This is a genomic window from Sphingomonas sanguinis, from assembly GCF_001476905.1.
Lineage (GTDB): Bacteria > Pseudomonadota > Alphaproteobacteria > Sphingomonadales > Sphingomonadaceae > Sphingomonas > Sphingomonas sanguinis_B.
This window is the reverse complement of sequence record NZ_LDTE01000025.1, coordinates 1-57,671: the sequence shown is the minus strand read 5'-3', so window position 1 is coordinate 57,671 and position 57,671 is coordinate 1. Positions and strand designations below refer to the sequence as shown.

43 protein-coding genes and 3 tRNA genes (1 of these 46 running past the window's edge) are annotated in these 57,671 nt (G+C 66.1%); 16 read left to right on the top strand and 30 right to left on the bottom strand.

Annotated elements, in window-relative coordinates; genetic code table 11:
• From SB4_RS05320 to SB4_RS05290, 7 genes are all read right to left on the bottom strand, one after another.
• On the bottom strand, nt 1-1,069 hold the 5' portion of the coding sequence (locus tag SB4_RS05320; protein ID WP_241488492.1) for a glycoside hydrolase family 2 protein. 812 nt of this gene lie to the left of the window's left edge; 1,069 of the gene's 1,881 nt are visible here — the first part of the coding sequence; the start codon lies at nt 1,067-1,069; its stop codon lies beyond the left edge, outside the window.
• 65 nt (nt 1,070-1,134) lie between these two features.
• Nucleotides 1,135-2,451, bottom strand: coding sequence for an alpha/beta hydrolase family protein (locus SB4_RS05315; protein ID WP_241488491.1), 1,317 nt, complete (start codon nt 2,449-2,451; stop codon nt 1,135-1,137).
• Complete coding sequence (locus SB4_RS05310; RefSeq protein WP_241488490.1) at nt 2,451-4,757, bottom strand: TonB-dependent receptor; 2,307 nt, start codon at nt 4,755-4,757, stop codon at nt 2,451-2,453. Before SB4_RS05310 ends, SB4_RS05315 begins: the two co-directional genes overlap by 1 nt.
• 143 nt (nt 4,758-4,900) lie before the next feature.
• Complete coding sequence (locus SB4_RS05305; RefSeq protein ID WP_058751722.1) at nt 4,901-7,285, bottom strand: glycoside hydrolase family 31 protein; 2,385 nt, start codon at nt 7,283-7,285, stop codon at nt 4,901-4,903.
• Nucleotides 7,282-8,547 (bottom strand): MFS transporter, encoded by a 1,266-nt coding sequence (locus SB4_RS05300; RefSeq protein WP_058716067.1) that lies wholly within the window; start codon nt 8,545-8,547, stop codon nt 7,282-7,284. The genes SB4_RS05305 and SB4_RS05300 overlap by 4 nt, the downstream gene beginning before the upstream one ends.
• Nucleotides 8,548-8,677: 130 nt before the next feature.
• Nucleotides 8,678-10,252, bottom strand: a complete 1,575-nt coding sequence (locus SB4_RS05295; protein WP_058751721.1) for a glycoside hydrolase family 43 protein — start codon at nt 10,250-10,252, stop codon at nt 8,678-8,680.
• On the bottom strand, nt 10,249-11,490 hold the full coding sequence (locus tag SB4_RS05290; protein ID WP_153006079.1) for an MFS transporter: 1,242 nt from the start codon (nt 11,488-11,490) through the stop codon (nt 10,249-10,251). The genes SB4_RS05295 and SB4_RS05290 overlap by 4 nt, the downstream gene beginning before the upstream one ends.
• A 113-nt stretch (nt 11,491-11,603) precedes the next feature.
• Here SB4_RS05290 and SB4_RS05285 point away from each other — a divergent pair, with 113 nt between their 5' ends.
• Nucleotides 11,604-12,644, top strand: a complete 1,041-nt coding sequence (locus SB4_RS05285) for a LacI family DNA-binding transcriptional regulator (RefSeq protein WP_082669986.1) — start codon at nt 11,604-11,606, stop codon at nt 12,642-12,644.
• Nucleotides 12,645-12,851: 207 nt separating this feature from the next.
• Here SB4_RS05285 and SB4_RS05280 read toward each other — a convergent pair whose 3' ends face one another.
• From SB4_RS05280 to SB4_RS05270, 3 genes are all read right to left on the bottom strand, one after another.
• The gene (locus SB4_RS05280) at nt 12,852-13,847 is read right to left on the bottom strand and encodes a glycoside hydrolase family 43 protein (RefSeq protein WP_058716070.1); all 996 of its coding nucleotides are present in this window, start codon (nt 13,845-13,847) and stop codon (nt 12,852-12,854) included.
• Between the two features lie 14 nt (nt 13,848-13,861).
• Complete coding sequence (locus SB4_RS05275) at nt 13,862-16,840, bottom strand: TonB-dependent receptor plug domain-containing protein (RefSeq protein WP_153006078.1); 2,979 nt, start codon at nt 16,838-16,840, stop codon at nt 13,862-13,864.
• Nucleotides 16,841-17,123: 283 nt separating this feature from the next.
• Nucleotides 17,124-17,591, bottom strand: a complete 468-nt coding sequence (locus SB4_RS05270; protein WP_058716072.1) for a Fur family transcriptional regulator — start codon at nt 17,589-17,591, stop codon at nt 17,124-17,126.
• Nucleotides 17,592-17,690: 99 nt separating this feature from the next.
• Here SB4_RS05270 and SB4_RS05265 point away from each other — a divergent pair, with 99 nt between their 5' ends.
• The 5 genes from SB4_RS05265 (at nt 17,691) to SB4_RS05245 (ending at nt 21,770) form a co-directional block, all read left to right on the top strand.
• Nucleotides 17,691-18,728 (top strand): COX15/CtaA family protein, encoded by a 1,038-nt coding sequence (locus SB4_RS05265; protein ID WP_241488489.1) that lies wholly within the window; start codon nt 17,691-17,693, stop codon nt 18,726-18,728.
• Between the two features lie 140 nt (nt 18,729-18,868).
• Nucleotides 18,869-19,348, top strand: coding sequence for a 50S ribosomal protein L13 (gene rplM / locus SB4_RS05260; protein ID WP_042488064.1), 480 nt, complete (start codon nt 18,869-18,871; stop codon nt 19,346-19,348).
• On the top strand, nt 19,348-19,890 hold the full coding sequence (gene rpsI / locus SB4_RS05255; RefSeq protein ID WP_061778995.1) for a 30S ribosomal protein S9: 543 nt from the start codon (nt 19,348-19,350) through the stop codon (nt 19,888-19,890). The genes rplM and rpsI overlap by 1 nt, the downstream gene beginning before the upstream one ends.
• A 128-nt stretch (nt 19,891-20,018) precedes the next feature.
• The gene (locus tag SB4_RS05250) at nt 20,019-20,909 is read left to right on the top strand and encodes a DMT family transporter (RefSeq protein WP_058751719.1); all 891 of its coding nucleotides are present in this window, start codon (nt 20,019-20,021) and stop codon (nt 20,907-20,909) included.
• A gap of 93 nt (nt 20,910-21,002) precedes the next feature.
• Nucleotides 21,003-21,770: a hypothetical protein gene (locus SB4_RS05245; protein WP_153006077.1), complete on the top strand. Its 768-nt coding sequence runs from the start codon at nt 21,003-21,005 to the stop codon at nt 21,768-21,770.
• Here the strand turns inward: SB4_RS05245 and SB4_RS05240 are convergent, their stop codons facing one another.
• The 4 genes from SB4_RS05240 to lepA all read right to left on the bottom strand — a co-directional run bounded on the left by SB4_RS05240 (nt 21,771) and on the right by lepA (nt 25,854).
• On the bottom strand, nt 21,771-22,379 hold the full coding sequence (locus SB4_RS05240) for an ATP-binding cassette domain-containing protein (RefSeq protein ID WP_058751717.1): 609 nt from the start codon (nt 22,377-22,379) through the stop codon (nt 21,771-21,773).
• On the bottom strand, nt 22,369-23,058 hold the full coding sequence (modB, locus tag SB4_RS05235) for a molybdate ABC transporter permease subunit (RefSeq protein ID WP_058751732.1): 690 nt from the start codon (nt 23,056-23,058) through the stop codon (nt 22,369-22,371). Before modB ends, SB4_RS05240 begins: the two co-directional genes overlap by 11 nt.
• 7 nt (nt 23,059-23,065) lie before the next feature.
• Nucleotides 23,066-23,818, bottom strand: a complete 753-nt coding sequence (gene modA, locus SB4_RS05230; RefSeq protein WP_058751716.1) for a molybdate ABC transporter substrate-binding protein — start codon at nt 23,816-23,818, stop codon at nt 23,066-23,068.
• Nucleotides 23,819-24,042: 224 nt separating this feature from the next.
• Nucleotides 24,043-25,854: a translation elongation factor 4 gene (gene lepA / locus SB4_RS05225; RefSeq protein WP_058751715.1), complete on the bottom strand. Its 1,812-nt coding sequence runs from the start codon at nt 25,852-25,854 to the stop codon at nt 24,043-24,045.
• A 111-nt stretch (nt 25,855-25,965) separates the two neighbouring features.
• On the opposite strand from lepA, the gene SB4_RS05220 reads away from it, so the two are divergent.
• Entirely contained in the window at nt 25,966-26,958 is a 993-nt protein-coding gene (locus SB4_RS05220; RefSeq protein ID WP_338110861.1) for an SH3 domain-containing protein, read from the top strand.
• 48 nt (nt 26,959-27,006) lie between these two features.
• On the opposite strand, the gene SB4_RS05215 is transcribed toward SB4_RS05220, so the two are convergent.
• Both SB4_RS05215 and manD read right to left on the bottom strand, forming a co-directional pair.
• The gene (locus tag SB4_RS05215; protein ID WP_082669985.1) at nt 27,007-28,326 is read right to left on the bottom strand and encodes an MFS transporter; all 1,320 of its coding nucleotides are present in this window, start codon (nt 28,324-28,326) and stop codon (nt 27,007-27,009) included.
• A 1-nt stretch (nt 28,327) separates the two neighbouring features.
• Complete coding sequence (manD, locus tag SB4_RS05210; protein WP_058751714.1) at nt 28,328-29,539, bottom strand: D-mannonate dehydratase ManD; 1,212 nt, start codon at nt 29,537-29,539, stop codon at nt 28,328-28,330.
• A 201-nt stretch (nt 29,540-29,740) separates the two neighbouring features.
• Here manD and SB4_RS05205 point away from each other — a divergent pair, with 201 nt between their 5' ends.
• The 3 genes from SB4_RS05205 (at nt 29,741) to SB4_RS05195 (ending at nt 37,548) form a co-directional block, all read left to right on the top strand.
• On the top strand, nt 29,741-31,834 hold the full coding sequence (locus tag SB4_RS05205; RefSeq protein ID WP_058751713.1) for an alpha-glucuronidase family glycosyl hydrolase: 2,094 nt from the start codon (nt 29,741-29,743) through the stop codon (nt 31,832-31,834).
• A 506-nt stretch (nt 31,835-32,340) separates the two neighbouring features.
• Nucleotides 32,341-35,484 (top strand): TonB-dependent receptor, encoded by a 3,144-nt coding sequence (locus SB4_RS05200; protein ID WP_058751712.1) that lies wholly within the window; start codon nt 32,341-32,343, stop codon nt 35,482-35,484.
• Nucleotides 35,485-35,787: 303 nt separating this feature from the next.
• Nucleotides 35,788-37,548 (top strand): M14 family metallopeptidase, encoded by a 1,761-nt coding sequence (locus tag SB4_RS05195; RefSeq protein WP_058751711.1) that lies wholly within the window; start codon nt 35,788-35,790, stop codon nt 37,546-37,548.
• 243 nt (nt 37,549-37,791) lie between these two features.
• Here SB4_RS05195 and SB4_RS05190 read toward each other — a convergent pair.
• The 4 genes from SB4_RS05190 to SB4_RS05175 all read right to left on the bottom strand — a co-directional run bounded on the left by SB4_RS05190 (nt 37,792) and on the right by SB4_RS05175 (nt 42,267).
• Nucleotides 37,792-37,868: transfer RNA gene (locus tag SB4_RS05190), tRNA-Pro, on the bottom strand.
• A 117-nt stretch (nt 37,869-37,985) separates the two neighbouring features.
• Entirely contained in the window at nt 37,986-38,804 is an 819-nt protein-coding gene (locus SB4_RS05185) for an ATP-binding protein (RefSeq protein ID WP_058751710.1), read from the bottom strand.
• A gap of 47 nt (nt 38,805-38,851) precedes the next feature.
• Nucleotides 38,852-40,900 (bottom strand): tetratricopeptide repeat protein, encoded by a 2,049-nt coding sequence (locus SB4_RS05180; protein WP_058751709.1) that lies wholly within the window; start codon nt 40,898-40,900, stop codon nt 38,852-38,854.
• Entirely contained in the window at nt 40,879-42,267 is a 1,389-nt protein-coding gene (locus SB4_RS05175; protein WP_058751708.1) for a TIGR03013 family XrtA/PEP-CTERM system glycosyltransferase, read from the bottom strand. The genes SB4_RS05180 and SB4_RS05175 overlap by 22 nt, the downstream gene beginning before the upstream one ends.
• Before the next feature lie 169 nt (nt 42,268-42,436).
• On the opposite strand from SB4_RS05175, the gene SB4_RS05170 reads away from it, so the two are divergent.
• On the top strand, nt 42,437-43,483 hold the full coding sequence (locus SB4_RS05170) for a mannose-1-phosphate guanylyltransferase/mannose-6-phosphate isomerase (protein WP_082669983.1): 1,047 nt from the start codon (nt 42,437-42,439) through the stop codon (nt 43,481-43,483).
• Here SB4_RS05170 and SB4_RS05165 read toward each other — a convergent pair.
• Together SB4_RS05165 and SB4_RS05160 are read right to left on the bottom strand one after the other, a co-directional pair.
• Nucleotides 43,477-44,529: a polysaccharide deacetylase family protein gene (locus SB4_RS05165; protein WP_338112941.1), complete on the bottom strand. Its 1,053-nt coding sequence runs from the start codon at nt 44,527-44,529 to the stop codon at nt 43,477-43,479. The genes SB4_RS05170 and SB4_RS05165 overlap by 7 nt on opposite strands.
• Nucleotides 44,530-44,531: 2 nt before the next feature.
• Complete coding sequence (locus SB4_RS05160; RefSeq protein ID WP_058751706.1) at nt 44,532-46,334, bottom strand: sensor histidine kinase; 1,803 nt, start codon at nt 46,332-46,334, stop codon at nt 44,532-44,534.
• A 191-nt stretch (nt 46,335-46,525) separates the two neighbouring features.
• Between SB4_RS05160 and SB4_RS05155 the strand changes: the two genes are divergently transcribed.
• A complete protein-coding gene (locus SB4_RS05155) occupies nt 46,526-46,993 on the top strand; it encodes an Lrp/AsnC family transcriptional regulator (protein ID WP_042487895.1) in 468 nt (155 codons plus the stop codon).
• Nucleotides 46,994-47,146: 153 nt separating this feature from the next.
• Here SB4_RS05155 and SB4_RS05150 read toward each other — a convergent pair whose 3' ends face one another.
• Entirely contained in the window at nt 47,147-48,436 is a 1,290-nt protein-coding gene (locus tag SB4_RS05150) for a hypothetical protein (protein ID WP_058716096.1), read from the bottom strand.
• 168 nt (nt 48,437-48,604) lie between these two features.
• On the opposite strand from SB4_RS05150, the gene SB4_RS05145 reads away from it, so the two are divergent.
• Together SB4_RS05145 and SB4_RS05140 are read left to right on the top strand one after the other, a co-directional pair.
• A complete protein-coding gene (locus tag SB4_RS05145; RefSeq protein ID WP_058751705.1) occupies nt 48,605-49,360 on the top strand; it encodes a YaaA family protein in 756 nt (251 codons plus the stop codon).
• Nucleotides 49,357-50,055, top strand: a complete 699-nt coding sequence (locus SB4_RS05140; RefSeq protein ID WP_058751704.1) for an SDR family NAD(P)-dependent oxidoreductase — start codon at nt 49,357-49,359, stop codon at nt 50,053-50,055. Before SB4_RS05145 ends, SB4_RS05140 begins: the two co-directional genes overlap by 4 nt.
• 96 nt (nt 50,056-50,151) lie before the next feature.
• On the opposite strand, the gene SB4_RS05135 is transcribed toward SB4_RS05140, so the two are convergent.
• Both SB4_RS05135 and SB4_RS05130 read right to left on the bottom strand, forming a co-directional pair.
• Nucleotides 50,152-50,228 (bottom strand) — tRNA-Arg (locus SB4_RS05135).
• Nucleotides 50,229-50,263: 35 nt separating this feature from the next.
• A tRNA-Arg gene (locus SB4_RS05130) sits at nt 50,264-50,340 on the bottom strand.
• Nucleotides 50,341-50,480: 140 nt separating this feature from the next.
• On the opposite strand from SB4_RS05130, the gene SB4_RS05125 reads away from it, so the two are divergent.
• Entirely contained in the window at nt 50,481-51,020 is a 540-nt protein-coding gene (locus SB4_RS05125; RefSeq protein ID WP_058751729.1) for a hypothetical protein, read from the top strand.
• A 5-nt stretch (nt 51,021-51,025) separates the two neighbouring features.
• Here the strand turns inward: SB4_RS05125 and SB4_RS05120 are convergent, their stop codons facing one another.
• Both SB4_RS05120 and hemB read right to left on the bottom strand, forming a co-directional pair.
• Complete coding sequence (locus tag SB4_RS05120; RefSeq protein WP_193753740.1) at nt 51,026-53,296, bottom strand: fused MFS/spermidine synthase; 2,271 nt, start codon at nt 53,294-53,296, stop codon at nt 51,026-51,028.
• Nucleotides 53,239-54,231 carry a porphobilinogen synthase gene (gene hemB / locus SB4_RS05115; protein ID WP_058751702.1) on the bottom strand — a complete coding sequence of 331 codons (993 nt, stop codon included), beginning with the start codon at nt 54,229-54,231 and terminating at the stop codon, nt 53,239-53,241. The genes SB4_RS05120 and hemB overlap by 58 nt, the downstream gene beginning before the upstream one ends.
• Nucleotides 54,232-54,334: 103 nt before the next feature.
• Here hemB and SB4_RS05110 point away from each other — a divergent pair, with 103 nt between their 5' ends.
• A complete protein-coding gene (locus SB4_RS05110; RefSeq protein ID WP_058751701.1) occupies nt 54,335-55,189 on the top strand; it encodes a diacylglycerol/lipid kinase family protein in 855 nt (284 codons plus the stop codon).
• A 15-nt stretch (nt 55,190-55,204) separates the two neighbouring features.
• Here SB4_RS05110 and SB4_RS05105 read toward each other — a convergent pair whose 3' ends face one another.
• The 3 genes from SB4_RS05105 to SB4_RS20645 form a co-directional block, all read right to left on the bottom strand.
• On the bottom strand, nt 55,205-56,653 hold the full coding sequence (locus tag SB4_RS05105; RefSeq protein ID WP_058751700.1) for an MATE family efflux transporter: 1,449 nt from the start codon (nt 56,651-56,653) through the stop codon (nt 55,205-55,207).
• Nucleotides 56,650-57,501: a hypothetical protein gene (locus tag SB4_RS05100; RefSeq protein ID WP_153006076.1), complete on the bottom strand. Its 852-nt coding sequence runs from the start codon at nt 57,499-57,501 to the stop codon at nt 56,650-56,652. The genes SB4_RS05105 and SB4_RS05100 overlap by 4 nt, the downstream gene beginning before the upstream one ends.
• Nucleotides 57,502-57,572: 71 nt before the next feature.
• Nucleotides 57,573-57,671: DHHA1 domain-containing protein (locus SB4_RS20645; protein WP_153006075.1), on the bottom strand; the 99-nt coding region annotated here is incomplete at its 5' end.

Below are 57,671 nucleotides of genomic sequence, written 5' to 3'. Positions count from 1 at the left end.
GCGAGGCAGCCGGTGTCATTGCACGGGTCGGGTCGACACCCAGTTCCTCCTCGTGCATCGAAATGCCGCGTAGGAAGATGGGCTTGCCGTTCAACAGGATGTCCGCGCCGCGCCGCTCGATCGTGCGAAAGCCGATCCGGTCGCGCCACTGGTCCTCGCCGGACGCAATCGCGACGTCATAGAGCTTGGGTCGGTCCGGCGACCAGCGGATCAGCGCGCGCGGTGCCGCCATGGTCGCGCGCCAATTCCCGTTCGCGTCGGTGGTCCCTGCCTGGTCCAGCCCTAACTCCGCAATGCGCAGGCGCACGGCGCGGTTCGTCGCCTCCGGCCCGTCGAGATGGACGTCGACCGCCATCTTGCCGTCACGGGTCAACCGGACCCAGGCATCGTCGACATAGGTATCGGGCGTCGCAATCAGCCGCACCGGCCGGGTGATGCCGCCATAATTCTCCCAGTCGGTGACGGGGGGCGGCACGGTCGCCTCGGTCGCCTGGCTGTCGACGCCGACGGTGATCTGGTTCTGTCCGTCGCGCAGCAGCCGGGTCACGTCGAAGGCGAAGGGCGTGAAGCCCCCCTCGTGCCGCCCGACCTGCTTGCCGTTCAGATAGACGATGGTGGCGTAATTGGCCGCGCCGAAGCGCAGGAAATAGCGGCCCTTTCGTACCGGGGGTGCCGCGAAGGTCCGCTGATACCACATCAACCCGTCATAGTGACGTAGCTCGGGGGCCTGGGTCAGCCAGGAAGACGGCAGCGAGGTCAGTGGCGAATGGGCCAGGTCGAATTCGTAAAGGACACGACTGTCCTTCGCCATCGCTGCGCGGATATCGACATCGCGCCAGCGCTGCTGCCCCGCATCGGGCATGCCGCCATGAAAGCCCGATATGCCGGAGCGGAACGGATCGATCGAATAATGCCAGGGTCCCGACAGGTCGGTGCCGTCGCGCATATCCGCCGAGGCCAGCACCGGGCCGGGCGACGGCGGCGCGCCGGGGGTGACGGCCTGTGCGGCCAGCGGTCCGCCGTACAGCGCCAGCATTCCGGCCAAGATGCGGGTCCAATCCCTTGCCATGATCCCGTTCCTCTCCCTGTTGTCGCCGACCTTAGTCGATATGCCCGCCCGCGCCAGAGCGGTGCTCAGGGAGCGGGCCGATACTCAAATGTCATGCCGACCGCGCGGCCCGGCTGGAATCCCTTCCACACCGTCGAGGCGGGCGGACCGGGACTATACTGAGCGACCCGCCCGACCGGCGCGCCGGGCCAGCGCCCCGCATCCGACTGAACCGTCAGGCCGTTCAGATAGGCGTCCTTGTCCAGCTCGCCTTTCACGTAACGGTCGAGAAAGGCGGTGACGAAATGCGTCTGGATGGGGAGCAGCCGGTCCTTGCGCCACACCGCATCCTCGAACCAGTCCATGTTCCAGAAACGCTGCCGCATGGCCGGAGGCGCAGCGACCAGCGCGATGCTATGCCCCGCCTGTTGAAACGTCAGCAGATAGCGGGGCGAAGGAGCAGGCGTCGTGAACAGCGCGCGCACCGCATCATGTCCGACCACCCGATCATGATCGCCGACGACGATCAACGTCGGAGCCGTGATCGCGCCCACGCCCTTGCCGGTCCAGATCGGCACCTCGCCGAAGCGCGCGGCGGGCGACAGGGCGACGATCGTCTTCACCCCCGGCACCGCCAGTTCGCCCGCCTTCGCACCACCCGCCGCATAGGGGCCGAGAACGCCCCGGCTCAGCCCCGCCATCGCCGGGTTGATCGGCGCGCCGCCCACGGTCAGTACGCCATAGCCGCCCATCGAATAGCCGATCAGCGCAGTGCGAGCCGGATCGGCCGAAGCGAAGATGCCATCTCGCGCACTGGCGCGCTTCTGGGCTTCATGGGCGACGAACGCGATATCCAATGGACGCCGCGCGATCGGGCCGGCGCGGGCGGCATCGGTGCGGATGCTGATCGGCGGATCGCGAAAGGCTGGCGCGATGACGACATAGCCCTTGCTCGCCAGGTTCTCGCCCAGCCAGGATAAAACTTCGGGCGTGTTGCCATAGCCGTGGGCCAGTATGACGAGCGGGAAACGCCCGCCCGCGACCGGTCGGTCGGCCGACGCCAGACCCGGCAGGTCGAACGGAACGTCGCGGCCGTCCTCGCCCGACAGCGCAGTGTGATAGGTAATCCTCTGCCCGGCCGACGCTGCCGGATACCAGATGACGATCGGCAGTTCACGGTCGACGATGGCGGGTCGATCCGTGCCCTGGAGCGGATCGGCCTGCCCCGGCTGAACGAAGCGGGTCCGCTGCACCCCGACCGGATAGCGGCCCAGCCGTGCCAGCTCGGGCGCGTCGACCGGTGCCCGCGCCGGGACTTCGACCGGCGTCTGTTCCTGGGCGATCGCGGCGGCGGCCAGCGCCGCCATCGCCACCATGCCCGCCGCCGCGACCGTGCGCCGCATCAGAAGTTGAAGCCGAGACGCAGGCCGCCATAACGACGGAAGTCACGCGGCAGGACCGCCTGGGTCGCAACATTGTTGCCGAAATTGCCCGCCGTGTTCACCAGCGACCCATAATATTGCTTGTCGAACAGGTTGTTGACGAAGGCGACGAGTTCCCAGCGGCGGTCCTCGTCCCGCACGCCCAGGCCGACATTGACGATGCTGAAGGCGGGCTGGAACGTCTGCGGATCGCGCGCCTGGAAGTAGAGGCTGCTCTGATACTGCCAGTTCACCTGCGCCACGCCGCGCAGATTGGTGGTCAGGTGCGGCGAATAGTCCAGATTGGCGTTGAACTTCCACTTCGGCGCCTGGATCGCGGTCGTGCCGGTCAGGTTTTGGCTGGCGGGCGAGCCCGTGCAGCCTTGCGCGGCGGTCTGCAACGGATAGCACTGCGCCACGCCGAACTGGGTGTACTTCGCGTCCAGATAGGTGACCGCACCGCCCAGGTTGAACTCATCGCTGAAGCGCATCGAGCCCTCGAACTCGATACCCTTGGTGTTGAGCTTGCCGACATTCGTCAGCCGGTAATTGGAGGTGCCGTCGGCCAGCGTCTCGATCGTCTGGGCCTGAAGATCGCGGTAGTTGGTGTCGAAGAAGGTGACGTTCGCGGTCAGGCGACGGTCGAGGAACTGGCTGCGGATGCCCAGTTCCTTGTCGCGCGACCGCTCCGGCTTGATCGGCCCAGCCAGCGCGCGGTTGCGGTTGAAGCCGGTCGTCAGGTCATAGGTCTGCCCCTTATACCCGGTCGCATAGGTCACGAAAGCATTGACCGTCGGGCTGAAGTCATAGCGCAGTGTGCCGCGATAGGTGCCCGCCGTGTCGCTGGCATGACCCGCAAAGGACGTGCCCGCCAGATTGTCGCGGAAGGTGTAGGACACCCGCTCGTTCTGCACGCGCCCGCCGCCGGTGAAGGTCAGGTCGGGGACGATCGTCCAGTCCACTTGCGCAAAGGCCGCGACCTGGCGCGACTGCGAGGTGGCGTACCAGTTGGCGAGCGAGAAATACGGCCCGCGCTGGAACGGGCGGTTGAACTTCACATTCGCGCCGTACAGGCCGACCGTATAGCGGAACGGCTGGTCGGCGTCCGACTGGAGCCGGACTTCCTCGGTCACCTGCTCGGAATTGAATATGCCGACCTGGGTGTTGTTGCCCAGATTGCCCGGCGCCGACGTATCGTCATGGTCGAGATAGTCGTTGAGGTGGAAGCGGTCATAGGAGCTGATCATGACGAGGTTCAGCTTGCCGATGCCGAACTCGCCGCGAATGTAACCGCCGCCGCCTTCATAGCGGGTGCGCGAGTCGTAATTGTTGCTGATATCCTGGTTGGTCGGGCTGACCGCGACACCGGGGAGCACGACCGCAGGGGTCAGCCCCGCCGTCCCGCGCAGCCGTGCATTGGTGCCGAAGGCCAGGAAGGGACGACCGACCGTGGTGTTGCCGTTGACGTAATTGCCCGAGACGGTGAGCGCGGCAGTGTCGGTCGGTTCCCAGCGGATTTTGCCGCGCAAATTCAACGTCTCGCGGCCATTGACCCGCTTGCCGTTGAACAGGTTGCGGATATTGCCGTCCCAGTCGTTATATGCCGCCGAGACGACATAGCCGAGTTGCTCGTTGATCGGGCCTGACACACTGAAGTTCACGCCGCGCTCACGGTCGGTCGTCGCCACCGCATTGGCGCGGACGCGCAGTTCCGAGGTCGGGTTGCGAGTGATGAGGTTGACCAGACCCGCCGAGGCCGACTTGCCGTACAGCGTGCTTTGCGGACCGCGCAGCACCTCGATCCGCTCGACATCGGGCAGGTCGGTGAAGGCGCGCGCCTGGAAGGCCAGCGGCACTTCGTCGACCAGCACCGCGACGCTCGACTCCACGCCGATACCGAAGGCAAAGGTGCCGACGCCGCGCAGCGAGATGTTGGAGTTCTGCGGCTGCTCCGCCGGACGGACGACCAGCGAGGACGAGACCTTGCCGATGTCGGTGAAGTTGCGCACACCGGCCGCGGCAAGCTGGGCGGGGGCGACGACCGAGACGGCGAGCGGCACGCGCTGGACGTTCTCGGCGCGCTTGTTGGCGGTGACGATGATGTCGCCCGCGCTTACCGGTTCGGGAGCGACTGCGGAGGTCGGACCGCCGGGGGCACCCTGGCTATCCTGGCTCAGCTTGGCCTGATCGGCTGGCGGCGGGGTATTCTCTTGGGCGGAAACCTGGGTCGTGGCGGCCAACGACACGATCAACGCGGTCGCGGCCACGGTGGAACGCAGCATCTTCATAATCCCCTCCTCTGCAGCCGGTCTGGGCCGGTCTTGCTGTCAGAAACCCAGCATACCAAATGGTCTTACCAATGCAATGGGCTTATTTGACCCATGAAAAGCCTTGCCGGCCTTCTGCAAAGCTTTGCCAAAAAGCGTGACCTTTACATCACAATGCGCACGCCCCGCCGCCCGTCATGCTCGACCGGCGTGCCCGCCCCGCCCTGTACGACCAACTGACGCGCATCGCCGGGCGGCAGCAACAGGGTGATCCGCTCGCCCTCGCCCGCCTCACAGGTCACCGTGACTACGACCCGTTCCGCATCGGCCTGGCCCGTCAGATCCCAGCGGCGAACGGGGCCATGGCCATCGCCCTGATCGTCGACTCCCGACCATTCGAGCGCGCCAGACGCGGGCGGGAAAAGCCACAGGCCCCGCTCCATCGGCTCGGGCTGCCAGCCGCCGCGCGCCAGATCGACCAGCATCGCCGACCCCGCTCGTGCCAGCAACGGCGGCGGCCCGTCGAGCGGCGCAGACAGCCGAGCCGTCTCTCCTCCGGCGAACCGCGCGCCCGTCCAGACATCGACCCAGTCGCTCCCGACCGGCAATCGGACAGACCGGTTCTCGGCTCCTTCGTCTATCACCGGCGCGGCAAGGATATCGGGGCCCAGCATATGCTCGTCGCCTTCACCCCATGCCTGCGGGTCGTGCGGGAAGTCGAGCCAGAGCGGCCGCACCATCGGCTCATACTCCGCATGATATCGGTGCAGCAGATCGTAGAAGAACGGGATCAGCGTCTGGCGCAGCGCCATCAGCCGATGGATGGCGGGCAACACCTCCGGGTACATCCAGGGCTCGTTGACCGTGCGGTCGTCGTTCCAGCTATGGATGCTGAAGCGCGGCATCAGCACGCCCGCCTGGACCCAGCGGACCAGCAGTTCCGGCGACGGCGCGGGGCCGGAGAAGCCGCCGACGTCATGGCCGCTGTTCGACACGCCCGACAGCGCCAGCCCGATCGACTGGCGCGCATTGTAGCGGATGGTCTTCCACTCCGTCCGGTTGTCGCCCGACCAGGTCTGCGCATAGCGATGCAGTCCCGCCATGCCGGAGCGGGTGACGACATAGGGCCGCGTCTCCGGCCGTGCGGCGATCTGCGCTTGGCGCGAGGCGCGGGTCATCAGGATGGGCTGGACCGGCCGCATCTCGGCGGCGGGGCGGCTCTGGCCGAAGCCATGGACGCGGGCACGGGCGTCCCACAGCTCATATTCGTTATTGTCGTTCCACGTCGCCTCCATGCCATGGTCGAGCAGCGCGGCGGTGACCTGATCGCGCCACCAGGCGGCCGCTTCGGGCTTGGTCATGTCGATATAGCTGCCGACCTCGTCCCAGAATTGCGCCTCGACCGGAGTGCCATCGTCGTCGGCGACGAACAGCCCGGCCGCCGCTACCGCGTCGTAAAGCGGATGGCTGCGCAGCAGGGCGGGCTTGATGTTGGGGACCAGCCGCACTCCCGCCTCGGCATAGGAGGCGATGAAGGCGGCGGGATCGGGGAACTTGTCGCGGTTCCAGTGGAAGACGTACCGCTTGTCGCCGATCGAGGTATAGCCCGACGACAGGTGGAACGAGGTGCAGCCCAGGTCGTGCTGCTCGCATAGCGTGAGGAAACCCGCCATCTGCGCCGCCGCATCGGGCGCATCGGTATAGGTCATGGTCGACCCCGAATAGCCGAGCGACCAGCGCGGCATCAGCGCAGGCCGCCCGGTCAGCCAGGTGAAGCGCCGCGTGACACTGCGCGGATCGGGCCCGGCGATGATCCAGCGATCAACATCCCCCGCCTCGGCCACGACATGGCGGTAGAGGCCGTGATAATTGTCCAGCTCCTGCCCCAGGTCGAAGGTGACATCGGCGACCGTGTCGTAGAACTCGCCGTGGCAACGCCCCTCGGCATCGGCGACCAGTAGATAAGGGATCGACTTGTAGAGAGGATCGCTCGTCTCGGCGTCGAAGCCCATCGGGTCGACATTGGTCAGGCGGAAGCGCCGCCCCGCCCGATCGGTATCGCCCGTCCGGTCACCCAGGCCGTAAAATCGCTCGCCCGGAACACGCGCCGCATAATGATGCGCCCGGCCGTCCCACCAGCCAAAGTCATAGGCCTGGGTCGGACGATCCTGGGTGATGACGTGCCAGCCCCCCTCGCCCCGCTGTTCCCAGCGGCTGTGCAGCCCGTCGAGCGCGATCGTCACGCGCAGCCGGTCGGTGGCGACGGTCAGCGTGCCGTCCGCTTCGTCGCAGGTAAAATCGGGGCAAGCAAAGCCCGACACGTCCATCCGGTCGCGGCCAGGCTCGGCAATGTCCTCCGCCCCCGGCGCGATGGCCCAGCTGGGCGGGCTGGTCACATACCCCTCGGCCAGCAGCAGCAGGCGCATCACGTCCGCCTCCAGCACGAACAGATGCGCGACCGCACCCGTATCGGCGGTCAGGGTGATGCGTCCCTGGTCGCGCCCGGTCAGGATGAAACGCGGCGGCTGGGACAGGGTGGCGCGCCTCATCGGCCGGGCTCCTCATGGGTGATGGCAAAGGGCGTCAGACGCCGGATGAAGATAATGAGCACCGCCGCGCCGATCAGGTCGAACACCGCCAGTACGGCGAACAACGGCGCATAGCCGACCGTATCCGCCAGCTGGCCGATCAGCAGCGAGAACAGCAGCCCGCCGATCCAGCCCGCCTGGCCGATAAAGCCGTTGGCGGTGCCGACCTCGGCAGGGGCGAAGACGTCGGACGACAGGGTGTTGATGAGCCCCGAGATCATCTGATGCGCAAAGCCGCCGATGCAGAACAGCGCGATCGCCGTATAGGGGCTGGCGGCCAGCCCGATGCACCCCGGCGCGATCATCAGTACCGCCCCCAGCGCCACGCCCGCGACCCGCGACGGGATCAGCGACACGCCGCGCTTCATCAGCCAGGGCGACAGATAGCCGCCCAGGATGCCGCCGACATCCGCCGCCAGGAACGGCAGCCAGGCGAACAGCGCGATCTGCTTCAGGTCCATGCCCCGCTCGCTGGCAAGGTAGAGCGGAATCCAGAAGCTGAAGGTCTGCCAGGCGGGTTCGGCCAGGAAGCGCGGCACCGCGATGACCCAGAAACGGGGGGTGCGCAGGATGTCCTTGGCCTTGGCCCGGCGAACGGGGCCCTTGGGCTTTTCGACCGCGATCATCGCCTTTTCCTCAGGCGTGATCGCAGGATGATCGTCGGGCGAGCGATAGAAGATGTACCAGGCCGCCGCCCAGAAGATGCCGACACCGCCGGTCACCAGAAAGGCGGTGCGCCAGTCGGCCCACAGCGCCACCGCGACCACCACCGGCGGCGCGATCAGCGCGCCGAGCGAGGTGCCCGCATTGAACCAGCCGACCGCGACCGAGCGCTCGCGCGCCGGGAACCATTCCGCCACCGCCTTGATGCCCGACGGGATCGCCGCCGACTCGAACAGGCCGAGCACGCCCCGGAAAAACGCCAGGCTCAGCCAGCCGATGGCGAGCGCATGGAGCATGTTCGCCGCCGACCAGGCCAGGCCGAACAGCGCGAAACCGGCGCGCAGACCAAAGCGATCGATGAACGCCCCCGCCACCGGCTGCATGATGGTATAGGCCAGCTGAAACGCACCAACGACATAGCTGTATTGCTGTGTCGACATATGGAGGGCCGACTTCAGCTCGGGGGCCAGCACGCCCAGCGAGTTGCGCGCCAGATAATTGGCGATCGTGCCCGCACAGATCAGTGCTACGATCCACCAACGCAGATTGCGTACCCGCACAGGCCGTCACTCCCCTCACCCACCGGGCGATCATCGTCACCCATCTTGGGAGGAGAGCTTAGCGGGGTAAAATAGGGCTGTCCATATTGGTCTGTCCAATCATCGTGACCAGAACCGAAGGCGGCGCGGACTATTCCGAATAATGGAAATGGCGGAAATCGGCATGATGGCCGGTGCCGCTCATATCCTGGCACGCCATGCCGACGAAGGTGCCCGTGAAATTGGGCAATCCGGCCAGCGTCGCTTCATCGGACAGGATGCTGGCATCAAACCTATCCGGCAACCCCGTCCATTCGCCCTGCCCCCCGGCCCGCCAGGCGAAGCGCAGGACATCATGATCGACCGACGCGCGCAGCTCAATGGGCCCGGCGGGTATCGGTGTCGGCGCGGATAGAACGCTCCGCCCTTCCCCCACCGGCAGGACGGACAGGACCTGGAGCAAACGCTCGCCATCGTCTCCGGCCGTGATGTGCAGGAAATGATATTTGGTGCTGTTGTAATAACAGACGATCCCGGCCGCCTGCTGGAAATGCGCGGGCTCGAACTCGACCAGCGTGCGCGCCTCATAGGCAAAGGCCGTCTGGCGGCGCGCGACCAACGCCTGCTCGAAATGGCTGCCGATCGTCTCGCGGCCGAACAGGCGCAGATAACCGGGCCGCTCGGTCAGGCTGAACAGCCGCTCAGGCCGAGGGGTCCGCAGCCATTGGAAGGCAGGCGGCAGGATCAGTCCATCGAACCGGTCGAGCGCATCGACCGGCTGGGGCGATGGCCCCACCGGCGTCGGCTCGGCGCAGCGCAGCCAGCCATCCGCGCCCCATTCCATCCGCTGGATCGCCGTCTCGCGGCCCAGCACACAACGGTCGCTTTCCGGCAAGGGACGGCCACACAGATAGGTCATCCAGGTTTCGCCCTCCGGCGTCTCGACCAGATCGCCATGCCCGGTGCGCTGGAGGGGGGCGTCGGGTGTATCGCGCGCGGTCAGCACGGGACCGTCGGGATGCACCTCATAGGGTCCGAACAGATCGCGCGAGCGCGCCATCACCACGGCATGGCCACGCTCGGTCCCGCCCTCCGCGACCAGCAGGTGATACCAGCCGTCCCGGCGGTAGATATGCGGCCCCTCGGTAAAGCCCAGCGCCGTGCCGTCGAAGATGCGCCGCCGCTCGCCGAGCAAACGCCCCGTGGTCAGGTCCATCTGCTGGATGACGATCCCGGCGAAGCGCTTGCGGTCGGGCCGCTGGTCCCACAACATGTTGAGCAACCAGCTGCGCCCATCCTCGTCATGGAACAGCGCGGGGTCGAAGCCGCTGCTGTTCAGATGGACCGCATCGCTCCACTCGCCGTCGATCCGGTCGCATGATACCCAGTAATTGTGGAAATCGCGCAGCGACGCGCCCTTGGCCCCGTCGACCGTGGTGCGGCCATAGCGCTTCACATCGGTGAAGATCAGGTGGAAGCGCCCGTCGTGATAGCTAAGGTCCGGTGCCCAGACCCCGCAACCATCGGGATTGCCGCGCATGTCGAGCTGGGCAGCGCGGTTCAGCGGCCGGGCGACCAAGGTCCAGTTCACGAGGTCGCGGCTGTGGTGGATCTGGACACCGGGATACCATTCGAAGGTCGAGGTCGCGATGTAATAATCCTCGCCGACGCGCACGATCGAGGGGTCGGGATTGAACCCGCGCAAAATGGGATTGGTCGGGGTCATGCGGGTTTGCGCACCAGAGTCCAGAGGAGGGCCGCACCGGCGAGATCGAGCAGGCCGAGCAGGATGAAGAAGGGCTGATAGCCGACCTGATCGACCAGCGAACCCAGGCTGAGCGTGAACAGCAACACGCCCAGATTGGCCGCCGTGCCCGAGACGCCGGTCGCGGTCGCCACCTGATCCTGCGGAAACAGGTCGGAACAGAGCGTGATGACCGTCACCGACAGCGTCTGGTGGGCAAAGCCGCCCAGACAGAGCAAGGCGATCGCCGCAACCGGGCTGGTCACGCTGCCGACGAACATCATGCCGGTCATCAGCACCGCGCCCAGCGTAAAGGCGCTACGCCGCGCATCGATCAGGTTGATCCCCCGCCGCTGCAGGAACGCGACGACGGCGGGTCCGAACAGGCACCCCAGATCGGCGGCCAGGAAGGGCAGCCAGGCGAACAAGGCGATCTGGGTCAGGTCGAAATGCCGCGCCTGGACAAGGTAGAGCGGCATCCACAGCGACAACATGCCCCAGACCGGATCGGCCAGGAACCGCGCCGCCGCGATTGCCCAGAGATTGCGCCGCCGCAGCAACTCGCCCAGCGGCGGGCGACGGCGATGCCGGGCCAGCGACGCTTCCTGCCCCTCGACGATCAACGCGCGCTCGCGGTCGGACAAGGCCCGATGCCGCTCGGGCGGCGCATACCAGAACAGCCAGGCCAGCACCCAGAGCAGGCCCAGCCCGCCCGCCACGAAGAAGGCCGCTCGCCAGCTGTGATGGAACACCGCCCAGGCGACGAGCGGGGGCGCAAAGACCGCGCCGAAGGACGCCCCGATCTGATAGATGCCGCCCGCCACGCCGCGCTCGCGCGCCGGAAACCACTGGGCGACGACCTTCATTCCCGCCGGTTGCGCCGATCCCTCGACCAGCCCCAGCGCGCCGCGAAGCCCCGCGAACCCCAGCCAGCCGGTCGCGAACCCATGGCCCAGCGTAATCAGCGACCAAACCGCGACGAACAGCGAGAAACCGAACTTCAATCCGAACAGGTCGAGCAGATAACCCGCCACCGGCTGAAACATGATGCCGAACTGAAAGGCGCCGGTGATCCAGCTATATTGCTCCGAACTGATATGCTGTTCGGCCATGATCGCGGGCGCGGCGACGCCCAGGATGCTGCGCGTTAGATAGTTGATGACCATCGCCCCGACGAACAGGGCGATGATCGTCCAACGAATATAGGGAAAACGCCTCACACCCGGCCTTTCAAACTCTGCGGCATCCGTCCGCCCCATTGACGTTTCGCCCCGTCGCGGGGCACGGCATTTTGTAAATACCGGCCCAACGCGCGCGCCGATGACAGGACAGGATGACCGTGACGAACAGCCGACGGCGCCCACGCGGCGTGACCATCATCGACGTGGCCAAGGAAGCCGGTGTCTCGCCGATGACCGTCTCGCGCGTCATCAACGGCGATGCGGGCGTCCGTGACGAGGTTCGCGCGCATGTCCGCGAGGTCATCACACGGCTGAACTACACGCCCAATCTGATGGCGCGCAGCCTGGTCACGTCCAGCGAGACACGGATCGGCGTCATCTATTCCAACCCCAGCGCCGCCTTCATGAGCGAGCTGCTGGTCGGCGTGTTCGAGGAAGCATCGACCCGCGCGGCGCAGTTGTTCCTGCTGAAGGGCGAACAGGGGCGCCCGCCGACGCGTGAGGCGATCCAGGGGCTGATCGACCAGCGTATCGCCGGACTGATCCTGGCGCCGCCGCTGGGGGAGTCGGCGTTCGTGCGCGACATCATCCGCGAGGCGGGGCTGCCCGTCGCGGTGGTCGGCGGCGTGGCACCCGATGCGATCTGCGTGTGGATCGACAATGATCGCGCCGCCTATGACATGACCCGCCACCTGATCGGCCTGGGTCATCGCCGCATCGGCTTCGTCCACGGCAATCCCGATCAGTCGGCCAGTATCGCGCGCCTCGCAGGCTTTCGCCGCGCGGTCGCGGAGGAAGATGGTCTGGAAACCCGGATCGTCCAGGGCGATTTCAGCTATGCCTCGGGCCTGACGGCGGGCGAGGAATTGCTGGAGGCGGATCGGCCGCCGACGGCCATCTTCGCCAGCAACGACGACATGGCCGCCGCGATCGTCTCGGTCGCGCATCGGCGGCATCTGGACGTGCCGGGCGACCTGACCGTGGTCGGCTTCGACGACAGCACCGTCGCGACGACGCTCTGGCCACCCTTGACCACGATCCACCAGCCGGTCCGCGCCCTGGCGACCGAAGCGCTGCAAAGGCTGATCCAGGACATTCGGGGCGGGGTTTCGGCGCCCAACGGCCAGCCGCGTGTCACGGTGCTGGAGCATCAATTGATCGAACGCGACTCCACCGCCCCGCCGCGCGCGTAAATCTATTCCTCCCCTGCAAGGTGAGGTGGCAGGGCGAAGCCCTGACGGAGGGGTGTCGCCTTCTCGATAGCGAGTGGCAGGCCGGATTGCCCCCGGCAATCCTCGAACCCGCGGGGAGGGTTCGGCCTGCCACTCCCCTCCACCATGCTCCGCATGGTCCCCCTCTCCTTGCAGGGGAGGAATGAAAATGACGCCGGAATCCACCCTCTACCGCGCCGATGCCGTAACACCGGCCTGGGTCTGGACCACCGGCTTCATCGTCCCGTCGGGGTTATAATAGAGACGCTCGACCGTCACCGCGCGACGCCCGATCGCGCCGCTCTGGTCGCCGATCGCCAGCGTCGCATTGTGCAGGAACAGGTACGACTTGCCCTTGAAGTCGGCGATACCGGGATGGATGGTGAAACTGTACTTGCCCGATCCCGTCAGCAGCCCGCGATAGGTCCACGGCCCCTTCAGCGACGGCGCGGTGGCATAGGAGACATGTTCGTCCCGCTGCGTCGTCCGATCGAGCGAGGCATAGGTCAGGTAATAGAGCTTGCCCCGCTTGTGCAGCCAGGGCCCCTCCTCGAAATGCGGCGGCGTGATCTCGGTGATCGGGCCGTCGATCTCGATCATGTTGGGTTTCAGCTTGGCGATATAGCATTGCCGATTGCCCCAGGCGATCCAGGTCGTGCCGTCGTCGTCGGTCATCACCGTCGGGTCGATGTCTTCCCAGCTGTGCGTGCCCTTCGGCGTCATCTCGTTGGTGATCAGCGCCGATCCCTTGGCATCGACAAAGGGCCCGGTCGGCTTGTCCGAGACCGCGACCGCGATCGCCTTACCCGGATGGGTATCGTCATGCTCGACCGCGGCGTAGAACCAATATTTGCCGTTCTTATAGATCGCCTGGCTGGCCCAGGCGTCCTTCTTGGCCCATTTGAAGTCCTTCACGTTCATGATGGGCCCGTGCGGCGTCCAGTGGCGCATGTCGGTGGTCGAATAGACCAGCCACTCCTTCATGTTGAACATCTCGTCACGCTGCGCCTCGTCATGCCCGACATAGAGGTACAGCGTGTTGCCCACGACCAAGGGCGCGGGATCGGCGGTAAAGCGGTCGCGAATGATCGGGTTGGAGCCGGGGACGCTACGCGGTGCATCGGTCGCGGCCGCCGTCCCCATCAGCACCGCCAGCAACAGCGGCATCATCCTGCGCGCGTTCATCCTCTCATCCCCTCTCAAAAGCTGAACCGCACGCCCGCCCGGAACACCCGTCCGAGCACGTCGTACAGCGCCGGGTTGACGAAATAGGGCGACCGCGCCGGATCGCGATTAAATACGTTATCGACCTTGAAATAAGCGGTGACCGCCTTCGTCACATTATAGGTGCCGCCGATGTCGAAATAGAAGGCGCCGGGGATGAAGTTGTTGTCGATCGTCGGCCGGTTCGCGGTCGAGGCGGGGCAGCCGGTCGTGCACTGGACATATTGGTTGCCCAGCTTGCCGTCGCTGAACCAGCGTTCCTGCAGCAGCAGCGACCAGTCGTCGGTGGCATAGGTCTGCACCGCCAGCCACTTCCACTTCGGCGTGTTACCGATGTTCACGCCCGCCGTGTCGTTCGGGATCGTGTTAGGCAGGCCGGTATCGGTGATGAAGCGGCGGATATTGGTCGCGAGCGCGCGTAGCGTCAGGCTACCCGGCAGGCCCAGCGGATTGCGCCAGCGATAGCTCGCCTCGATATCGAAACCGTCGGTCAGGATCGAGGCCAGGTTGAACGACTGGACGTTGATGAAGTTCGGGCCATTGGAGTTGTTCAGGTTGAACACGCCGCAGGTCTCGGGCGCGATGTTCAGGTAGCACAGATTGACGATGTCCTGCGCGCCCAGGCTGGAGATCACGTCGGTGATCTTGATCTTGTAATAGTCGACCGACAGGCTGAGTCCCGGTATCGCCTGCGAGTTGGAGAAGGCAATGCCGAGCGTGGTGTTGCGCGCGATCTCGGGCGTCAGGTTGACGTTGCCGATCGTGTTCTGAAGCGCCAGCACCGTAACGTTGCGGAAGGGATCGAAAAAGCCCGGCAGCGTGGTGGTGACGGGGGCGGCGAACAGCTCCGACAGGTTGGGCGCGCGGACATCGCGCGAGGTCACGCCGCGGATACGCAGGCCATCGACAGGCAGGTCCCAGGTGCCGCCGATCTTCCACGCCCAGACGGTGCCCGAGGTGCTGTAATCGGTGACGCGTACCGCGCCGTTGATGTTCGCACGGCCGCCCGCATCCGAGTTGATGACCGGCAGGTTCGCCTCGACGAAGGCTTCCTTCACGCTATAGGCGCCGGTCCCGTTCTTGTAGTTGCCCGCATACCAGTTGTTGCCGGCATCCAGCAGTGCGGGGTCGGCGGGGTAGTTGGCGTTGGCGGGCGTGTTGGCAAAGCCCGCGCCGTAAGGGTCGGCGCGCACGCGGTAGAATTCGTGGCGAAACTCGCCGCCGAACGCGATCGACACCGGCCCCGCCCAGGACGAGAAGGGCGAGCCCGAGAAGTTGAGGCTGATGACGTCCTGTGTCTGGCGGGTCCGCTGATAGGGTCCATATTGCGGCATGATGTAGCTGATTGCGGCCGCCGAGGGATTGCCCCCGAAGATGTTGAGCGGCTGGCATCCATTGGCGCGCGCGGTCGCATCGGCGCAGACGATCGCGCCGTTCAGCGTGGTCGCGTTGATCGCTTGGTTGAAGCGGCGCGACAGCATGATGTTGCTGACGTCGACATCGGTGTAATTGGTGCCGTGTTCGAAATACATGTCGTAGGACCAGTCCGACCCTGCGACGCTCTCACGCCCCTTGGCCCCTGCGACAAAGCGATATTGGCGGCGATCGGTATAGACCTGGGTGTTGCCGAGCGCCGCGTTGCTGGTGCCATACTGGAAATTGGTGATGCCCGCCGTGGCGCACTGCGCCTTGACCAGCGCGGGGACGTAAGGATTGGCGCACTGGATGGTCAGGTTCGGGCGGTTCTGCCCGCCGACCGGCTGGTTGTTGGTCTTCACCTGGCCGATATTGATCGTGCCGTAAATCTCGCCATTCGGGGCGAAGTCGTAACCGATACGACCATAGCCGTTGACGCGCTGGATCTTCGACTGGAGCGACCGTCCGGCATCGACATTGCCCGACAGGTCGCCACCCTGGCAGAAGCCGGGCAGACAGCCCCGGACATTGCCCGCCGCATCGCGCGCGGGCACGCCGTTCGAGCCATATTGGAACTGGAACGGGTTGCCCGACTGGTCGAAGGCGATGCCCTGAAGCGGCCCGGCGGTGATGAGGCCATATTTGGTGTAATTGTAGGACTGGGCATAGTCGCGGAACAGATATTGCGGCGACCCATCGTTCAGGACGTTGCGGTTGATCAGCGTCGACTGACGGAACCAGTCGCGGCCATTCGCCAGACCGATGCCGAAGTCGCCACCGCCGACCCCGTCCTCATGCGCATATTCGGTGCTGGCGATCACATGCAGGCTGTCGTTTAACAGGCTGGTGCCGCCCGCCAGCTGGACCAGCACCTGCTGATCGTCGCCATAGGTGGTGACGCCCCCCTGCACATTGCCCTTGATCCCCTTGAACCGGGTATCGGTGATGAAGTTGACCACGCCCCCGACCGCATCCGAGCCATAGGAGGCCGAAGCGCCGCCGTTCACGACATCGACCCGCTTGATCAGCAATTGCGGAAACAGGCTGATATCGGGCACGCCCGTCACGTTCGCGCCGACGACACGCTGGCCGTCGAGCAGGGTCAGCGTGCGGATCGCGCCGACCCCGCGCAGCGAGAAGGAGCTGAGCCCCTGCTGGCCGCTCGACGTGCTGAAGGTATTCGTCGCGGTGCCGGTCGAGCCCTGGAGCGAGGGGAGCTGGGCGACCGTAGTGAAGACGTTGGGCTGGGCGTTGGCGGCGATCTGTTCCTCGCCGATCACCGTGGTCGGGGTCGGCGCCGTAAAGCCGCCGGTCGTGATGCGCGATCCGGTCACGATGATGTCGCGAGCCGCACCTTCGTCGAGCTGCTCGGTCTGGGGGGCGGAGACGGGATCGGACGGAGCATCCTGCGCGGCTTGGCTTGGCGGGACCTGTGCCCAGGCCGGTACAGCGATCATCCCGCCCGCCAGAACCATCAGGCTAGCCGCCCCCAAGGCGTGACGGCGCAGCCGCCGGGTGTGCGTTCCCGTCTTCATCATGATCCTCATCCCTTTTGATTCTGTTTTTCTGGTAACGTTACCAGCATTCATCCCGCGTTTTTTCCCGCGTGTCAATGTCGCAAAATGATACGTGCGTTAGGCGGGCGGGTTTAGGGGGATGAGCGACTGTCTCGCCCGAAGAGAATCATCCTCCCCGGCACGGGGAGGGGGACCAGCGAAGCTGGTGGAGGGGGCGTGCCCCAAACGATGACCTTTGAGGAAGTCCCCCTCCGTCAGCGCTGTGCGCTGCCACCTCCCCGTACCGGGGAGGAGTTTCGAAGGCTCAGCCCTTGGAACAGTCCGCGCAGCGACCACGCACTTCGATGACGGGACGCTCCGGCCGGAACCCGGCGCCGACCGCCGCATCGCGAACTGCGCCGGTCAGGCGATCGTCGTCGATATGGGTGATCTGCCCGCATGTGTCGCAGACCAGGAAGATGCAGTCGTGCAGGCAGTCGGGATGCGCGTTGGCGACATAGGCATTGGCGCTCTCCACCCGGCGGGCCAGATTGGCGCCAACGAACAGATCGAGGATGCGATAGACGCTGTTCGCCGCCACGCGCCGCCCCTGCGACTGCGACATGACATCGGCGATGTCATAGGCCGAGGCGGGCTTGTCGAATCCGGCCAGCGCCTCGAACACGCTCGCGCGCATCGCCGTCCACTGTTCCCCGGCGCGTTCCAGCGTAGCCTTCGCCGCAACGGAGAGGTCGGCCCCTTGGGGCTCCTGATGGGTGTGAGCATGCGCCATGGAGGGGATTTAGGCGGTGCCGCCCCGGCGGGCAAGGTCTCGGCGGCGGGGCATTCGGTCCACTATCGCACGCGGGCGCGAAACCCTATTAAGGGCATCATGCTGCAACCGAGCCCCGCCTTCATGATTACCGCCCGCCCCCGCAGCCTCGCCCGCTGGCTCTTCGCGGTCGCCGGACTGATCGTCGCCATGGTCGTGGTCGGCGGGATCACGCGCCTGACCAATAGCGGTCTGTCGATCACCGAGTGGAAGCCGATCACCGGGATCGTGCCGCCGCTGACCGACGCGCAGTGGCAGGCCGAGTTCGCCAATTACAAGCGCATCCCCGAATATTGGACCTTCAACCGCGACATGACGCTGGCCGGGTTCAAGGCGATCTTCTTCTGGGAATATCTGCACCGGGTGCTGGGCCGGGTGATCGGCATGGCCTTTGCCCTGCCGCTGATCTGGTTCTGGGCGAGGAAGGCCATTCCGGTCGGCTACAAGCCGCGCCTGGTCGCGCTGCTGGCGCTGGGCGGGCTACAGGGTGCGATCGGCTGGTGGATGGTCGCCTCGGGCCTCGTCGAGCGGACCGACGTCAGCCATATCCGGCTGACCGTCCACCTGCTGACCGCATTGTTCATCCTGGCGGGCATCATGTGGACCGCGCTCGACCTGACGGCGCTGCATCGCAATCGGCTGGCGGCCCCTGCCCGGCTGACCTGGCTGGGCGCAGGCGCGGTGCTGACGCTGTTCGTCCAGCTGATGTTCGGCGCGCTGACCGCCGGGCTGGACGCGGGCTATGCCTTTTCCAGCTGGCCGCTGATGGGGGACGCGTGGTTTCCGGCGGGTACGCCGATGATGTCACCCGCCATCGCCAATGCCTTTGACAATCCCGTGGTGGTGCAGTTCATCCATCGCTGGTTCGCCTTCGCGGCGGCGGGGATGCTGGTCTGGATGGCGGCGCGTGCGATCCGGGGCGGCGCATTGCGGGCCGGGTGGCTGGTGATCGTGCTGGTCGCGGTCCAGATCGGCCTCGGCATCGCCACGCTTCTGTCGGGCGTGCAGATCGATATCGCGGTCGCGCATCAGGCCAATGCCGCGCTCCTGCTGATCGCCGCAACCGCCGCCGCGCACCGGCTGGGACGCACTGCCTAAAATCATAAGGTATTATAATACCCGTCAGCAAAGGCCCACTTTGCTTGACATTTTGGGGGCCCTCCAGCATTGGACCCTCGTTCGCGCCGTCCGGGTTCATGGGCGGCGTGTTGCATTTCAAACCGAAAGGTCTCACGCCCATGAAGGCGCTCATGAAGACCACCAAGGCGGCCAAGCCGCACGAGGTGGAGAAGAAGTGGCATATCGTCGACGCCGACGGTCTGGTTGTCGGCCGTGCCGCCACCATCATCGCGAACATCCTGCGCGGTAAGCACAAGACGTCGTTCACCCCGCACGTCGACTGCGGTGACAATGTCATCGTCATCAACGCGGACAAGGTGCGCTTCACCGGCAACAAGCTGGGTCAGAAGGTGTACTACAAGCACACCGGTTATGCCGGTGGTATCAAGGGCATCACCGCCGCCAAGGTCCTGGAAGGCCGCTTCCCCGAGCGCGTCCTGGAAAAGGCCGTCGAGCGCATGATCCCGCGTGGCCCGCTGGGCCGTCAGCAGATGCGCAACCTGCGTATCTTCGCCGGCACCGAGCATCCGCACGCCGCTCAGAACCCCGAAGTCCTCGACATCGCGTCGATGAACCGCAAGAACAAGGTGGGCGCATAATGTCCGATAACCGCCAGTCGCTCGCCGATCTCGGCGCCACCCTGAACCAGCAGGCCGCTGCCGCTCCGGCGCAGACCGCCGCTGCCGGTGAAGCGCCTGCCGCTCCCGCCGAGCGCGTTAGCACCACCCCGCTGCGTCAGCAGGAACTGGACAAGTTCGGCCGCGCCTATGCGACCGGTCGTCGTAAGGACGCCGTCGCTCGCGTCTGGCTGAAGCCGGGTTCGGGCAAGATCACGATCAACGGTCGTGACCAGGAAGTGTATTTCGCACGTCCGACGCTGCGTCTCGTCATCAACCAGGTGTTCGGCATCACCGAGCGCGAAGGTCAGTATGACGTGATCTGCACCGTCAAGGGCGGCGGTCTGTCGGGCCAGGCCGGTGCGGTCAAGCACGGCATCAGCCAGGCTCTGACCAAGTTCGAGCCGGTTCTGCGCGCTCCGGTCAAGGCCGCTGGCTTCCTGACCCGCGACAGCCGTACCGTCGAGCGTAAGAAGTATGGCCGCGCCAAGGCGCGTCGCAGCTTCCAGTTCTCGAAGCGCTGATTGCGGGCCGCCTCGGATCGCGCAAGCCATCCGAGGACACGCGACGAAGCACGAAGGAGCGGTCCGGCAACGGGCCGCTCTTTTCGTTTTGGGGCACTCCACGCCCCGCCGACCGGACGAACGCACCCATGTCGAACCCCTTGTGGATTCCCGCCACCATCGCCGCCTCGGTCTTCCAGGTCGGGCGCAATGCCCTTCAGCGTGGGGTCATGTCGTCCTCGGGACCATGGGGCGCGACGCTGGTCCGGTTTCTGTTCGGCCTGCCATTCTCGATCCTGTTCGTCACGGTCGGCCATCTCGTCATGCCGGGCGCCGATCTCCACTGGGGCGGCGCTTTCTGGCTCTCGGCCATCGTCGGTGCCACGTCGCAGGTGTTGGCGACCGCCGCCCTGCTAGATGCGATGCAGCGATCCGGCTTCGCGGTCGGCACCGCGCTCCAGCAGAGTTCGCTGCCGCTGGCGGCCCTGCTCGGCCTGATCGTCTATCAGGACCGGATCAGTACCATCGCCTGGGTCGGGGTCGTCATCACCACCATCGGGCTGGTCGCCCTGTCCTGGCCGCCGCCCGAGCAACGCCGGGCGTCGCTGATCGGGGCGGCGATGGGGCTGGCCTCGGGGCTGTTCTTCGGCTTTTCGCTCAACGCCTTTCGCCATGCCGCGCTGGCGCTGGACCCCGCGCACCCGGTCTTTGCCGCGCTGGTCTGCGTCGCCGTCGTTCAGGCGATGCAGACCGTCGCGATGAGCCTGATCCTCGCTTGGCGCGATCCAGCGACCTTGGCCGAGGTGGCGCGACGCTGGCGGCCGTCGTTGGGCGCGGGGCTGTGCGGGGCCTGCGCCTCGGCGGGCTGGTTCGTGGCGCTTGCCCTGTCGCCCGCCGCGCCGGTCCGGGCGTTGGGCATCATCGAAGCGCCGATCGCCGCCATGGCCGGGCATCGCCTGTTCCGCGAGCGACTGGGCGCGCGGCAGATCCTGTCGGGCGTGGCGATCATCGGCGGCGTGCTGCTGACCACCTTGTTCTGACGGAGCCACACCGGCTGGCGTGAATGTCACTCCGCATTCATGGTCCGGCCACATCCCTTGCTACACTCTGGGGCATCAGCGGGTGGACGGGCGATGCACGGAGTGATCGGAGCGGCACTGCTGGCCCTGGGCGTGGCAAGCGGCGCCGCGACACCCAGGCCGATACCGTCCGTCAATCTGTCCCAACCCTTCGGCCTGCCTCCCGGTTGGCAGTTGCGGGTAACGCAAGGCGCCGATGTCGAGGACCCGCTCGGCGAGAAAGCGCCGGGGCCGCTTCACCTGTGCCTTACCCGTGATGGCGGCAAGACCTGCCGCCCGTCACTTGACGGCATGGTCGCCTCGCCTGGCGACAAGGGCGTGTTTTTCCAGCCGCACTTCCTGCTCGCCGCGCGGATCATCCATCCCCGCCCCGATCGCCCGCTCCTCTGGGTCGAGGCGGCGAGCATGTACGGCGTCAATGGCGATCAGCGTGTCGGTCGCGTCGCCCTGAGCTACGACCGGGCCCGCGATGGCTTCGTCCGCGTTTTTCAACTGATGACCGGCCATAACAACAATCAGGAGGTCCGCTACATCGCCAAGGGCCCGTTGCAAGGCGCGATCGTGTCCGCCGAGCCGACCGGGAATGCGCCCTTCGGCTTCTGGATGACCGTCTACCGCCTGGGGTCGGCAGGCCGCTATGCGCCGGTGCTGCGCTATCGCAGCGGCACGCGCTATGGCGATGGCAATTCGTTGGCGGTCATCGATTCCGAAATGCCCGAGATCCAGCGCCGTCTGAACTTGTGGCGGCCGGGCCAGCCGTTTCCTCTGCCCGAACGCGCCTGCGCCCGGCCGCATCTGGTCAACCGCGTATTGTGGTGCTGATCAGAGCCGGACGATATCCGTGGCGATCCGCTCAGCCTCTTCGGGATCGTGCGTCACCATCAGGATCGGGATACCGGTTCGGTCGCGCACCGCGACCAGCGCGTCGAGTATCTCCCCCCGCCGCGCCCGATCGAGCGACGATAGCGGCTCATCCAGCAGCAGCACGCGCGGATCGCTCAGCAAGGCCCGGCCGATCGCCACGCGCCGCGCCTCGCCACCGGACAGGCTGCGCGGCCAGCGATCGAGCAGATGGCCGATCCCCAGCATCGCGATCACGCCGTCCCAATCGCCGCCGCCGCCGCTGGGCATGCCATAACGCAGATTGGCCGCGACCCGCCGATGCGGGAACAGGCGCGGCTCCTGAAAGACATAGCCGATGCGGCGATGCTCGGGGCGCATATCAATCCGGGCCGCGGCATCAAACAGCGTCTCGCCCGCGACCCGGACATGGCCCGTATCCGGCCGGACGAGCCCGGCGACCATTTGCAGGATGGTGGTCTTGCCCACCCCCGACGGACCGAACAACACGGTTGCCCCCGGCCCGGTGGCGAAGCAGGCCGAAATCCGCACCTCGCCGCGCCGCACCGTGACGTCGACGTCAAAGGACATGCAGCCCCCGCCCCATGCGCCGCGCCAGCCATTCGGAGGCGACCAGCGCGACCAGCGACAACACCACCGACACGCTGGCCAGCCGCCATACCATCTCTTCGCCGCCCGGCCGCTGAAGCGCGGAATAAATGGCCAGCGGCAGGGTCGCCGTCTCGCCGGGCACGTTGGAGACGAAGGTGATCGTCGCCCCGAACTCCCCGATCGAGCGCGCAAAGCCTAGCACCAGCCCCGCCAGCACACCGGGTGCACAGAGCGGCAGGGTGATGGTGGCGAAGACCCGTGCCCGCCCCGCCCCCAATGTCCGGGCGGCCTGCTCCAGCCGGGGGTCGACCGCATCGATCGACAGGCGGATGGCGCGCACGACCAGCGGCAACGCCATGACCCCCGCCGCGATGGCCGCCCCCGTCCAGCGGAACAGCACGCTGACCCCGAACCACTCCGCCAGCCAGCGTCCGACCGGCCCTTCCGGCCCGAAGGCGAGCAGCAGCACCCAGCCGGTGACGACCGGCGGGACGACCAGCGGCAGATGCACGATCCCGTCGAGCAGCACCCGCCCCGGAAACCGCCCCCGCGCCAGGGCCCAGGCCAGGACGAACGCGATCGGCAGCGTTACGAGCATCGCCGTGCCGCCGACCAGCAGCGACAGGCGAACGATCCCCCATTCCTCAGCCGACAGCATCATGCCGTCATCGTGTCGCGAAACCATAGCGGCGGAAGATCGCCTTGCCTTCGCCCGACAGCAGGAAGCGGCGGAAGCGCTCGCCCTCCGGGTTGGTCGAGGCTTTCAGCCGGGCGAGCGGATAGGTGATCGGCGGATGGCTTGCCGCCGGGAACAGTCCGACGACGTGGACACGCGGCGACGCCTTGGCATCGGTGGCATAGACGATGCCATAGGGAGCCGCTCCCCGCTCGACGAGGGCCAGCGCCGCGCGGACATTCTCGGCGCGCACGACACGGGGTGCGACCATCGTCCAGGCACCGAGCTTTTCGAGCGCGGCCCTGCCATATTTGCCGGCGGGCACGCTGTCGGTATCCGCCATGGCGAGCGGTCCGGCGGAGAGCGTCTTGCCCAGCGTGCGCGTGGTCACCTGTCTGCCCTTGCCCGCAGGCGCGATCACGACTAAGCGGTTGCCCAGAAAGGCGCTGCGCGTCTTGTCGGCGAGCAGGCCGCCCTTCTGCAGGACATCCATCCATTCTTCATCCGCGGAGGCGAACAGATCGGCCTTGCCGCCCGCCTGCACCTGCCGCGCGAGCGCTGAAGAGGCGGCAAAGGAGATGACGGGGCGCGGATGCCCCTTCTTCGCCCAGGCATCGGCGGCGGCGCTCATCGATTCCTGAAGGCTGGCGGCGGCTAGGACCAAGGGCGCTCGGTCCTGAGCGACAATCGGCGCCGACACGCACCATGCACCGATCAGCGCGGCCAATCGCAATCCCATCATCGGCGTTCCCCTTTTCGCCTTGATGGCGTCAATGGGCTGTAACGCACAAGGAACGATTTTATTCCTTTGGATAGGGACCCAAATTCCTCCCCTGCAAGGGGAGGTGGCAGGCCGCAGGCCTGACGGAGGGGTGTCCAGGCCAGCGAGGTGTCCCTCGCCAATGGTGACACCCCTCCACCATGCTTCGCATGGTCCCCCTCCCCTTGCAGGGGAGGAATGAAGGTTTACGCCTCGTCGCCCATGCGGAGCGCCGCGATGAACGCTTCCTGCGGGATGCTGACCGAGCCATACTCGCGCATCTTCGCCTTACCCTTTTTCTGCTTTTCCAAAAGCTTGCGCTTACGTGTTGCGTCGCCGCCGTAACATTTGGCGGTCACGTCCTTGCGCATCGCACTGATCGTCTCGCGCGCGATCACCTTGCCGCCGATCGCCGCTTGGATCGGGATCTTGAACAAGTGGCGTGGGATCAGTTCCTTCAACCGCTCGCACATGCCGCGCCCGCGCGTCTCGGCGGTGCCGCGATGGACGATCATCGACAGCGCGTCGACCGGCTCTTCATTGACCAGGATCGACATCTTCACGAGGTCCCCCTCGCGATAGCCGATCTGGTGATAATCGAAGCTGGCATAGCCCTTCGACAGCGACTTCAGCCGGTCGTAGAAATCGAACACGACTTCATTGAGCGGCAGTTCATAGGTCGCCTGCGCGCGCCCGCCGACATAGGTCAGGTTCTTCTGGATGCCGCGACGGTCCTGGCACAGCTTCAGGATGCTGCCCAGATATTCGTCGGGGACATAGATGGTCGCCTCGATCCACGGCTCGCTGATCGACTCGATCTTGTTGGGATCGGGCATGTCGGCCGGGTTGTGCAGATCGATCTGACCGCCGCCATGGGTCAACTCGATCTGATAGACGACCGACGGCGCGGTGGTGATGAGGTCGAGGTCGTACTCGCGGGTCAGCCGCTCCTGGATGATTTCCAGATGCAGCAGGCCCAGGAAGCCGCAACGAAAACCGAAGCCCAGCGCGGCCGAGGTTTCCATTTCGAAGCTGAACGAGGCGTCGTTCAGCCGCAGTTTGCTGATCGACTCGCGCAGCTTCTCGAAGTCGTTGGCGTCGACCGGAAACAGGCCGCAGAACACGACCGGCTGGACTTCCTTGAAGCCCGGCAGCGCCTGCTCGGTCGGCTTCTTGGCGTCGGTCAGCGTGTCGCCGACGCGCGCCTGCGCCACGTCCTTGATCTGCGCGGTGATGAAGCCGATCTCGCCCACGCCCAGTTCGGTCAGCTGCTCGATCTTCGGACGGAAGCAGCCGACGCGGTCGATCAGATGGGTCGTGCCCGCCTGCATGAACTTGATCTGCTGCCCCTTTTTCAGGGTGCCTTCCATCACGCGGACCAGGATGACGACGCCCAGATAGGGGTCATACCAGCTGTCGACCAGCATCGCCTTCAGCGGCGCGGTCGCGTCGCCTTTGGGCGCAGGGATATTCTTGACGATCGCTTCCAGGATGTCGCCGATGCCGATGCCCGACTTGGCGCTGGCCAGCACCGCGCCCGACGCGTCGATGCCGATCACGTCCTCGATCTCGGCGCGGACCTTTTCGGGTTCGGCGGCGGGCAGGTCGATCTTGTTGATGACGGGCACGATTTCATGGTCGTGCTCGATCGACTGATAGACATTGGCCAGCGTCTGCGCCTCGACACCCTGCGCGGCATCGACGACGAGGAGCGCGCCTTCGCACGCGGCCAGCGACCGGCTGACCTCATAGGCGAAGTCGACATGGCCCGGCGTGTCCATCAGGTTCAGCGTATAGGTCTCGCCGTCCTGCGCCTTGTAAGCCAGGCGCACGGTCTGCGCCTTGATGGTGATACCGCGTTCCTTCTCGATCTCCATGTTATCGAGAACCTGCTCGCTCATCTCGCGGTCGGTCAGGCCGCCGGTGAACTGGATCAGGCGATCGGCCAGTGTCGACTTACCATGGTCGATATGCGCGATGATGGAGAAGTTGCGAATCTTGTCGAGCGGCGTGGTCATAATCCCGCAGCGCCTAGCCTGTCCTGCGCTGAAGTGCTAGACGCCTGCCGCAGGATGCACGGTCGGGGGGCTGCAATCCCTGGGATCGTGCGCGTTGTTGGGGAGCATAGCGTGATCAAATCGTCCGTCGCCACCGTTATCGCCAGCCTGGGCCTTATCGCCGCCGGCCCGCTCAGTGCACAAAAGCTTGCCAAGCCGACCAGTGGACAGCGCCTTCAGGAAGCCACGGCCAATGACGTGCCGCATTGCACGCGCAAACTGGGCACGCTTTCGATCGTCGACGGCGACACGTCCAGCGTGACGGGCGCCTGGAACCTCGCTCCTCCGTCCAAGCTGCTCAAGGTGCTGGTCCAGCGTTCGGGCTGCTTCAATCTGGTCGACCGCGGCGCGGGCCTGAACGCGGCGGAGCGCGAACGCGCGCTGGGCGGCAATCTGGGGCTGCAACGCGGGTCGAATGTCGGCCAGGGCCAGGTGAAGGCGGCGGACTATGTGCTGGTCGCCGAGGTTCAGGGCGCCAATTCAGACGCCAGCGGCGGCGGAGCCGTGGCGGGGATCGGCGGCCTTCTGGGCGGACGCGTCGGCGGTCTGCTCGGCGGCATCAAGTCCAAGAAGATGGAGGCCAACACCGTCCTTTCGCTCACCAACGTCCGCACGACCGAGACGATTGCGACCGAGGAAGGCTATGCCGCCAAGAACAACCTGGCGCTGGGCGGCGGCGGCTTCTTCGCGGTCGCAGGGGCCGTGGGCGGTGGTTATGACAATACCGATATCGGTCGCGTCGTGACCTTGTCGTTCATCCAGGCCTATTCCAAGCTGGTCAGCGGCCTGGGCCTGCTGACGCCCGGAGCCGCCGGAACGGCGGAAGCGGCCCCCGCCAAGACGTTCACGGCACAGGCCGATATCGCCCTGCGCAGCAGCGCATCCGCGGCGGGCAAGGTCATCCGCACCATTCCCGCCGGATCGACCGTCTATCCGACGGGCACCAAGAACGGCCTGTGGTGGGAAGTCGCCGACGAGAACGACAATGTCGGCTGGGTGCTGAATACCAAGCTGGCACCGAGCGGCCTTTCGCCGGACCGCCCCTCTTTGCACTATACCCATTGATCCCATGATCCGGGCGGTGGACCATCCCGAACGGGATCGTCCACCGCCTCAGTCCCTGCCGATCCGCACGTCGCGATAGCGCGGATTGAGCAGGTGGAAGACGAGAAGCGCGACCAGATACGCCGCGCCACAGGCGATGAAGAAGGGCTGATAGCTCCCCACCCGGTCGAGCAAAGCGCCCAGCGCCTTGGACGCGATGAAGCCGCCCACCGCGCCGGAAAAACCGCCCAGCCCGATCAGCGTACCCTGCGCATAGCGCGGAAACTGGTCGCCGGGCAGCGCGAAGAGGTTGGTCGAGAAGCCTTGATGCGCGGCACAGGCCAGGCCGATCATCGCCACCGCGATCCAGATGCTGCTCGCTTGGGCTGCAAACATCACCGGCAGCGCGAACAGCGCACAGGCGAACATCGCCCGCTTGCGCGCACGACCGGTCTCGACACCGTGCTTGAGCAGTCGCGAGCTATACCAGCCGCCGACGATCGCCCCGACATCGGCCATGATATAGATGGCGACCAGCGGCGGCCCGAAGCTCTTCAGGTCATAGCCGTAGCGGCTGTGAAAAAAGTCGGGCAACCAGAACAGGAAGGTCCACCACACCGGATCGATCAGGAACCGCCCGGTCATATAGGACCAGGCCTCGCGGTGGCGCATCACCGTCAGGAAACCAGCGCGGCCCGCCGTCTCCACGGGCTCCGCCTCGATCCAGGCGCGTTCCTCGGGCGTGATATGCGGATGGGTGTGCGGCGGGTGATAAAGCCGCCACCAGGCGGTCAGCCAGACGAGGTTGAACGACCCCGTGATGATAAACGCCCAGCGCCAGTCGAGCACCAGATCGGCGATCAGGAAGCCGATCAGCAGCGGCGTGACGACCGCGCCGACATTGGCCCCGGCATTGAAGATGCCGATCGCCAGCGCGCGCTCCTTCTTGGGAAACCATTGCGACGCGGCGGCCAATGCCGAGGGAAAGGTTCCCGCCTCGCCAAAGGCCAGCGGAATGCGGGCCAGCGCGAAGCCGGTGGTCGAGGTCACCAGCGTCTGCGCGAAATGCCCGACCGTCCATGCCCCCATCGCCAGCAGATAGCCCGCGCGCGGCCCGATCCGGTCGATCAGCCAGCCAAAGAGCAGGAAGCCCAGACCGTACGCGACCTGGAAATAACCGGTGATGTCGCCATAGCCGCTATTGGTCCAGCCATAGAGCGCCGACAGCTGGGGCTTCAGCACGCCCAGCACCAGCCGGTCGATATAACTCAGCACCACGGCCGCGAAGAGCAGCCCGCAAATAACCCAACGCACCCGACCACGCGGCGGCGGGATGGCATGGGCGGCGGTTTCGGGCGCGGTGGCGGCGGCCTCCATCAGGTCGCTCATCTCACCAGCTCCACAGCGTGCCGTCCTCCAGCCGGTTCACGGGCAGATAGGCGCGCTTGTATAAATAGGTCGCGGCCAGCGCCTCGTCGATCTCGACGCCCAGGCCCGGCGCGTCGCCGGGGTGCATCATGCCGTCCTCGAACCGGTAATGATGCGGGAAGACCGCGTCGGTCTCCTCGGTGTGCGGCATATGCTCCTGGATGCCGAAATTGGGCACCGACAGGCCGAAATGCAGCGCCGCCGCCATGGTGACGGGCGACAGGTCGGTCGCGCCGTGACAGCCGGTGCGCACCTGATACAGGTCGGCCAGCCCCGCGATACGGCGCAGATGGGTGATGCCGCCCGCATGGACGACGGTGGCGCGGATATAGTCGATCAGCTGGTTCTCGATCAGATGCTTGGTGTCCCAGATCGAGTTGAACACCTCGCCGACCGCCAGCGGCGTCGTCGTATGCTCGCGGATCAGGCGGAAGGCGTCCTGATTCTCCGCCGGGGTCGCATCCTCGATCCAGAAGGGGCGATAGGGCTCCAGATCCTTGCCCAGCCGCGCCGCCTCGATCGGGGTCAGGCGGTGATGGACGTCGTGGAGCAGATGCACGTCCCAGCCCAGCGCCTCGCGCGCCGCCGCGAACAGCTCCGGCACGACGCGCAGATATTTCTCGGTCGACCAGACGCTTTCGCTGGGCAGGTCGGCATCGGCGGGTTCGTAACGCTGCCCCGCCTTGGCAACGCCATAGGTAGAGGCGAGGCCCGGCACGCCGCATTGCAGGCGGATCGCGCGATAGCCTTCGTCCCGGTGCGCGATGGCGGTGGCGATCGTATCCTCGATCGTGGTGCCGTTGGCGTGGCAATAGACCAGACACGCCTCACGCGACGCCCCGCCGAGCAGCTGATAGACTGGCAGCCCGGCGATCTTGCCCTTGATGTCCCACAGCCCCATGTCGACCGCCGCGATCGCGGTCATCGTCACCGGCCCGCGCCGCCAATAGGCGCCCTTGTAAAGGAACTGCCAGATATCCTCGATCCGGTGCGCGTCGCGGCCGATCAGGCAGGGGATGACATGATCCTGCAGATAGCTCGCCACCGCCAGTTCGCGGCCGTTGAGCGTGGCGTCGCCCAGTCCGGTGGTGCCATCATCGCATTCGATCTTCAGCGTGACGAAATTTCGCCCCGGCGAGGTGACGATCAGGCGGGCGGCAACAATCTTGGGCATGGGCGTGTCCTTCAGGCGGCGGCGGGCATGACGGCGGACAAGACGCGGGGTTCGGCGCGACGCGGATAATGCGGCCTGCGGGTCATGACGGCCCCTCCTGTCAGGCAGCCGTCTCAACCCGACTTGCCAATTGGTCTGATAGCGGTAACGTGAGCCCCAAGCACCGGCTTGTCAATCGGCGGTGCAACAGGAGAGAATGGCATGACCCGGTTCCGCACGCTGATCGGAGCGCTGTCTGTCTCATTGGTCATAGCAGTGAGCCCGGCAGCTGCCGAGGACGGCTATGCGCTTTGGTTGAGGGCGCAGGCACCAGCCACCGCTCAGGCGACCGTGACGCGGCTGGGCGACTCGGCGACGTTGACCCTGGCTGAGGCCGAACTGCGCCGCGCCGTGCCGGGCGGTACGCTGCCGATCCTGCTAGCGACCGCCGCCGCCCCTGCCCTGCGCCCACTAAAGCTGCCGTTCGAGGCATTGGGCGATGAGGGCTATCTGGTCCGCAACGTGACGCTCAACGGCCAGCGCATGATATTGGTGGCGGGCAATAGCGATCGGGGCGCGCTCTACGGCGCCTTCGCGCTGATCCGTCACCTCGCCACGGGCGACAAGGCCGATGCGTTGAACCTGCGATCGGCGCCCAAGGTGAAGCTGCGCGTCCTGAACCACTGGGACAATCTCGATGGCTCGATCGAGCGTGGCTATGCGGGCCAGTCGCTCTGGGACTGGTGGACGCTCCCCGACTTCAAGGACCCGCGCTACACCGATTATGCGCGGGCCAACGCCTCGATCGGGATCAACGGCACCGTCCTCAACAACGTCAATGCCAAGGCCGACAGCCTGACCGCGCCCTATATCGCCAAGGCGGCAGCGCTGGCGGACGTCTTCCGGCCCTGGGGCATCAAGGTCTATCTCTCGGTCAAATTCTCCGCGCCGATCGAGCTGGGCGGCCTGAAGACCGCCGACCCGCGCGATCCTGCAGTGGCAGCATGGTGGAAGGCCAAGGCGGACGAAATCTACCGCGCCATCCCCGATTTCGGCGGTTTCCTGGTCAAGGCGAACAGCGAGGGACAGCCCGGCCCGCGCGACTATGGCGCCAGTCATGCCGACGGCGCGAACATGCTTGCCGCCGCGGTGAAGCCGCATGGCGGCATCGTGATGTGGCGCGCCTTCGTCTATGCCGAAACCGACCCCGAGGACCGCGCCAAACAGGCCTATACCGAGTTCAAGCCGCTCGACGGCCAGTTCGCCGACAATGTGCTGGTGCAGGTGAAGAACGGCGCGATCGACTTCCAGCCGCGCGAGCCCTTCCATCCGCTCTTCGGGGCGATGCCGCGCACGCCGTTGATGATCGAGTTCCAGATTACCAAGGAATATCTGGGCTTTGCGACCCATCTCGCCTATCTCGGCCCGCTCTTTGCCGAGACGCTGGACGCCAAGACCGGGTGGAAGCCGGGTGAAACCATCGCCGATGTGGTGGATGGCACGGCCGAGCATCACGCGCTGACCGGCATGGCGGGCGTCGCCAATATCGGGCGCGATCGCGACTGGAGCGGATCGACCTTCAACCAGGCCAATTGGTACGCTTTCGGCCGCCTGGCCTGGGACCCCGATCTGTCGGCGCAGAGCATCGCACGCGACTGGGTCGAGCAGACCTTCGGCACCGACCGGCAGGTCGTCGATACCGTCACCGCCATGATGATGGGTTCGCGCGAGGCGGTGGTGGATTACACCGGTGCGCTGGGTCTGGCGCACCTGATGGCGACGGGTCATCATTATGGGCCGGGGCCCTGGGTATCAGAGCTGGCGCGGCCCGAATGGAACCCGGTCTATTATCACCGCGCCGATGCGAACGGCATCGGCTTCGACCGGACGGCGACGGGCAGCGACGCGGTCGGCCAATATGCCGGTCCGGTCGCCAAGGCCTTTGCCAAGCCGGGTACGACGCCCGAGTCGATGCTGCTCTGGTTCCACCATCTGCCCTGGGACTATCGCATGAAGGACGGCCGCACCCTGTGGGAGGATCTGGTCGCCCATTATGATCGCGGAGTCGCCTATGTCGCCGGAATGCAGCGGCAATGGGATGGCTTGCGCGACAAGATCGACGCGGAACGCTGGCAGAAGACGGCCACCTACCTCGCTATTCAGGAGCGCGAGGCGCGCTGGTGGCGGGATGCCAGCCTGGCCTATTGGATGTCGGTCAACCACCGCCCCCTGCCCGATGGCGTACGACCGCCCGAGCATGATCTCGCCTGGTACAAGGCCCAGCAGTTCCCCCATGCGCCGGGGCAGGCCCATTGATTACCCTGCCCCCGGCCTGAACGGGCAATAGCGTCCACGAACGCCCATTACCCCTCGCGTCACCCCACGATGCGCGGTGCGCAGCGGCCGGCTTTGGTCGGGCCAGCACCGATATCATCACGCACCCGGAGTATCCGTATAAAATACTTCTGGATCAGCGAATTATGACGGGATGGCAGATGCCACCATGCCACACCGGCATGAATAACGGTTCATCGGGTCCGGCCTGACCAGTTTGTATTTGACTCACTAACCAATAGGCGTATCGATAGCGCTATCAGAGATAGCCGCATAAGACGGTTGGGAGGGGAAGCGGAATGGTTTCCACGATAGCATGGCCGGATCTGTCCGGTGTCCTGTGTCCCAGGATCGGGGTGCTCCGCGCACACCGACATAGCAGGTCGTGCGTGGTCCTGTGTCGCTCCGAAATCCCCGCCTGACCCATCGTCAAACGAATTTCCCGCATGTCGCAACGAACGACAGCGGACCCATGGAGAGGATCTGAGATGAAGCCCGTGCCCCCCATCCGCCTGCGCCGTATCGCCCTGCTCTGCGCGACAGCGGTCGGCGCGATGAGTGCCTCCACCGCCATGGCGCAGGCGGTCGCCCCGCCGCAGGAACAGGTGCCCGCAGACGGCCAGGACAATGGCCCCGCTGCCCAACCCGCGCCCCAGATCGACAGCCAAGGCACGTCGAGCGAGGATATCGTCGTCACCGGCTATCGCTCGAGCCTGGCCAAGTCGACTAACGCCAAGCGCGCCTCGACCGGCTTCACCGACTCGATCTTTGCCGAGGATATCGGCAAGTTCCCCGACACCAATATCGCCGAATCCTTCAACCGCATTCCCGGCGTGACCATCACCCGCGACGTGACCGGTGAAGGCACCAACGTCGCCATTCGCGGCTTGGGTTCCAACTTCACCAACGTCACGCTGAACGGCGCGCCGATCGCGGTCGCCTCGTCGGGTGCCACCGACGCGCAAGGGACCGATCGCTCGGTCGACCTCAGCTTCTTTCCGACCGATCTCTTCACCAAGCTGACCGTCAACAAGAGCTATACCGCCGACCTGCTGGAAGGTGGTGCTGCTGGCAATATCGACCTGCGCTCGGCCCGTCCGTTCGACCGCAGCGGGCCGTTCCTGGCCTATAACGTCCAGGGCACCAAGCAGACGCCCGAGGACCGGATCGGCGCGCGCGGCTCGCTGATCGGCAGCTGGCGCAACGACACCTTCGGTATCCTGGCGGGTGTCTCCGCGCAGCGCATCTTCACCGATACGCGCGGGTTCGAGACGATCGGCTACACCAACCCCGCGCTGACCGCCGCGCAGTGCGGCGCAAACAACGTCTGCAACAGCATCGGCGGCGGCAACTGGACCATCCCCTCGACGGTGCCGACCGGCGCGGGCGCGGGCCTGGTTCCGGGCACCACGATCGACAGCGCGTTCCTGCTCGCCAACAATCCCGGCGCGACCATCCAGCAGATCGACAACGGCCTGCTCCCGCGCCTGGGTCGCCAAGCCAGCATTCGTGGCCCCCGCGACCGCATCAATGCGATCGTCAGCGCCGAATATCGCCCGACCGACACGCTGCATTTCTATGTCGACGGTCTGTACGGCTTCAAGAAGAACGAGCTGATCCGCGAGGACATGGCCTGGATCGTCCGCAACGGCGCGGCCATCCCGACCAAGTTGACCTTCGACAAGTCGGATTGCAGCGCGGGCTGCACGGTGACCGGCGGCACCTTCGCCAATGTTCAGTTCTTCGACGAATTCCGCCCCTATACCGAGACGACGCACCTCTGGAGCGTCAATCCGGGCGGCGAGTGGGAGATCAACGACAAGCTGAAGCTGAACTTCCAGGGCAATTACGCGCGCTCGACTTTCCACCGCGAAAGCCCGACCGTCGGCATGACCACACCGCTGGGCGTCGGCAACACCGTGACCTATTCCAATACGGGCGGCATTCCGACGATCACCAGCGGACTGGACCTGAACGATCCGAAGAATTTCGGCTGGTATGCGGGCAGCCGCGTCAACCTGCAGGACGAACGCCGTCTCAACATCAACAAGGGGCTGCGCGGCGACCTGACCTGGGGCGACACCGCGCTCAACCTGAAGGTCGGCGGCGCCTATGACGATACGTCGCGTCAGATCCGGGGCTTCGACAACAGCCAATATTGGCAGAACGCGGTCTGCGGCAACAATCCCAACGTCTCGGTCCCCTCACCCAATTCGCAGCCGCCCTGTGCCGGGCTGAACGCGCCGGGGGCGGCGCCTGCGGGCTATCCGACCTATCCGGGTTACGGCACCGGCTTCACCTCCGGGCTGAGCGGCCCGGTCAGCTATGGCGGCTCGCTGGTCCCCAACAGCGCCGCGCCCAGCTATCTGATGCCTGGCCCCGCCGGCTTCGTGACGGTCGACTGGCCCGCCTTCCAGAAGGCGACCAACTATCAATTCTACCATGACAATGCGCCGGAGAATGGCGGCGCGAACACCGGCGCGAGCGCGGGCTTCATCCGCGAGGTCGTGAAATCGGCCTTCGCGACCGTCAACGGATCACAGGAGCTGGGCGGCAACACGCTGCGCTTCAATGTCGGCCTGCGTTACGTCAACACGATCCAGACGATTTCGGGCCGTGTCTCGCTACCCGATCCGCGCAACACGACGGCCAGCGGCGGCACGCTGCCCGACGGCAGCCGCTATCCCAGCCTGATCAACATCGCGACCACCCGCAACGTCTATTCGGAATGGCTGCCCGCCGCGACCTTCGCCTATGACATCGGCGAACATGCGGTGGTGCGTGTCGCGGGCTCGCGGACGATGACGCGACCCGACCCCTCGGCGCAGTTGCCCGGTATCAATTTCGGCGCGCCCTCGGCCGACCAGGCATCGATCGGCAATCCGGCGCTGGCGCCCTATCTGTCGACCAATCTCGATCTGGGCTTTGAATATTATACCGGCCGCGAGGGCGTGATCAGTTTCAACGCCTTCCGCAAGTCGATCGAGGGTTTCACCACCACCGCGATCAGCACGGTGCCTTTCTCCAATCTGGCGCAATATGGCATCACCTATGACACGCTGAATCCGACGCAGCAGATCGCGATCAACTCGCGCGGTGGTCCGTCCCAGGCGCAGGTGCAGGTCACTTCGCAGGTCAACGTGCCCAACAAGCTGACCATCAACGGCCTGGAATTCCAGTGGGTGCAGCCGCTCGACTTCCTGACCCGTCCGCTCGGCATCACCGGCTTCGGCTTCAATGCCAATGCCACCATCGTCGATCAGACCAGCAATGGCCCGGCCATCGCCTTCGGTGTCGCGCCCTTCACCTACAACATCACCGCCTATTACGAGAAGAACGGCGTGATGCTGCGCTTGGCCACGACCTCGCGCCAGGGCTCGCAGAACAGCGGCGCGGCGCAGAACGGCATTCCGGCCGCCGCCCTGTTCGGCACCGACTATACCACCTACGACTTCTCGTCGGCGTTCGACCTCGACAAGATCTTCGGGATGAAGGGCGCGCCGCAGCTGACCATCAACGTCGCCAACCTGACCAATGCGACGCTGCGCTCCTATTTCCAGTTCGAGAACGCTACCTTCACCCAGTACAAGCCGGGTCGCCAGTTCCTGATCGGCCTGCGCGGCACCTTCTAAGCCTTTTTTTCCCTTCCCTCCCCTACGGGCTCCGACGCACAGTCGGGGCCCTTTTTTTTGCCGGGTGATCCTCGCCGACCAAGCGTCGACCCTGCCCCGACATCGCCCGCCGCTCCGACGGCGAAACAGGTCGTGCCTGCCCGCTGTAAATGACACCAATGCAAAAGAAATGTTATATTGTCTCTACACTGAGGATATAGCAGCGGTATCTGCGTATCTTCATCATGGTGGACATCGATCTTGCATCAGGCCGCATTTCTCGTTTCCCGACCACTCATCCAAGCCATCGCCGCACTGGCGGCTGTGATCGCAGCCCCGGCCGTTGCCGCCGACGTCGCGCCTCGCTCTCTCGCCAGCGAAATCCTTCCCCCCGCCATGCCGTGGAAGGGGGCAAGCGAGCGGCTGATCGTCCCAGCGGGCGATCCCTGGATCACGCCGGCAGAGGCAGCAGGGTTCCGCACGACGCCCAGCTATGTCGAGGTGCGCGCCTGGCTGGACCGTCTCGCCGCCGCCTCCACGCTCATCACCGTGAAGAGCTTCGGCCGTACCACCGAAGGGCGCGAGATGATCTATGTCCGCGCCAGCAAGGGGGGCGCAGCCAAACCCGTCGTTCTGATCCAGGGCGGCATCCACTCGGGCGAGATCGACGGCAAGGATGCCGGGCTGATGCTGCTCCGCGACATTGCACTGCGCGGCAAGGACAATTTGCTCGACAAGGTCGATCTGGTCTTCGTGCCGGTCTACAATATCGATGGCCACGAACAGCGCAGCGCCTATAATTATCCGCATATTCGCGGCCCCGCCGAAAAGGGCCGCGACGCGAACGCCCGCGATATCGACCTCAACCGCGACTATGCCAAGCTCGATGCGCCGGAATCGCGGGCGATGGTCGGGCTGATCCGGTCGCTCGACCCGATCCTCTATGTCGACTGCCATGTCAGCGAAGGCTTCGACATGCAGTATGACGTGACCTTCACCTATGCCGGTTGGGGCACATACGCCCGGCATCGCGCGACCGCCGGTTGGCTGGAAAGCCGCTTCGGCCCGTCGGTGTCCCAGGCGCTGACCAAGGCCGGACATGTCCCGACCATCTATCCCAGCCCGATCGACACGCGCCAGCCGGACAAAGGCATCCGCTACAGCCCCGAAGGACCGCGCTATTCGACCGGTTACGGCGACTTCATCGGAATGCCGACGGTGCTGGTCGAGAACCATATGCTGAAGCCCTATCGGCGGCGCGTGCTGGGCACCTATGTCCTGATGGAGGCGGCGCTGACGATCGCGGGCACCGACGCCGCCCGCATCGCCGCCGCCAAGGCCGAGGATCGCGCCAGCCGTCCGGCCGAACTGCTGACCCGCTGGAAGCCCGCGCCCACGCCCATCGGCTGGGTCGAAGACTTCAAGGGCGTGGCGTTCGACACCTATGTGTCGCCCGCCTCGGGTCGCCGAGAACAGCGCTGGCTGGCCAAGCCGATCACCTTCCGCATGCCGATCATCGGCCAGATCCCGACCGAGACGGTTCGCCTGCCCAAGGCGTGGTGGGTCCCGCGCGAACAGACCGAAGTCATCGAGCGTCTGCGTCTGCACGGCATCGCGTTCGAGACGATCGCCGCCCCCAAAACGCTGACCGTCGATCAGGTCCGATTGATCGACCCCAAGGTGACGCAGCCCAAGGAGGGCCGCTATCCGATCAGCGCAGGCTTCGCGCACGACCGCGCCGAGCAGGTGATGCCGGTCGGCAGCGTGCGAGTGCCCGCCGATCAGCCACTAGGGCTGCTGGCCGCAGCGCTGCTCGAGCCGGAAAGCCAGGACTCGTTCCTGGCCTGGGGCTTCTTCCCAGAGATGCTTGCCCCCGCCCCCGATACGGATGCCTTCGTCGTCGCCAAACTCGGGGAATATGTGCTGGCGACCCAGCCTGAGGTGAAGGCCGCGTTCGAGGCAAAACTGCACGACGACCCGGCCTTCGCGGCCGATCCCGACGCGCGGCTCACCTGGCTCTACGCGCAAGCCGGGCCGGGACATCCCTTCGTGCTCCGTTATCCGATCACGCGGGAAGTGGACTGACACACAGCCTCCGGCGCGTCCGTCGAAACGTGGCGCGCCGAGATGGGCTTGGCGGGAGGACCGCTCGCAGACGAAATGGCCACATGGACGAATGGCACTCAGGCGGCGGGCAGTCGGCCGATGCCGAGGAGATCAGGGATAAAGGGGGAAGCCCGGCCAGCCCATCGGACTAATACCGGAATAGGCCAATGACCCGTGGCGAGCCTGGACCTCCTTTCGGAGGTGTTTGCAAAGGGATGTGAATGGTCGGGGAGAGAGGATTCGAACCTCCGGCCCCTGCCTCCCGAAGGCAGTGCTCTACCAGGCTGAGCTACTCCCCGACTAGGAGTATGGATCGTTTTCTAAGGCCGTTCGGGAAGGCCGATCCATGCTGGAGGCGCGCCAATAGCCAGCGGTTCAGAAGCGTGCAAGCGGTTTTTTAACTGTCGCCCAAATTATTACAGAGAGCGCCCCGTTCGCCCGGCGAGATCAACCACATATTGCCAGGCCACCCGGCCCGAACGGCTGCCCCGCCGTGTCGCCCAATTGACCGCTTCGTCCCCATCGAACGGCAGGTCGTAGCGATCGGCATAGCCGCGCACGATCGCCAGATAACCGTCCTGGTCCAGCGTGTGGAATCCCAGGCTGAGCCCGAAACGATCTGCGAGCGCCAGCTGGTCGTCGACCACGTCACGCGGATTGATGGCGCTATCCTGCTCGCTGAGGTCGCGGGGCAGGAGATGGCGGCGATTGGCGGTGACGAGCAGCCGGACATGTGCGGGCCGCGCCTCTGCTCCGCCGTCGAGCAGCGACCGCAGCTTGCGCGCCTCCCCCGCACCCTCGAACCCCAAATCGTCGATGAACACCGCAAAGGCGCGGTCGACAGGCTCCAGCATCGCGAAGAGATCGGGCAGACTGTCGAGGCTGTCGACCGAGACCAGCGCCAGGCGGCCGGGTCGCTCGGCCTGCACGGCAGCGACGCCTGCCTTGACAAGCGCCGACTTGCCCGTGCCCCGTGCGCCCCAGAGCAGCACGTCCTGCGCCGCGTGACCATCGGCCAACCGGGCCAGATTGGTCAGCAGCGCCTCCCGCTGCCGCTCCAGCCCGTGGAGCAGCGTCAGGGCGACGGGCGCGAAGCTGCGCGCCGCGTGGAGCACTCCGCCCCGCCACAGATAGGCCGGATGCGCCAGCGGATCGGCCGAGGGCGATGGCGGCGGCGCGATCCGCTCCAAGGCGGCGGCGATACGTTCGAGCAGCGGTGTGGCGAGATCGGTCATGATGCCGCTGGTAGGGCACGCTCATGGCCCTGCCAAGCGAACAGCGATCAGAGCTGAGCGCGGTGCGCGAGGATCGTCGGGTCGCCCGGGGCCAGTGCCAGCGCCTTGTCGAACAGCTGCCGTGCGCCCTCCTCCTGCCCGTCCGCCGCCAGCGCCAGGCCATAGGCATCCGCCACACCCGCATTCATCGGCGACAGGCGATAGGCCGCCGCGCCGTAACGCCGCGCCACCACGCCGTCTCCCGATTGGGCATAGGCAATGGCCAATTGCTGGAGCAGCGTGACGTCGCGCAACCCCAGCTGATCGCGAAGCCCTTCCAACGTCTCGATTGCGTCATTCCAGCGTCCGGCGGCCATCTGCCACTGGGCGAGCAGGCGGCGGGCGGCGATGTTTTGCGGGTTCTGCGACAGATAGAGGCTCAGACTGGCGGCGGCGTCGCGGGACCGACCGATCCGCTGGTAGCCATCGACCAGACGCAGCATGGCAGGCTCGTCGAAGGTCAGGTTCGCCGCGCGGGCATAGGGCGTCATCGCCTCGGCCATTCGCCCGGCCGTGGCCAGTGTATCGCCGTAAGCCATCTGCGCGGCCGGCGCGCCGGAGCTGGCACGAACCAGCGCCAGCGCCTTCTGGATCGCCCCCACCCGGTCGCCGCGACTGGCGAGCCCACGGATCAGGCCGAGCGCATAGGTCGGATCGGTCGGCGCGTTTCCGGCCGCGATGGCAAGCTCGGCCACGGGGCGGTCCGCCAGGAAGATCGCGGCATCGCCCCTCCGCCCCTGCGCCACCCGGTCGAGCAGCGCGTGGTATCGGTCGGGCATGGCCAGAGCCGCCATACGCAGGGCATAGCCATCGGCATCGGCCCGTGACAGGATCGGACGCAGCGTCGCCAGCGCGGCGGGACGGTCCCCCGCCGCAATCTGCGCCGCCGCCAGCAACTCGCGGGCGGCAACGTTCATCGGCTGCATCGTCACCAGCCGGGTCCAGACCCGCACCGCGCGCTGCGGCCGCCCCTGCGCATAAGCGAGCGCGCCGTCGAGCAACGCGACCGAAGGCCTTGCCCGCAACGCCCCACCGGTCAATTCCAGGGCCTGTTGCGCCAGCGCGAATTGCCCGGCGCGCGCCGCGATCACCGCTTGCAGGTATAGCGCCTCCGGGCTGCCAGGTTCGGACACGAGCGCAGTTCGTGTTGCCGCCAGTGCGTCCGTAGCACGCCCCATATCGCCGAGCGTGGCGGCATATTGGATCAGCGCCGGATGATCATAGGGATCGCGCTTCAACGCCGCCTGAAACCAGGGCAGCCCCGCCGCCAGGCCATAGCGCGCGCGCACCACCTCGCCCTGCAGCGTCAGCGCATCGGGATCGGCTGGCGCGAGTGCCGCCGCCCGCGCCGCCGCGTGTGAGGCGCCGTCCATGTCCCCTGCCCCGAACCGGCTGCGGCCCAGCTCAGTCCAGCTGCGGGCATCCTCGGGATACCGGGCGACCAAGTGTTCTAGGGCCCGGCGCAAGGCCGCTCCGCCGCCGCCCTGCGCCGCCTTCAGTCGGGCCGCCGCGCGGATCATCGCGGCATCACGCTCGGCGGGCATCCGGTCGACCGCGTCCTGCGCCCCCGCCAGATTACCGAGCAACAGCCGGGCTTCCACCCGCTCCGCCAGTGTCGCCGCCAGCGGAACACCATCGGCCAGCGCCCGGTCGAGCGCCGCCTCTGCCGCGACGCCCTGGCGCAGTAACAGGCTGGTGCGGGCCAGCATCATCTGCGCCGCCGCCGAACGCGGGGCGGCGGTCGCCGCCTGTCGCGCTTGGTCATGCGCGGCGTGGTAGTTCCCCGCCTCCAGCGCGGTCGTTGCGCGGCGCAGAGCGAGCGCCGGATCGACCGGCGCCTTTTGGCCGTGCAAAAGAGCCAGCAGCCCGCCCACGGCCAGACCGATCGCCAGCAGCACCGCGATGATCCTGATCCGCCGCCGGATCGACCGCCGCCGCCAGATACGCCGTTTGCGCCGCATCATCGGATAAGGATGCGACTTGCGCCGATCCCGCCCCCGATAGGGAGACGCCTTGTCCGACACCTCCGCCATCGTCACCGCGCGCCCGATGGCCACAAAATGACACGCAGCGTCTGCAGCAGGATCAGCGCGTCCAGAAAGGGCGAATAGTTCTTGGCATAATAAAGGTCATATTCCAGCTTCTCCCGCGCATCGTCGATCGACGCGCCATAGGGATAGTTGAGCTGGGCCCAGCCGGTGATGCCGGGTTTGACCATATGCCGTTCGGCATAAAAGGGGATTTGCTGTTCAAGCTGCTCGACGAATTGCGGCCGCTCGGGACGCGGCCCGACAAAGCTCATTTCCCCCGCCAGGACCGACCAGATTTGCGGAAGTTCGTCAATGCGGACCTTGCGGATGAAGCGGCCGATGCGGGTGATACGGGGATCGTCCTTCTCCGCCCAGACCGCCTGGCCTGCCACCTCCGCGTCCTGGCGCATCGACCGCAGCTTCAATATCTCGAACGGCTCGTTGAACAGGCCGACGCGCCGTTGCCGGTAGAAGGCGGGACCGCGCGATTCCAGACGAATGGCAATCGCGGTCAACAGGATGATCGGAAGCGCAACGACCAACAGGATCAGGCTTACCGCGATGTCGAAGGCACGCTTGTACATGGCCGACCACATCCGACCCGAAGAAAAACCCTCGGAAAAGATCAGCCAACTGTGGCTGACAGAGGCGAGATCGATACGCCCCGTCTCGCGCTCTAGAAAGCTGGACAGTTCCGACACTTGCACGCCGGTTGTGCGAACCCGCAACAGGTCCTGATAAGGCAACGCATTGCGGCGTTCCTGGATGGCCAGCACCACCTCGCTGGCTTCCCGGTCTATCACGAAGCCGCGCAGGCTGGAGATGTCGGCTCGCTGGACAGCCTCCGGCACGGCGGTCTCGTCGGCATTCATCGCAATCGCGCCCGCGACCAGGAAGTTGGAGCCGGGCCGCGATGCCAGCTTGACGATCTGCGCCGCTCGCTCGCCCGCCCCCATCAGGATGACCCGTCGCTTGAACCGGTCGCCGCCCAGCAATCCGCCCAGCAGCCCCCGCACCACGACCAGCAGCGCAACGGCCAGGATCATCGAGAAAAACAGGCTCGACCGCCAGTAGGACAGGTTCGGCAGGAAAAAGTAGATGAGCGACAGGAAGATGACGCCAAGCGAGATCGCCACCATCAACCGCGCCGCCGCAAAGCGCAGCGACAGGAACGAAGCCGCCGAATAGGCGCCGACCGCCAGCAACGCGACCTGAAGCGGGATGGCGAAGCTCAGCACCTGAGGCAGTCGCTCCACGAATGTTCCCGCCGGAAAGCCGATCTGCCGGGCCCGCAATAGCCAGCCCAGCTCCGCCGCCAGCATCAGAAGCAGGAAATCGACCAGCCCGAGCAACAGCGCCGCATGGGGGACATAATGTTTGAACAGGCGGATCATCTACTCAACGCATAACCCCCAAACGGCCTTCGCCACGACCTTTTCCGTGATCCGTCCTAATTTTTGCAAACAATGACAAACGAAGCGTGAAGAAATTCGATTTCGCGCGTTATGCGCATCGCGTTACCCGGATCGGGCCGGAAGGGCGCGGCATAACGAAGGGGCATTCATGCATAATCAAATCGTGCCAGTCATCCTGTCCGGGGGTTCCGGCACACGTCTCTGGCCGATGTCGAAGCCGGATATGCCGAAGCAGTTGCTGGCGCTGACCTCTGACGAGACCATGTTGCAGCTGACGGCGCAGCGGACCAATTCCAACGACTTTGCCCCCCCGATCGTGGTGGCCGGACAGCGTCATGCCGATCTGGTCGAGGGTCAGTTGGTCGATGCGGGTACGCCGCCTCAGGCCCTGATCCTGGAACCGGTGGCGCGCAACACCGCCCCCGCCATCGCGCTCGCCGCGCTGGTCGCCAAGCCGGAGGACGTGCTGCTGGTCATGCCGTCCGACCATGTGATCGCAGACCTTGACGCCTTTCACGCCGCCATTCGCGCCGCGCTGCCCATGGTGTCGCAGGGCTGGCTGGCGACGTTCGGCATCGCCCCCGACAAGCCCGAAACGGGCTATGGCTGGATTCAGGTCGGGCGTGAGATCGCCTCGGGTGTCCATCAGGTCGCCCGCTTCGTCGAAAAGCCCCGGCTGGAGCGCGCAGAGGCCATGCTGGCGCGGGGCGACTATGCGTGGAACGGCGGCATCTTCCTGTTCCGCGCCGACCGCTATCTGGAAGAGCTGGGCCAGCATGCACCCGAGATGCTGGTCGCCGCCGAAAAGGCGGTCCGCGCCGCCAAGCATGACGGCAAGCGTATCCTGCCGGACGAAACCGAATTCTCCGCCTGCCCATCGGATTCGATCGACTATGCGGTGATGGAGCGGGCCGACCGCGTCGCGGTTGTGCCGGTCGCCATGGGCTGGAACGATGTCGGCAGCTGGGACGCGCTGCACGCGATCAGCGATCTCGATGGTCTGGGCAACGCCCATCGTGGCGAAGTGCTGGCGATCGATACCAAGAACTGCCTGATCCGCACCGACCGGGTGCGCATCGCAGCCGTTGACGTCGAAGACCTGATCGTCGTGGCGAGCGGCGACGATATCCTCATCCTGCCGCGGGGCCGGAGCCAGGACGTGAAGAAGCTGATCGAGGCGATGAAGCGTCAGTGACCCGATAAGGCCGGGCCACGTGCGCCGTGGTCCGGCTGACCGGCGCTGCGATCGGCCGCAGCTAGTACGTCTGCCATCGTCGTAGGGGTCACGCCGTGCCGGGCCAGTCGATCGAACACACGGTCCCACCAGCGATCGAACATCTCGCGATCGCGCGCCGTGCGGACATAGGGCGTATGCCCCAGCTCCAAGGTCGGCGAGTGGAAGGAAAAGGTCAGCAGGCGAACGCTGTCAGCCACCGCGCGGTCGATCCCGGCCAGTGCATCGCCGATACTCACGCCCTCGGGCGTCAGCGGAATGCGGTTGAGCAGGCCCAATCGCGCCATCGCACCTCGCCCGTGCGGCCAGCGCCCGGCCTTGGGATAGAGGCTCTCACCCCGCCCTCGAAGCAGACCGGTATAGACACTGGTCAGCGGCAGTTCGATCATGCCGTCGCGGCGAAAGCCATGCGAGTCGATTCCGCTGAAATCCATGCCGCCGGTATCGCCATAATCGTGGAGCGCCCGCATCGAACTGTCGAGCCGATATCCCCGCTCGGCAAGCAGTGCCAGCGATGAGGGACCAAGCCCGTAGCGCCCCGAGCGGAAGATGCGCGGCCGCGCTCCAAAGGAGGTGGCGATAGCCTCGGTCAGCGTATCGAGCTTGGCGGCTTCCAAGGCCAAAGGCAGATTGCCCGCATGGCTGGTAAAGGGATCTACGACCTCGTGATGCGGTGGCGTGACCCAGGCATGGAGTTGCGCGCCGATCTCCGAGCGCCCATCCGTGACGCATTCCGCCAGAATCGCCACCGAGGCGGGATCGACCGCCACCGGATAATCGACCATGCAGTTCAGGCCGACCCCGGCCGCCGCGAACCGGCGATGCGCCGGAGCAAAGGCCCGCATCGCCCTGGTCGAACGGTGCCGCCGGTCGAGCGGTGCCGACCAGTCGAACTCCTCCTCGACATCCACGAACACCAGAAAGTGAGGGCCGAAGTCGTCCGGCCATGCAATCCGCTCGGCCGGAGTGGCGGCGTCGGGACGCCAGGGGCGGACCGGCTTCGGCACGATCAGCCGGACGAGGCCCGCCCTGCCCGCCGATCATCGCCCAGGGGCAGTGCCAGCACGACCCGGTGCAGGCCGATGCTCAGCCCGCCGCCCATTTCAGCGCCCAGCTTGTCGATCAGTCGCAGCGAGAAGCCGGTGCCGAGCAGCGGTGCGCCCTCACGCTGCTCCTCATCCCCCGCCTCGCTGAGCAGCGCCGCCTCGGTTTCGACCGTCAGGGCGAGCGGACGATCGACCCGCAACGCGGCCATGCCCTGATCCTCCGCCAGGCTGGCGGACAGGCGCTCACCGACGACGCAGTTCGACAGCAAGACCGAGAAGAGCCGGGTCAGCAACCGTTCGGCAGCTCGGTCGTCGGCCAGAGCGGCGATCGAGGTCGCGGGCGGATCGAAGCGGATCTCCGCCCGGCGCAATTCGGCCAGCGGCGCGAGTTCGGCCAACACCCGCTGGATCAGCGGTGCCAGCGGAACGACGCTCGGCCGCAGCTCCAGCACATGCCCCTCGATCCGGGCGGCGGTATCCAGATCCTCGACCGAGGCGAGCAGATCCGCCGCCATCGACCGGATGGCGCTGGCGCGATCGCGATAGACCGGGGCCACAGGGCCCAGCAGCTCGCTTTCGATCAGCTCGGCAAAACCCGCCACGGCATTGGCGGGGGTGCGCAGTTCATGGACCAACTGGCGCAGCGAGTCGGACGGCGAGGTGTCGCCCATCGTCGCTTCGGTCACATTCGCCATTTCGTCCCGGCGCGGCCGCCGACCGCTGCCGCGATAACCCATATACCGGCCGGACACGGGATCGAACCAGGGCATGGCCGACACCCGCCACGATCCTGCGGCCGCCGAGGAGCCGCCTATCTCCAGCCGCGCGTCGCGGAAGGGCGAGCGGCGACGAAAGGCGCCCATCGCCACGCCGTCGAACTGCGCAAGCCCCTGCATCGCGGTCTCCGCAATGCTCACGCCGACCAGCGGTCCACGCGTCACGCCGTCGACGCCTAAGATCATCCCGGTCGGATCGGTGTCGAAATCGAAATGCGCCGGGCCTGCATCACTGTGCGTTGCCCCGGTCACTTCCTCGCGCCGTTGGTTGAAGGCATCGATCCGCGCGACCAGATCGGCAATCTCGTAACGGGGCGGCGCGGTGGGCGCGGGGGCGTGGCGCAGCGCCTCGGCCATGAACGGCAAGCCCCGCGCCACCTGGCTCAACGCAACGAAAGGTGTTGCGGCCTGCATCGGCAGGGGATCGAGCAGGATGGAGAGCGGTGGCAGTTCGGCCTCCGGGCTTTCCGCCGGCGCGATCTCGACGGGCGCAGGCCCGGCTTCGGCGATGGGCTCCGGGGCAACGGCTTCGACCTGCTCCATGGAGGCTTTCGACTCCGGGGCATGCGACAAGACGAAATCGACCCGGCCAAAACTGTCCAGCCCGCGCATGACCGCATCCGACAGATCACGACGGTGCCGCAGGACCGACCGCGTGCGCGGATTCAACCGAGGCAGCAGGGCCAGCCATTCGGCATCGCTCAGCCGCGCCATCCGCAACAGGGATGCCGCGACCTCATGCTCATCCTCGGTAAAGAAGAAGACCAGTTCGACCGGCGGATGCGCCATGGCCAGCATACGGGCGCTGGCCGCGCGAACCTGGACCGGCACGGAGGGACGCAGAGTGTCCAAGCGGGCCAGCATCGGTGCGTCGGCGGGCACGCGGCCACGGCTCATCAGGTCGACAAGCTGCCGCCAGGCAGTCTGCGCGCCGAATGGCGTCGCAGTGTCGGCCGATAAAATCGTCGCCAGACTGTCGTCGAACCGCACGAAGCTCCCTTCATCCTTGGCCTTTCGGCCGCCAGCATCCTTGTTTAGCGTCCTTATCCTTCCAACTGGTAACCTGCAAATATCCTTCTGCGCGCCTTTGCATTGTCGGAGAATTGCGATAGTGCGTAATTTTCTTATAGCTGGCCGTCATAGGGCTTAGGGATTCGACAGTTTATGTGGAGTATTGTGTAATGGCGCTCGATCGTATCGATCGGCAGATCCTGGCGCTGTTGCAGGCCGATGGCCGAATGACCAATGTCGAGCTGGCCGAGCGGGTCGGCCTGACCGCCCCGCCATGCCTGCGCCGGGTCCGCGCGCTGGAGGAAGCGGGCGCGATCCGGGGCTATCACGCCGATCTGGATGCCGCGCGCCTGGGCTTTCCGATCACCGTCTTCGCGATGGTGTCGCTGCGCAGCCAGGCCGAGCATGATCTCGCCGCGTTCGAGGCGCATGTCGCAGGCATTCCCGAAGTCCGCGAATGCCACATGCTGAACGGCGAGATCGACTTCATCCTGAAGATCGTCGCGTCGGACCTGAAGAGCTTCCAGGAAATCCTGACCGGCCATCTGACGCCCGCACCCAATGTCGCCAGCGTCAAGACCTCGCTGACGATCCGGACCGCCAAGCAGGTGTCGGGGATACCGATCGAAGCGGACTGATCGAGTTTGCCACCGACAGGAAAGGGCCGGTTCTCCACGGGGGAGGACCGGCCCTTTTCGTGTGCGATTGCCCCGGGCTTTCGATGTCGCTCAGACCAAACGGCACTCGCGACGAAAAGGCCCCCACGCCCTGCGGCGCAGGGGCCTTTCGCATTACGCCTGGGTGCTGAGCCAGGTCTTCCAGAACGCGGCGAGATCGGCGCGCGGGGTGCCCTTCACGGCGTCGAACGCGGCGGTCGCGCCCGCCTTGTCGCCCTGCGCGGCCAGCGCGATGCCCAGGCGGGTGTTCACCTCATTGGCGTCGACACCACCCTTTTGCAGCGCGGCGCGGTACAGCTCCACCGCCTTGGCGTAATTGCCCTGGCCGTAATAGGCCTCGGCGGTCAGCGCGGCGAGCTTGCCGTCGCCAGCCGACTTGGCGCGCGCCTCGGTCGGGGCCAGCGAGCCTTCCTGCTTGCTCTTGGCGTCCGCCGCGGTCAGCATCGCCTTGGCGGTGGCATTGCCCGTCGGGATCTTGCCGGTCGCCATGCCTTCCTTCAGCACGGCCGCGGCTTCGGCGGGCAGGCCCTTGTCGGTCGCGTACTGGGCATATTCCATATAGTCGTTCTGGTCGGCCAGCGACTTGGAGGCGCGCATCAGGCGGAACAGGTCGAGCTTCTGGTTCTTGTCCAGCGTCGCCAGCGACCCCGGCTGCAGGCCGTAGATCACCAGCGTGTTGCGCCAGTTCTGCGCGGTCGGATAGGCGGCGACCCACTTGCGCAGCCAGCCCAGCGTCTCCGGCACCATCTTCGCCTTGTTGGCGCGACCGATGGCGTACTTGTAATAATCCTCCGGCGCCTTCTGGCCCGACGCGTTCATCTGGTCGATAACCGATGCCAACTCGGCATTGCCGCCCGCGACATCGCCCGACTCGAACTTGGCCTTGACCATCAGCATCGGCAGATTCGGGTCGTTATAACCCAGCTGCTTGGCCTGCTGGAAATATTGCAGGGCGATCGGATACTGCTTGCCGTTATAAGCCAGCGCGCCACGACGATAGACATAGCGCGGCTTGTCGGCCGCCGGGGTCGACGGGCTGGCGATCAGCGCATCGAGCGGCTTGGCGAGCACGGCCTCGTCGATCGGAGCGTTCGGATTGGCCTGCTGGGCCGCATACAGCTTGCCGGACTCCAGCTCATAACGCAGCGCGGCCGCGATATATTTGTCATCCTCGGTCTTGGCGGCAGCTTCGACCGCAGCGACCAGCGGCTCGGCGGCGGCATAGTTCTTCTGCTGCATCACCGGCTGGGCGGCCTGGGCGGCCTTCAGCGCCTCGGGGCTCAGCTTCAGGCCACCGGCTTCCTCGCCCTTCTTCTTCTGCGCCACGGCCGGAACGGTCAGGACGACCCCACTCACACTCGTCGCCAGCACGGCCGCAAGCGCGAGCTTCGGAATGATCTTCATGCGAAATTTCTCCAAGAATAGAGCCTGTCGGGTCCACAACCGTCGATGGCGGGGCTTGTAGGGACAGCGGACGCCCCGTTCAAGCAATGCGATGATGCGTCGCCACCTATCCACCCACCGCTGAACGCGGATTGAACGCGAACGCTCCGGGCGCTAGCGGGCGCGGTCATGATTGCCGTCATTTCCCCCGCCAAGACGCTCGATTACCAGAGCTCCCTGCCCGCCCTCGCGCCGACCGCGCCCCATTTCGCCCGGGAAGCCGAGGAACTGGCCCAGGCGGCCTCCGGGCTGGGCGAGGAGAAGCTGGGCTCGCTGATGCGCATTTCGCCCGCGCTCGCAAAGCTGAATGCCGAGCGGTTTCGCGACTTCGCCGATGCGCCGGAGCGGCCCGCCCTGTTCGCCTTTGCCGGCGACGTCTATACGGGGCTCGAAGCCAAGACGCTGGACGAGCCCGCCATATTGTTCGCGCAGGACCATCTGCGGATGCTGTCGGGGCTGTACGGCCTGCTCCGTCCGCTGGACGCGATGCGCCCCTATCGGCTGGAAATGGGCACGCGCTGGGCGCCGCACAAAGGCGGGTCGGGCGGTGGCAAGCTGACCGACTGGTGGGGCGACCGTATCGCTCAGCGGCTCGCCCAGGAGATCGAGGCCGAGGGATCGGGCACCATCCTGAACCTCGCCAGCCAGGAATATTGGCATGCGGTCGACGGGCAATTGCCTGCCTCGATCCGCATCATCGCCGTCGACTTCCGCGAGGGCGACCGCTTCGTCAGCTTCCATGCCAAGAAGGCACGCGGCGCGATGGCACGCTGGATGGTCGAGCACCAAGTCACCGAGACGGACGCGATGCGAGGTTTCGATAGTGACGGTTATGCGTTCGATGCCGAGGCAAGCACGCCGGACATATGGAGATTCGTGCGATGAGCGAGTGGAAACAGGCCGTCGTCATCGGCGCGTCGGGCGGCATCGGTGGGGCCATCGCCGATGCGCTGGAGGACGAGGGCGTGGCGGTCACGCGTTTCGCCCGCTCGATGACCGGCGACGCGCATCTCGACCTGGAGGATGAGGCGAGCATCGCCGCCGCCGCTGCCCGGATCGCCAAAGGCCCCGCCCCTGATCTCGTGATCGTCGCCACCGGCCTGCTCCATGACGGGGAGCGCGGCCCGGAAAAGGCGATCGACCAGCTCGATCCCGCTTGGCTGGCGCGCAACTTTGCGGTCAACGCGATCGGCCCGGCGCTGGTCGCCAAGCATTTGCTCCCGATCATGCCGCGGACCGGCAAGACGCTGTTCGCCGCGCTGTCGGCGCGGGTCGGTTCTATCTCGGACAACCGGATGGGCGGCTGGTATGGCTATCGCGCGTCCAAGGCGGCGCTGAACCAGTTCATCCGTACGCTGGCGATCGAGCATAAGCGGCGCAACGATCGCTCGATCATCGTCGGCCTGCATCCCGGCACGGTCGACACGACACTCTCCAAGCCGTTTCAAGGCAATGTCCGCCCCGGCGGCCTGTTCGCGCCCGACCGCGCGGCGGTGCAGCTGCTGGACGTGATCGACGGGCTGAAGGCGCCCGACAGCGGCAAGCTATTCGATTGGGAGGGCAAGGAAGTCCAACCTTGACGCAGCCGGCGCTTTCTCCCCCCGCGGGGGGAGAAACAGGATGCAAGATCGGCGAAAGAGCAAAGCCGGGCTTTGTGATCCAACGATGTAGGAAAATGGCGCGCCCGGAACGATTCGAACGTCCGACCCTCAGATTCGTAGTCTGATGCTCTATCCAGCTGAGCTACGGGCGCGCATGGGGTCTCTGTCGAGACCTGATGTGATCCACTGGCGCGCCCGGAACGATTCGAACGTCCGACCCTCAGATTCGTAGTCTGATGCTCTATCCAGCTGAGCTACGGGCGCGCTGTGGAGGTGGGCTCTTAGAAGCGCTTCGAAAGCGTGGCAAGCCCTTTGCTGGGGTTATCCACATTTTTTCTGGCAAAGCCGCGAATGGCGCGTCGCGGCATTTTGACCGGCACCGTTCCGTGTCTAGGATGACCGCGATGACCCAATTCTTCCCTGCCCCGCTCCGCTCCGCTCCGCTGCTTGCCATGGCGAGCCTGCTCGCCGCCCTGTCTCTGGGCGGATGCGCACGCGATCGCGACACGACGCCCTATCCCTCGCTCGCGGTCCGGCCGGTCGAGAAACAGGGCTTTGCCGAGCCTGCCGCCAAGCCCGTGGTGCTCCGCCCCGATCCCGCGCTCGATACGCAGATCACGCAACTGGGCGGACGACTGGATGAAGCCGGTGCGGCCTTTGCCACGGCCTATGACCGTGCCCGCGACAATGTGGCCAAGGCCAAGGGCCAGCCGGTCGGCAGCGACGCATGGCTGGCCGCACAGACCGAGCTCGCCACGCTCGACGAAATCCGCTCGCGCAGTTCGGCGATCCTGACCGAGATCGACGACCTGGCGATCAAGCGCGCCGCTGCGCTGGAGCCCGACTATCCCGCACTCGTCGCGATGCGCGAGCGGGCCACGGCGCAGACCACAAAGCAGGGCGAGCAGATCAAGGCGCTGACCGCGCAACTGCCCAGCGGCTGAGCCGCTCAGAACTGGCGGATGAAGGGCAGGATGCTGGAATAATCGTCCGTCCAGGCCGCCAGCCCCGGCGGCGCGACCGCCGGGGTCCAGTCGCCGCCCTGCTTCTCCAGCGTCTTCAGCACCGCCGGATCGCGCGACAGCGCCAGCCAGACCGAGGGGGTGGCCTCATCCCGCCGGTCCAGTTCGGTCGGGACGTAATGAAGCTTGGCGGCCATCCAGCCGCCATCCCGCGCGGCCGCCGCGACCAGCGGCTCCAGATCGACGAAGCGGTTGGAGATGTGGACGAGCATCAACCCGCGCCGCGACAGCACCCGGGCATAGGTCGCAAAGGCCTCCCGCGTCAGCAGATGCGCCGGAACCGCGTCGGAGGAAAAGGCATCCAGCGCCAGCAGGTCCAAACTGGCCGACGCCTCTGCCGACAGCCGCAACCGGGCATCGCCAACCCGGATGACCGGATGGGGCTGACACAGCCGCAAATAGCTGAACTGGCCGGTATCGCGCGCGATGCGCACGATGACGGGATCGATCTCGTAGAAGCGCCAGCTTTGCCCGGGCTGCGCGTAGCAGGCAAGCGTACCGGTCCCCAGCCCGACGACGCCGATGCGGGCGGCCGGACCATAGAGCATCGGCGCGGCGCGCATCGCCCGCCCGACACCGGAATAGGGCGCATAATAGGTAGTCGGCGTCCGCTCGCGCGCGATCGACCCGCGAAGCTGGATGCCATGGACGGTCGATCCATGGTCCAACTCGCGATAGCCCGGTCCGTCGCGCACCGTGTAGACACCGAAATAGCTGCGCATCCGCGCGTCGCGCTCGATCGACAAAGACAGCGCGCGATAGCCGCCGAACAGGACCAACGCCCCGGCCAGCAGCAGCACGAACCCCGCCCGCGCCCCGATCGCCAGGAAGCCGAGCGCGGCGATGATCAGGAAGATCGGTCCTTGCCGCTCTTCGCCGAACCAGTCGGCAGGCCCCACCAGACGCAGGTCGAGCAGCAATCCGATCGCCACCGCCAGCGCGATCAGCATCGCGCGCGAATGCCGCCACCACAAATCACGGATCGTCGGCAACAGATATTGCTGCGGGATCAACGCCCCGGCCGCCAGGATCAACAGCGGATATTCATAGGTCCAGTCGAACAGCACGGGCGCGAGGATGCCCGCGAACACCCCACCCAGCGCACCACCGACCGCCATCCACAGATAGAAACCGGTCAGCCGATCGACCCCAGGCCGCGCCCGGTACATCGCGGTGTGCAGCGCCACCGAGACCATGAAGAGGAGCAGCAGCGCAACGACGACATTGGCATAGGCCCGCTCGGGATAGCTGCCCATGATGACGCCGCCGAACAGCAGCAGCGTGACCGGCGCGATCCGGGTCAGCGTATCCGCCGTTCCGCGCCGCGTCGCAAAGGCGATGATGAAGCTCGCCAGATACAGGCCCAGCGGCAACACCCAGAGTAGCGGCATCGCGAGGATGTCGGTCGTGATATAGGTCGATGTCGCGGTCACCAGCCCCGACGGCACCGCCGCCAGCGCCACCCATAGCGCGATCCGGCGCCACCCCGGTGGCGGCGAGGTCGCAACCACCGCCTCGCCCTTGGCCGCACTCGGCAACCGCGTGGCACAGGCCAGCACCAGCAGCGCCAGCACGCCATAGCCCGCGCTCCACAACAGGCTTTGCCCGTGCAGCGTCATCGCGGGCTCGACCAGCAACGGATAGGCGATCAGCCCGGCAAAACTGCCCAGGTTCGACGCGGCATAGAGCGCATAGGGATTGCGCCCCGCCTGGGCGAGCGCGAACCAGCGCTGGATCAGCGGCGCCTGCGCCGACACGGCGAAGAACAGCGGCCCGATCGACAGGCCGAGCAGCCAGGGCACCCAGAGCGTCGGCTCCGCATCGGCGGGCAGGTCGACAGCCATCAATCCGATCGGCAGCCACAGGCCAGCGACACCCAGCATGGCGAGATGCACCCCCGCCTGCACCCGCGGACGCAAGCGCCCCAGCGCATGGGCATAGGAATAGCCGCCCAGCAGCAGCGCCTGGTAGACCACCATCGCCGAGCTCCACACGGCGGGCGCACCGCCCAGCCGGGGCAGCGCCATGCGCGCGACCAGCGGCTGGACCAGAAACAGCAGGAACGATCCGGTCAGGATCGTCGCCACGAACAGCGCGCGCGCCGCCAGGCTGGAGGGTCGGTTCGTCCCTGACAAACGGGTCAGGCGTTCAGCAATCGCGCGGCATGGGCGGCATGATAGGTCAGTACGCCGGAGCATCCGGCGCGCTTGAACGCCATCAGCGTCTCCAGCACCATGGCGTCCCGGTCCGCTGCGCCCGCCGCCACCGCCGTCTCGATCATCGCATATTCACCCGACACCTGATAGGCGAAGGTCGGCACGCGGAACTCCTCCTTCACCCGGCGGATGATGTCGAGATAGGGCAGGCCCGGCTTCACCATCACGCTGTCCGCCCCCTCGGCCAGGTCCAGCGCAACCTCGCGCAACGCCTCCTCGGCATTGGCGTGATCCATCTGATAGGTGCGCTTGTCGCCCTTCAGCAGCCCGCGCGTGTTCACCGCGTCACGGAAGGGACCGTAAAAGGCGCTGGCGTATTTGGCGGCATAGGCCATGATCTGGACGTTGTGGAAACCCTCCGCCTCCAGGGCGGCGCGGATCATGCCCACCCGGCCGTCCATCATGTCGGACGGCGCAATGACATCCGATCCGGCGCGCGCCTGGGTCAGCGCCTGCTGGACCAAGGCGTCCGCGGTCCGGTCGTTCACGACATAACCGGCCTCATCGACCAGTCCGTCATGGCCGTGCGTCGTATAGGGATCGAGCGCGACATCGGTCAGCACACCGATATCCGGCACCGCGTCCTTGATCGCCTCAATGGCCCGGCACATCAGATTGCCGGGGTTTAGCGCCTCGCGCCCGTCATCGGTGCGCAACTGCGACGGCGTATTGGGGAACAAGGCCAGACAGGGAATGCCCAGCTCGGCGGCCTCCCGCGCCCGCGCGACGATGCCGTCCAGCGACCAGCGCGAGACGCCGGGCAGGCTGGCGATCGGCTCCTCCACCCCCTGCCCCTCGGTAACGAACAGCGGCCAGATCAGATCGGCCGGGGTCAGCACCGTTTCGGCATGAAGCCGACGGCTCCACTGCGAAGCGCGGGTACGGCGAAGGCGAAGCGCGGGGTAGGAAGCGGTCATCGAAAATGCTTTTGCGGGATCGGACCCCGCTTGCCAAGCGTTGCATGGCAAGCGTTTCGGGGGCGGAAGGAATTTGCACGTGCGAGAGATACGATCGGCCGCGATGGTGGTGAATGCCAAGTCGCGGCGTGGCCAAGCTCTGTTCCAGCAGGCGTGCAAGGCGATGTCCGGCCTGCCCTACAAGGTCGATGCCCGCGCGGTGGAGGACCCCAAGGACCTCGAGCCGACGGTTCGCGAGCTGCTGGCGGCCAAGCCGGACCTACTGATCCTGGGCGGCGGCGACGGCACGATCAGCGGGCTGGTCGACCTGATGGTGGGACATGACGTGGTGCTGGGCGTTCTGCCGCTCGGCACGGCGAACAGCTTTGCCCGCTCGCTCGGCATCCCGCTCGATATCGAGGGCGCGGTGGAGGTGATCCGCGCCGGCCGCCCGCGCCGCATCGACCTGGGCATGATCGACAAGGATTATTACGCCAATTGCGCCGCCATGGGCATCAGCCCCAAGATCGCCGAGACGGTGCCCCACGGCCTGAAGCGCGTCGCCGGGCGGCTGGGTTATCTCGGCTGGGCGGCGTATCAGTTCCTGCGCTTCCGCCCCTTCACCCTGATCGTCGAGCAGAATGGCGAGCGGGAGCGCCTGCGCGTCGTCGAGGTCCGCATCTCCAACGGCCCCTATCATGGCGGCACCGAACTGGTGGAGTCGGCCGCCGTTGATTCCGGCGAGATCGTGGTGCAGGCGGTCTGCGGCCATGTGAAGCGCCGTTTGGTGATCAACTGGGCCGCCAGCATCCTGCGCAGCGACTATCGCCGCGAAAAGGTCCGGGAGTTCCGGGGCCGCGAGATCAAGCTCAACACCATTCCCCCGCTGCCCATCTCGATCGATGGCGAGGTGCTGGCCCGCACCCCTGTCACCGCCCGCATCGCGGCGGGGATCATTGAGGTGATGGCACCAGTCTGACGCCCCCGAGAGGGATCAGCCGACCGGCATCGCCTTGTTGGTCGGCTGACCCTCGGCCAGCGCCTGTTCCTCGCACTCTTCCTTGCCCGCCGGGACACTCATCCGCCCCTTCCGCCAATTGCCGTAACGATAATAGGCGATGGTCATCACCATCGATGCCAGCGAGCCAGCCGGAAAGCTCCACCAGATCGCGTCCGATCCCAGCATCGGCTCGAACAGATTGGCCAGGCCGAAGCGAACCGGGAACATCGCGATCGCCAGGATGACGAGCGGCCCGACCACCGCGCCATTGGCCCGCACCGTCGCCGCGAGCACCATCGACACGCCGAACAGCATGAAGCTCCACCCAGCGATCAGGTTGATCCGTGCGGCGATATCGATCGCGCCCTGCTCATTGCCCAGGAACAGCCACAGCACATGCCGGTCGAGCAACGTCACGACCAGCACCAGCACGCCGGTCAGCAACAGGTTCATGCGCAGCCCCGCGCGCGTGATCCGGTCGACCCGATCCCATTGCCCTGCACCGATATTCTGCGCCGCCATCGCGCTGACCGCCGCGCCCACCGCCATGGCGGGCATCTGGATATAGGTCCATAGCTGGTTCGCCGCGCCGTAAGCCGCGGTGGTCGAGGTGCCGTGCCGGTTGACCAGCCCCATCATCGCCAGCGCCGAGGTGGAAACGACCAGCATCTGGAGCCCCATCGGAAACCCCTTGACCACGATCGTCTTCAGCAGCGTCGGGGTGGGGATCAGGTAGCGCCACTCCGCCCCGCGCAGCCGCACGACCAGATCCTTGGCGTAGAGATAGGTCACAAGCGCCAGCAGCGATCCGCTATTGGCGATCAGCGTGGCGATCGCCGACCCCTCGATCCCCAGCGCCGGCGCGGGCCCCAGCCCCAGGATGAAGACGGGGTTCAAAACGACGTCCAGCACCGAACCCAGCGCCATGAACTTGAGCGGCGTGATCGAATCGCCCACCCCGCGCAGCGCCATGGTCAGCAGCACGCTGATGAACCCCGGCGGCATCGCGACGAAGATGACCCGCAGATAGGCGAGCGCCAGCGGATAAACCTCCGCCGGGGTCGCCAGCGCGCGCAGGATGGCGGGGGCGGCCAGCCAGCCGACCACCACCGTCAGGGTCGAGATGACCGCAAACAGCCCCAGCGCCGATCCCAGCACCCGGCGCACCGCATCGACATCCCTCCGCCCCATATTCTGGCCGATCAGGATCGTCGCCGCCATGCCGAAGCCAAAGGTCGCCGCCACCAGCAGGAACATGATGATGTTGGCATTGGTCGTCGCCGCCAGCGCCCGTTCGCCCAGAAACTGGCCGATCCAGATGGCGTTGATCGACCCGTTGAGCGATTGCAGCACGCTCGACCCCAGGGTGGGCAGCGCGAACAGAAGCAGGGTCTTGCCGATCGGCCCGGCAGTCAGGTCGCGACGTCCGTCCTGAGATTTCACGGTGTCTTGTCTCCGGCGGCCAGTTCGCTCTCGATCGAACGCGCCATATCGGCATATTGTGCCGATGTTCGCCGGGTGGCCCGGCCTGTATACAATCCCTGCAGATATCCCCAATCGAACGCCGTCAGCTGCATAGGCGCGTCGGTCTTTCCAAAGAGAGACAGGATCGTGCCGTATCGATCGCCTTCCACCCGGTTCAGCTGCGGGTTGACGACGGCCAAGGTTCGCATCGTCGCATAATCCGCAATTTGATTGACGGACTTGCCGACCACGGCCGAGCGATCGATCAGAACGACCGCAGCGACGATCAGCGACTGGATCGGTGCATCGATGCGGCTTGCCGAGGGTATATGTAAAGTCGGATAACCGTCAGGTCCCATCATCAGCTGATCGCCGTCACGGCTGGCGATGGCGGTGATATGCCAGGCATGGACGGGGCCGCGGTCGTGGCGCAGCTGGCGGATCGTGGCATAGGGCAGATCACCGAAAATGCCCGGCCGGTGATTGAGCAGCCAGTCGACCTGCTCCGCGCCATGATCGACGAACAGGATCAGGACATTGGGACGGCACTTGTCACCGCCCAGACGGATGTTCAGCCGTTCGGCATTGGCCAGCACGCGGTCCGCCAATAGCCTGCCGAAATCCGGCGCAAGCCCCGCCGTGGCGACGCACAGCTCTGCACTCACGCGCGCCAGCGGTTCGTCGGACCCGCGCCGCACCGAAAGGTCGCGCACCCATCGATCGACGATGGCCCGTTTCGGCACCGGCCGGCCCGTCACCGTGACCGAGCCACCCGCCACCTGTCCTTCGGCAGGATGGGCCGTCAGCGACAGCGAAAGGAGGGGCACCAGTGTGAAAGCCGCTTTCCAAACCTGGCGCATCCCGGTGCCCTCCCCTTATTTTTGATTGGAACTTTGAACTATTGCGCCAAAGCGTCCCGCACCGCCTGGAGCGCTTCGGCGCCCTTGGTGCCGTCGGGGCCGCCGCCCTGGGCCATGTCGGGACGGCCACCCCCGCC

Bases quoted from the DNA above. Each gene is read 5' to 3' on its own strand.
- SB4_RS05240 (WP_058751717.1), bottom strand. From the start codon at position 22,379: ATGTCCTTTGACGTCGACGTCACGGTGCGGCGCGGCGAGGTGCGGATT.
- SB4_RS05170 (WP_082669983.1), top strand. From the start codon at position 42,437: ATGCATAATCAAATCGTGCCAGTCATCCTGTCCGGGGGTTCCGGCACA.
- SB4_RS05205 (WP_058751713.1), top strand. From the start codon at position 29,741: ATGACCCGGTTCCGCACGCTGATCGGAGCGCTGTCTGTCTCATTGGTC.
- SB4_RS05265 (WP_241488489.1), top strand. From the start codon at position 17,691: ATGCTGCAACCGAGCCCCGCCTTCATGATTACCGCCCGCCCCCGCAGC.
- SB4_RS05250 (WP_058751719.1), top strand. From the start codon at position 20,019: ATGTCGAACCCCTTGTGGATTCCCGCCACCATCGCCGCCTCGGTCTTC.
- SB4_RS05200 (WP_058751712.1), top strand. From the start codon at position 32,341: ATGAAGCCCGTGCCCCCCATCCGCCTGCGCCGTATCGCCCTGCTCTGC.
- SB4_RS05145 (WP_058751705.1), top strand. From the start codon at position 48,605: ATGATTGCCGTCATTTCCCCCGCCAAGACGCTCGATTACCAGAGCTCC.
- SB4_RS05125 (WP_058751729.1), top strand. From the start codon at position 50,481: ATGACCCAATTCTTCCCTGCCCCGCTCCGCTCCGCTCCGCTGCTTGCC.
- SB4_RS05175 (WP_058751708.1), bottom strand. From the start codon at position 42,267: ATGATCCGCCTGTTCAAACATTATGTCCCCCATGCGGCGCTGTTGCTC.
- SB4_RS05185 (WP_058751710.1), bottom strand. From the start codon at position 38,804: ATGACCGATCTCGCCACACCGCTGCTCGAACGTATCGCCGCCGCCTTG.
- SB4_RS05285 (WP_082669986.1), top strand. From the start codon at position 11,604: ATGACCGTGACGAACAGCCGACGGCGCCCACGCGGCGTGACCATCATC.
- SB4_RS05315 (WP_241488491.1), bottom strand. From the start codon at position 2,451: ATGCGGCGCACGGTCGCGGCGGCGGGCATGGTGGCGATGGCGGCGCTG.
- manD (WP_058751714.1), bottom strand. From the start codon at position 29,539: ATGCCCAAGATTGTTGCCGCCCGCCTGATCGTCACCTCGCCGGGGCGA.
- SB4_RS05150 (WP_058716096.1), bottom strand. From the start codon at position 48,436: ATGAAGATCATTCCGAAGCTCGCGCTTGCGGCCGTGCTGGCGACGAGT.
- modA (WP_058751716.1), bottom strand. From the start codon at position 23,818: ATGATGGGATTGCGATTGGCCGCGCTGATCGGTGCATGGTGCGTGTCG.
- SB4_RS05310 (WP_241488490.1), bottom strand. From the start codon at position 4,757: ATGAAGATGCTGCGTTCCACCGTGGCCGCGACCGCGTTGATCGTGTCG.
- lepA (WP_058751715.1), bottom strand. From the start codon at position 25,854: ATGACCACGCCGCTCGACAAGATTCGCAACTTCTCCATCATCGCGCAT.
- SB4_RS05110 (WP_058751701.1), top strand. From the start codon at position 54,335: ATGGTGGTGAATGCCAAGTCGCGGCGTGGCCAAGCTCTGTTCCAGCAG.
- rpsI (WP_061778995.1), top strand. From the start codon at position 19,348: ATGTCCGATAACCGCCAGTCGCTCGCCGATCTCGGCGCCACCCTGAAC.
- SB4_RS05270 (WP_058716072.1), bottom strand. From the start codon at position 17,591: ATGGCGCATGCTCACACCCATCAGGAGCCCCAAGGGGCCGACCTCTCC.
- SB4_RS05140 (WP_058751704.1), top strand. From the start codon at position 49,357: ATGAGCGAGTGGAAACAGGCCGTCGTCATCGGCGCGTCGGGCGGCATC.
- SB4_RS05245 (WP_153006077.1), top strand. From the start codon at position 21,003: ATGCACGGAGTGATCGGAGCGGCACTGCTGGCCCTGGGCGTGGCAAGC.
- SB4_RS05120 (WP_193753740.1), bottom strand. From the start codon at position 53,296: ATGCTCCGGCGTACTGACCTATCATGCCGCCCATGCCGCGCGATTGCT.
- SB4_RS05295 (WP_058751721.1), bottom strand. From the start codon at position 10,252: ATGACCCCGACCAATCCCATTTTGCGCGGGTTCAATCCCGACCCCTCG.
- SB4_RS05275 (WP_153006078.1), bottom strand. From the start codon at position 16,840: ATGATGAAGACGGGAACGCACACCCGGCGGCTGCGCCGTCACGCCTTG.
- SB4_RS05305 (WP_058751722.1), bottom strand. From the start codon at position 7,285: ATGAGGCGCGCCACCCTGTCCCAGCCGCCGCGTTTCATCCTGACCGGG.
- modB (WP_058751732.1), bottom strand. From the start codon at position 23,058: ATGCTGTCGGCTGAGGAATGGGGGATCGTTCGCCTGTCGCTGCTGGTC.
- SB4_RS05280 (WP_058716070.1), bottom strand. From the start codon at position 13,847: ATGAACGCGCGCAGGATGATGCCGCTGTTGCTGGCGGTGCTGATGGGG.
- SB4_RS05215 (WP_082669985.1), bottom strand. From the start codon at position 28,326: ATGAGCGACCTGATGGAGGCCGCCGCCACCGCGCCCGAAACCGCCGCC.
- rplM (WP_042488064.1), top strand. From the start codon at position 18,869: ATGAAGGCGCTCATGAAGACCACCAAGGCGGCCAAGCCGCACGAGGTG.
- hemB (WP_058751702.1), bottom strand. From the start codon at position 54,231: ATGACCGCTTCCTACCCCGCGCTTCGCCTTCGCCGTACCCGCGCTTCG.
- SB4_RS05155 (WP_042487895.1), top strand. From the start codon at position 46,526: ATGGCGCTCGATCGTATCGATCGGCAGATCCTGGCGCTGTTGCAGGCC.